Raw genomic sequence first — 55793 nt, forward strand, 5'->3', positions numbered from 1 at the left:
GCGATGGTCAAAGGCGATCGCGAGGCGTTCTACAAGCATGAACTCTTGGCGCGCGAGGCGGGTGGGCTGCCGCCGTTCGGCCGGCTGGCGGCGCTGATCGTTTCGGCCAACGAGCACGACCCGGCCTTCGCCTATGCCAAGCAGCTGCTGAGCGTCGCGCCACTGGCGGAAGGGCTGAAGCTGTTCGGCCCAGCCGACGCGCCGATCTCGATGATCCGCGGCAGGCACCGGGTGCGGCTCTTGGCGCAATCCGGCAAGGATTTTGATCTTAGCGGTTACGTGCGGTTCTGGCTGGAGCAGGCGCCCAAGACCACGGGGAACCTCAGGGTGCAGGTGGATATCGATCCGCAGTCGTTCCTCTAGCGCCGGCAGAAAGGCCCCCTCACCCGCCGCTCCGCGGCGACCTCTCCCTCAGGGGAGAGGTCCGTCAGGATCTTTTGCGATCGTGCGAACGGCCTGCAGGTCGTCTCACGGGCAGCCGCGATCCTCGTCTTGGGCGCCGGCTAGTCGATATCTGGCGGCTCGGGGCCGCTGTCCGTCGATGATGACGAAGAGGACGGCTCCTCCGGGGGCGGCTTTGGCGGCGGCGCGCCCAGCCGGAACTCGACTACCGTTGTTTTGGGTTGCTCGCCGGACTGGGCGGGGGCGGTGCCCATGATCCTGACGAACTTCGCGCCGTTCTCGGCCTCCTTGCTCTTTTTTCGGAGTTCGTCCTCGCGGCGCCTCACCTCATCGATCATTTCGCCGACGCGAACGCTGACGCGCCATCGCCCCTTGGCCGAACGCTTGAGCAGCGCACCGGCCAACCGTCGCGAGCCATCGGAGATGGTGCCGATTTCCTCATCCTGCTCGGCCGTCAGCGTGAAATGCGCACGCAGGAAGCTACGGATGTCGCGCGCCGCTTCACCGAGCACTTCGGCGTAGTCCGGTTCCTCGGGCGACGGAATCATGGCGTTCAGCGAGGCCTCGCTCAGCAGCGGCAGCCCGCTCGCTGCGGCGCGGCGCAAGGTCTCGGCCAGTGCGCTGCGGCTTAATCCCGCAAAACACGCCGCCGATCCGGCGGCGATCACCCAACGACGATTGAGTGGCATGATCCACACCTCACAACGGACGTCAGCAGGTGAAAAAATACGCCTCGCCCAACGGTGACACAAGGGACACCTTCCCTGCCGGCACCGGTCGTTGTCGACGATCGACCAGCGCCAGTGAACGGGGGAGGATCAGCGAGGCCCGCCCCTGCGACAAAACTCCCCGAAAGACTCGTGTTCCGGTGCCTTGCGGGTGCCGATCTCGCATGTTAGAGGGGGCGCGAAATCCGGGGGGCTATCAGCTTTTCCCGGCGAACAATCATAAGCGAAAGCAGCCTCCGGCGCCTCTATCGGCCGGATTCGGGTTGCGCAGCACGAGGGTGACGGGGCATTGGCAGCGCAGAATTCAGTGCTTACCCAGATCGCGCGGCCATATGCGTCGGCGCTCTACGATCTCGCCGCAGCCGACGGTTCCGTCGCAGCGGTCGAGCAGGGGCTGGTAAATCTGCTTGCCCTGGCTGAACAGAGCCCGGATTTTGCCCGGTTCCTTCGCTCCCCGGTGATCAACACCGAAGAGAAGGCGCAGGCCATCCATGCCGTGCTGGAGCGCGCCAAGGCGCACACCACGGTCGGCAATTTTGTCCGGGTGGTGGCCCGCAATGGCCGGCTGTTCGCGCTGCCCGAGATCATCAAGGCGTTCCGCGAGCGCGCCGCTGGCGCCCGTGGCGAAGTCAATGCCGACGTGACCTCGGCGACGCCGCTCACCGCGGCCCAGGTCAAGACGCTGGCCGATACGCTCAAGGCGAAGATCGGCAAGTCCGTCACGCTCAACCAACATGTCGATCCCAGCCTGATCGGTGGCCTCGTGGTCAAGGTCGGTAGCCAGATGATCGACAGCTCACTCAAAACCAAGCTCACGGCGATGAAGATCGCGATGAAAGAGGTCGGATAATGGATATCAAAGCCGCGGAAATCTCTGCGATCCTCAAAGAGCAGATTCAGAACTTCGGCCAGGAAGCGGAAGTTTCCGAAGTCGGTCAGGTTCTGTCGGTTGGCGACGGTATCGCCCGCGTCTACGGCCTCGACAACGTGCAGGCCGGTGAGCTCGTCGAGTTCCCGGGCGGCATCAAGGGCATGGCGCTGAACCTCGAAACCGACAATGTCGGCGTCGTGCTGTTCGGCAATGACCGCGGCATCAAGGAAGGCGACGTCGCCAAGCGTACCGGCGCCATCGTCGATACCCCGGTGGGCAAGGAGCTGCTCGGCCGCGTGGTCGACGCGCTCGGCAACCCGATCGACGGCAAGGGCCCGCTCAAGGCCAAGGAACGCCGCCGCGTCGACGTGAAGGCCCCGGGCATCCTGCCGCGCAAGTCCGTGCACGAGCCGATGTCGACCGGCCTCAAGGCCATCGACGCGCTGATCCCGATCGGCCGCGGCCAGCGCGAGCTGATCATTGGCGATCGCCAGACCGGCAAGACCGCCGTCATTCTCGACACCTTCCTGAACCAGAAGCCGGCGCATGCCGCCAACGCTTCGGAGACGGACAAGCTCTATTGCATCTACGTCGCCGTCGGGCAGAAGCGCTCGACCGTGGCGCAGTTCGTCAAGGTGCTCGAAGACGCCGGCGCCATGGAATACTCGATCGTCATCGCGGCGACCGCGTCCGATCCGGCGCCGATGCAGTTCCTCGCGCCGATGACCGGCGCCGCCATCGGCGAGTATTTCCGCGACAACGGCATGCATGCCGTGATCGCGTTCGACGATCTCACCAAGCAGGCCGTGGCCTACCGCCAGATGTCGCTGCTGCTGCGCCGTCCGCCGGGCCGCGAAGCTTACCCGGGCGACGTGTTCTACCTGCACTCGCGTCTGCTCGAGCGCGCCGCCAAGCTCAACGAAGAGCATGGTTCGGGCTCGCTCACCGCGCTGCCGGTGATTGAGACCCAGGCGAACGACGTGTCGGCCTACATCCCGACCAACGTGATTTCGATCACCGACGGCCAGATCTTCCTCGAGACGAACCTGTTCTTCCAGGGCATCCGTCCGGCGGTGAACGTCGGTATCTCGGTGAGCCGCGTGGGTGGTAACGCCCAGATCAAGGCGATGAAGCAGGTTGCCGGTTCGCTGAAGGGCGAGCTCTCGCAGTATCGCGAGATGGCCGCGTTCGCGCAGTTCGGTTCCGACCTCGATGCCGCCACGCAGCGCCTGCTCAACCGCGGCGCCCGCCTGACGGAGTTGCTGAAGCAGCCGCAGTTCGCGCCGCTGAAGCCGGAAGAAGAAGTCGCGGTGATCTTTGCCGGCGGCCAGGGCTACCTGGACGACCTGCCGGTGTCGAAGGTCGGCGAGTTCGAGGCGGGCCTCTTGAGCTACCTCCGCTCCAAGGGTGCGGATGTGCTGGCGGCGATCGCCAAGGAGAAGGCGCTGTCGGATGATCTGCGCGCCAAGCTCAAGGCCGCCATCGACGCGTTCAAGAAGACGTTCTCGTAAGCCCTTTCAGAATAACGCGGGGTCCGGTTCGGGCCTCGCTATGGGAGTAGAGCGGCCCGATGCCCTCGCTAAAGGACCTTAAGAACCGGATCGCCTCGGTCAAATCGACCCAGAAGATCACCAAGGCCATGCAGATGGTGGCAGCGGCGAAGCTTCGCCGCGCACAGGAAGCAGCCGAGGCGGCGCGTCCCTATGCCGAGCGCATGGGCAACGTGCTCGCGGCGCTGGGAGCAGCCTATGCCGGTCGTGCGGATGCTCCGGCACTGCTCGCCGGCAACGGCCGTGACCAGGTGCACCTCTTGGTCGTTGCGACCGGTGAGCGTGGCCTTGCCGGCGGCTTCAACTCGTCGATCGCCCGTCTCGCCCGTGAAACGGCGCAGAAGCTGATCGGCGAAGGCAAGACAGTGAAGATCCTCACCGTCGGCCGCAAGGGCAACGACATCCTGAAGCGGACGCTGGGCGACAAGATCGTCGAGACGATCTCGTTCCGCGAAGTGCGGACGCTGGGCTATGTCAACGCCGCGACCGTCGGCGAGAAGCTCTTGGCGATGTACGCGGCGGGTGAGTTCGACGTAGCGACGCTGTTCTACGCACGCTTCCGTTCGGTGATCGCGCAGATTCCGACGGCGCACCAGCTGATCCCGGCAAAGTTCGACGCGCCGGCCGCCGATGCGGCGGACACGCTGAACTACGAGTACGAGCCGGACGAGGAAGCGATCCTCGAGGACCTGCTGCCGCGCAACATCTCGGTACAGATCTTCCGGGCATTGCTCGAGAACAACGCATCGTTCTTCGGGGCGCAGATGAGCGCCATGGACAATGCGACGCGCAACGCCGGCGAAATGATCAAGAAGCTGACGCTGGTCTACAACCGGCAGCGCCAGGCCCAGATCACCAAAGAACTCATCGAAATCATTTCGGGCGCGGAAGCGCTCTAGCAGGAACGAGGTAAATCATGGCCCGCGCAGCAACTGCAGCAAAAGCCCCGGCGACCGACAAGGCTCCCGCCGCCAAGAAAGCCCCGGCCGTCCGCAAGGCCGCTTCGACCCCGGTGGTCGCGACTTCCGGCAAGCCGGTCGGCCGCGTTTCGCAGGTGATCGGCGCCGTGGTGGACGTGACCTTCGATGGTCACCTGCCGGCGATCCTGAACGCGCTCGAGACCGACAATAATGGCAGCCGCCTGGTGCTCGAAGTGGCGCAGCACCTCGGCGAGAACGCCGTGCGCACCATCGCCATGGACACTACTGAAGGCTTGGTCCGCGGCGCGCCCGTCGTCGATACCGGCGAGCCGATCTCGGTGCCGGTTGGCGACGAGACGCTGGGCCGCATCATGAACGTGATCGGCGAGCCGGTGGACGAAGCCGGCCCGGTGCAGACCAGGGCCCGCCGCGCCATCCACCAGGAAGCGCCGTCGTTCACCGAGCAGGCCTCGGAAGCACAGATCCTCGTCACCGGCATCAAGGTCGTGGACCTGATCGCCCCCTACGCGCGCGGCGGCAAGATCGGCCTGTTCGGCGGCGCCGGTGTGGGCAAGACCGTGCTGATCCAGGAACTGATCAACAACGTCGCCAAGGCGCACGGTGGTTACTCGGTGTTCGCCGGCGTGGGTGAGCGCACCCGCGAGGGCAACGACCTCTACCACGAAATGATCGAATCGGGCGTGAACAAGGACCCGCATGAGAACAACGGCTCGACCGCCGGTTCGAAATGCGCCCTGGTGTTCGGCCAGATGAACGAGCCGCCGGGCGCCCGTGCCCGCGTGGCGCTCTCGGGCCTCACCGTCGCCGAGCACTTCCGCGACCAGGGCCAGGACGTGTTGTTCTTCATCGACAACATCTTCCGCTTCACCCAGGCGGGCGCCGAAATGTCGGCACTGCTCGGCCGTATTCCTTCGGCGGTGGGTTACCAGCCGACGCTCGCCACTGACATGGGCGCACTGCAGGAACGCATCACCACCACCAACAAGGGCTCGATCACTTCGGTGCAGGCGATTTACGTGCCGGCCGACGACTTGACCGACCCGGCGCCGGCGACCTCGTTCGCCCACCTCGACTCGACGACGACGCTGAACCGCGCCATCTCCGAGAAGGGCATCTACCCGGCCGTGGATCCGCTGGACTCCACCTCGCGCATGCTGTCGGCCAACATCGTTGGCGAAGATCACTACAACACCGCCCGCGAAGTGCAGCAGATTCTGCAGCGTTACAAGGCGCTCCAGGACATCATCGCGATCCTGGGCATGGACGAGCTTTCCGAAGAGGACAAGCTGACCGTGGCGCGCGCCCGCAAGATCGAGCGCTTCATGAGCCAGCCGTTCTTCGTGGCCGAGGCCTTCACCGGTACTCCGGGCATTTTCGTGGCGCTCGAAGACACCATCAAGGGCTTCAAGGGCCTCGTCGAAGGCAAGTACGACCACCTCCCGGAGGCTGCCTTCTACATGGTCGGCACCATCGAGGATGCGGTCAAGAAGGCCCAGAAGCTGGCCGCTGCGGCTTAAGCTTATCTGACGAACTCGGGTTCGCCTCAGGGCGGACCCAGCTCAACCCAAAGGCAGGACCATGGCCGAAGGCACCAAACTCGAAATCGTCTCGCCCGAGCGGCTGCTGCTGTCGGAGACCGTGAAGTCGGTGACCGTGCCGGGCGCCGATGGCTATTTCACCGTGCTGGGCGACCACGCGCCGCTGATGACCACGCTGAAGCCGGGCTTCGTGACCGTCGTTCGCAATGACGGGATCAGCCACGTCTACTACGTGCGTGGCGGCTTTGCCGACATCTCGCCCGAGGGGCTGACCATCCTCGCCGAAGAGGCGCAGGATATCGCCGAATTCGACCGCGCGAAGATCGAAGGGTTGATCGCCGCCGGGCTCACCGCCCAGCAGGCGGCGAACACCGCCGACGAAGAAATGCGCCTGCAGGCGGAAATCGACGGCTGGCGCAACCTGCTGCTCGACGCTGCGGTCGGGACCAGCACCGCACACTGAGCGGACGGCAGATACGGAATTCGAAACGGGCGCCCTGCGGGGCGCCCGTTTTGCTTTTGGGGGCACGATCTTCCGACTGCATGTTCTCAGTTCGCCGATGGCGCAGTCGGCGCACCCTCTCCCGTTTACGGGGGAGGGGGGACCAGCCGAAAGGCTGGTGGGAGGGGGGTGCCCACGCACAAATGGTGGGCGGACGGGGCTAGGCCAGTGTTCGGGGCTCCCCCCTCCCACCACGCTGTCGCGTGGTTCCCCCTCCCCCGCAAGCGGGAGAGGGTTCCTGACTGCACGATGCGGTGGAGGTCCAACGGCAGAGATCGCCTAAATACGCAACCGGAAGCAATTCACCATCCCTTAAGGCAAACTGCGTAATTGTCGATATCGGGAATGCAGCAAGACTAACCGCGCCGGGGCCAGGACAGCCGCGGCCAGTTGTGGAGCCGCGCCCAATTGATCCCCAGCAAAACGAGGCCGTTCACCGGAAGCAATTCCGGACGCGCTCAGTCATTGCCGCAAGTCGTCCACGACGTCGTCCACTCCAGAAGCAGAGCGAGCGCAGACCAATGAAGATCCGGACCCGCCTTTTCCTTATCGTTGCCGTGATGGGCCTGGTGGTCTCAGCGATCGGCGGCCTCGCCATGTATGTGACGGCGTCGTTCACCGAGCGCACCGAGCAGCTCGAAGCGGCATCGCAGCGGGCCTTCAACGGCGAGCACCTCAACCGCCTGGTGACGGCGGTGGTGATGGATGCGCGCGGCATCTATGCCTCGCCCAATGTCGAGAAGGCGGCGCCGTTTGCCGAGGGGCTGCTGAAGTCGCTCGACAAGATCGATGCGCACCTTGCCGAGTGGCAGCCGCTGGTGCCGGCAGCCGATCGGGCGGCGTTCGACCAGGTGGTGGCGCGGACGGCGGAGTTCCGGCAGTTCCGCGCCGAGACGGCACGACTGGCGACGATCGATCCGGCCCAGGCCAATGCGCAGGGCAATAACGACGCCAACCGCGCCAACCGCAAGGCCTACCAGGCCGAGATCGATGCCGTGGTGGAGAACGACCAGGCGCAGTTCGAGGCGATCAAGGCCGAGATCGGCGGTTTCGAGGCGCTGATCCTGCCGGTGGTGGCAGGTGCAACGCTGCTCGGGCTGCTCGCCGGCGTCGGCGCGGCGCTCTATGTCGGCACGCGCTATGTGTCGAACCCATTGACCCGGGTGACCGAGACGATGGCGCGGATCGCCGAGGGCGACTTTGCGACCGAGGTGCCCTATGCGGGCGAAAAGAACGAGATCGGCCAGATGGCGGCCGCGGTGCAGGTGTTCAAGGAGAACGGCATCCGCGTCGCCGAAATGAATGAAGACGAACGCACCCGGCACGAGAAGGCGGCGGAGCGCGCCCAGATGATGCTGGCCTTCCAGAACGCCTTCGATGGGGTGGTGGCGGCGACGCTCAAGGGCGACCTGTCGCGACGCATCGACGCGCATTTCGCCGATGCCGATATCGAGCGCATCGCCAACAACTTCAACGGGCTGATGGATACGGTGGCGAGCGGGTTGAACGAAGCCGGCGACGTGCTCGAGGCGCTGGCCGAGGCCGACCTGACGCGGCGGATGAACGGCGCCTATGAGGGCGAGTTCGCGCGACTGAAGCACAACACCAACACGGTGGCCGAAAAGCTCACCGATATCGTGACGCAGCTGAAAAAGACCTCGTTCGACCTGAAGACGGCGACCGGCGAGATCCTCTCGGGCGCCAACGATCTGAGCGAGCGCACCACCAAGCAGGCGGCGACGATCGAGGAGACGTCAGCTGCGATGGAACAGCTGGCAACCACGGTGCTGGCCAATGCACAGCGCGCCGCCGGCGCCTCGGAAAATGCCGCAGAGGTGACGACGACGGCGGAAGCCGGCGGCGCGGTGATGCTCAACGCCAATGCGGCGATGGGGCGGATCACCGAGAGCTCGGCGAAGATTTCCAACATTATCGGGCTGATCGACGACATCGCCTTCCAGACGAACCTGCTGGCGCTCAACGCCTCGGTGGAAGCGGCGCGTGCCGGCGACGCCGGCAAGGGCTTTGCGGTGGTGGCGGTGGAAGTGCGGCGACTGGCGCAGTCGGCGGCCAGCGCCTCGGCGGAAGTGAAGGCGCTGATCGAGCAGTCGGCGAACCAGGTGCAGGGTGGCTCCAAGCTGGTGGCGGAAGCGGCGGCCAAGCTCGAGCAGATGCTGGTGGCGGTGCGCGGCAACCGCGAGCTCTTGGAAGGTATCGCGCGGGACAGCCGCGAGCAGGCTGCGGCGATCGAGGAGGTCAACACCGCGGTCCGGCAGATGGACGAGATGACCCAGCATAATGCGGCGCTGGTCGAAGAAACCAACGCGGCGATCGAACAGACCGAGGCGCAGGCCAGCGAGCTCGACCGGATCGTTGCGGTGTTCACCGTCGACGGCCAGGCCGAGGCGGCCTCGCCCGTGGTGGAACTGCAGCCGCAGCGCGGGATCAAGGCACTGGAACAGCGGGTGGAGGCAGCGGCGAAGACTTACCTCAGCCGTGGCAACACTGCGATCAAGGCCGACGACTGGGCAGAATTTTAGCTTCAGGTCGGGTTTTCAACTACGCATTAACCATCAGAGAGCACCCTTTGTTCACATCGGGACGCACGCCGGCCGCGTGTGTCCTCTGGGCCGCCAGAAGGCGGTGGCGTCGGCCGACGGAACTTCAGAATGAAGCACAAGGGTACTGCCGGCGCGTCGACGACGCCGGAAACCCGCGCCCAGGCGGCGTCGGGAAGTGGCGTGCGGCTCAGGACCCTGGTGTTCGGGTTGGTCGCGGCGCTGGTGCTGATCGGCGGTGTGGTCGCGGGGGCGAGCCTTTACGTCTCCACCGGCTTCAAGGCATCGGGCCATAGCAGTGAGACGCTGATGAGCTCGATGCGGGCTCACATGACCGCCGACATGCTGCACGACAGCATGCGCGGGCTGGTATACCGCAGCCTCTACGCGGTGATTTCCGGCGATATCACCATGGTCCAGGACACTTATGTCGACGTAAAGACCTATGGCGACTCGTTCCGGGCGGCGATCGCGTCACAGGCCGGCCTTGACGTGCCGACCGACGTTCGCAAGGCGCTCGACAACCTCGCGGGCCCCCTCGACGCCTACATCAACGCGGCGACGGCGCTGGTGGAAAAGGCCACTGAGTTCGACGTTGCCGGCGCAACGACCGATCTTGCCGCGTTCGACCAGAGCTTCGAGGTGCTCGAAGGCGAGATGTCCCAGGTGTCCGATGCGATCGAGGCAGCCAATGTGGCGCAGCTCGGGGCGGCCCAGCAGAATGGCCAGCTTTCCGACATCGCGACCTGGGGCGGGCTGGCCCTGATCGTCGGGCTGGCGGTCGCCACGATGCTGCTGGCGCAGCGGTTCGTGGCCAAGCCCCTGGCGCGGATGACCGAAGGGTTCCGCCGGCTGTCGGAGGGCGACCTCGAGGTTGCTGTCGATGACAATAACAGGATTGCCGAGGTCAACGGCCTCGGCCGGGTGCTCGGCATCTTCCGCGAGGCGCTGCGTAGCCGCGATGTGCTGGCCGGCGAGGCGGCGGCGACTGCCCGGGTGACGGTGGCGCGCGCCGATGCGGCGGCGGCGCTCAACCAGGAGATCGGCGACGTGGTGGGGGCTGCACTGGAGGGCGATTTCAGCCGTAGGGTCGGCACCGACTTCACCGACCAGGATCTGAGGACATTGGCTGAGGGTGTCAACCAGCTGGTCGAGACGGTCGATGCCTCAATCGGCGAGACCGCAGAGGTGCTCGGGGCGCTGGCGCAGGCCGACCTGACGCGGCGCATGGAGGGCAATTATGCGGGATCGCTGAAGAAGCTGATGGACGACACCAACGCGGTCGGCGACCGGCTGACCGAGGTGGTGACCAACCTCCGCTCGACCTCGCGTTCGCTCAAGGTGGCGACGGGCGAGATCCTGTCGGGCGCCAATGATCTGAGCGAGCGCACCACCAAGCAGGCAGCGACGATCGAAGAGACCTCGGCGGCGATGGAGCAACTGGCGGTAACGGTGCTCGAAAATGCCAAGCGGGCGGAATCGGCGAGCAGCAATGCGGCCGATGTCTCGCGGACGGCCGAGCAGGGCGGCGCAGTGATGCGCGAGGCCGAGGCGGCGATGGAGCGGATCACCCAGTCGTCGGCCAAGATCTCCAACATCATCGGGCTGATCGACGACATCGCCTTCCAGACCAACCTGCTGGCGCTCAACGCCTCAGTGGAAGCGGCGCGCGCCGGCGACGCCGGCAAGGGCTTTGCGGTGGTGGCTGTGGAAGTGCGGCGGCTGGCGCAATCGGCTGCGAGCGCCTCATCGGAGGTGAAGGCGCTGATCGAGCAATCGGGCACGGAAGTCGCCGGCGGCTCGAAGCTGGTGGCGGAAGCGGCAGCAAAGCTCGGGGTGATGCTCGAGGGGGCACGCACCAACTATGAACTGCTGCAGGGGATCGCCGGCGAGAGCCGGGCGCAGGCCTCATCGATCGAGGAGGTGAACGTTGCGGTGCGGACACTCGACGAGATGACGCAGCACAATGCGGCGCTGGTTGAGCAGACCAATGCCGCGATCGAGCAGACCGAGTCGCAGGCGGGCGAGCTGGACCGGATCGTCGATATCTTCACCGTCGCCGAGGCTGGCGCGGCGCCGGCCGTGCCGCGGAAAGCGGCGCGGCAGGTCTATCTGAGCCAGGGCAACGCTGCGATCAGCAGCGACTGGAACGAGTTCTAACGCGTTTCACGGATGAGCTGGACCACCGCCTCGCCCACCCACCGGCGGTCATCCCAGCGAAAGCTGGGACCCATTTCTCCACCTGCGCGGGCTGTGAGTTGGGTCCCAGCTTTCGCTGGGATGACACCGAGTAGGTGGTGAGAATGGTGCATCCCCCACCGAGGAATGGGGTTCATGCCAACGGCCAACAGCTACTCCTGTCAGCGAAAGGGCGCCATCTGGCCCCCTTTTTCGTTGCAGCAGCGACAATGGTCGCGAAATAGGCATAACTGCCTATATGAGCAATAACTGCTCACAGAAGCGCGAAGGCGCACACCTCATGGTGTACCGCGCGTTAATACGCATGCCCGGCTTGGAGGTTCTTCAAGCGGATATGCGCTGAAATCACGCCGGATCCGCAGAAGCGGTTTTTGGGGGCAGAAGTCATGGGTCAGTCTATTTTCGCCGGGTTTACCGGCAACTCGCATTCGGATGATCGCAGCAAGGTCGCGGCGATCCTGCGCAGCCAGGCGGTGATCGAGTTCAAGCTCGACGGCACCATCATCACGGCGAACGCCAATTTCCTCGGTGCGACGGGGTATGCGCTGGAGGAGATCCAGGGCAAGCACCACCGGATGTTCGTCGATCCGGTGCAGGCGCAGGGGCCGGACTATGCCGAATTCTGGCGCTCGCTGGGGGCGGGGCAGTTCCAGTCCGGCGAGTATCGCCGCTTCGGCAAGGGTGGCCGGGAGATCTGGCTGCAGGCGAGCTACAACCCGATCCTCGACAAGGCGGGCAAGCCGATCAAGGTGATCAAGTTCGCCTCCGACATTACCGAGCAGAAGAACCGCGCAGCCGACATGGCGGGGCAGGTGGCGGCGATCAGCCGGTCGCAGGCGGTGATCGAGTTCAAGCTCGATGGCACCATCATCAGCGCCAACGAGAACTTCCTTGCGACGCTGGGTTACCGGCTCGAGGAAATCCAGGGGCGGCACCACCGGATGTTCGTCGAGCCCAGCTACGGCGCCAGCGCCGAGTATGAGCAGTTCTGGGCCCGGCTGCGTGGCGGCGAGTTCATCGCGTCGGAGTTCAAGCGCTTCGGCAAGGGCGGCAAGGAGGTGTGGATCATGGCCTCCTACAACCCGGTATTCGATGCCGCCGGCAAGCCGATGAAGGTAGTGAAGTTTGCGTCCGACATCACCGAGCGCAAGAAATCCGAGGCGATCATCGAGCTGCTCAAAACCTCGCTGGCGCGGATGGCCGATGGCGACCTGGGTGGGCGGGTGGATACCCAGTTTACCGGCCAGTACGAGGGGCTGCGGCAGGCATTCAACGCTTCGCTGGAGCGGATCACCGAGATCGTCACCTCGCTGCAGACCACATCGCGGGCGCTGAAAACGGCGACCGGCGAAATCCTGTCGGGCGCCAACGATCTCTCGGAACGTACCACCAAGCAGGCGGCAACGATCGAGGAGACCTCGGCTTCGATGGAGCAACTGGCCTCGACCGTCACCGAGAATGCCAAGCGGGCGGCCGACGCCTCGATCAAGGCGCAGGACGTCAGCAAGACGGCGACCGAAGGCGGCGCGGTGATGGAGAAGGCGACCGCGGCGATGGAGCGGATCACCACCTCGTCGGGCAAGATCTCCAATATTATCGGGATGATCGACGACATCGCCTTCCAGACCAACCTGCTGGCGCTCAACGCTTCGGTCGAGGCGGCCCGCGCCGGCGATGCCGGCAAGGGTTTTGCGGTGGTGGCGGTGGAAGTGCGGCGGCTGGCGCAATCGGCGGCGAGCGCCTCATCGGAGGTGAAGGCGCTGATCGAGCAGTCGGGCACCGAGGTCGCGGGCGGCTCGAAGCTGGTGGCCGAGGCGGCGCAGAAGCTGGTCGCCATGCTGGAGACGGCGCGCGAAAGCTCGAACCTGATCGAGGGTATCGCCACGGCGAGCCGCGAACAGGCGGGCGCCATCGAGGAGGTGAGCTCGGCGGTGCGGGTGCTCGATGAGATGACACAGCAGAATGCCGCGCTGGTGGAACAGACCAATGCGGCGATCGAGCAGACCGAGGGGCAGGCGACCGAACTCGACAAGATCGTCGACGTGTTCTCGATCGAGGACAGCGGGGCGATGTCGATACCAGCCGAGCCGCGCCCCGGCAGCGTCAAGGCTCTGCAGCAGAAGGTGAAGGCGGCGGCCCGCAGTTATCTCAGCGAGGGCAATGCGGCAGTGGCGAAGGACTGGGCGGAGTTCTGACGCGCCCCAGCGGCGCTGATCGTGGACCCCGGCCACTGGCCGGGGTCTCGTTTCTGAGCCGAGGGTGTTGCCTAATATATTGGCATCGGGGCCATCGTGGTTGACCGTTCTTTAACGGCGGACTGCGCTGAATACACGAGAAAGCACTATTCGGCAGGAGCCGTCCCCGCATGCGTATTCGTTCCCTCTCCCTCAAGGTTGCGCTGCTCGGTGGCGCGGCCCTCACGACCGTGTTCGCCATCGGCATGACGCTCCTGGTGCAGCAGGTCGGCGGCACCATGGAGGCGCAGACACGCCAGCTGCAGTCGGAAACCACCCAGGGAATCGCGGCGCAGGTTTCTACCGACCTACTGCGCGGCGAGCGGGCGGCCGAAGGGATCGTCACGGCACTGCAGGGGCTGCACAGCGCAGGGATCAAGGATCGCGCAGTATACGACGCGACCATCCGGCAGTTCCTCGAGCGCAATCCAGGGCTGCTCGGCGCCTGGTCGGGCTGGGAGCCCAATGCACTCGACGGCAACGATGCCGCCGCGGTGAACAAGCCCGGGCACGACGCGACCGGCCGCTACATCCCGTACTGGAACCGCGGTTCGGGTTCGGTGGTGCTGGAAGCGCTGACCGGCTACGACCAGCCCGGCGCCGGCGACTATTACCTGCAGCCCAAGGCGCTGGGGCGCGCCGTCGCCATCGAGCCCTACAACTACACGGTGGCCGGCAAGGACATGCTGATCATGTCGTTCGGGGCGCCGATCATGGATGGCGCAACCTATCTCGGTACTGGTGGCGTCGACCTGTCGCTGAGCGACATCAACACCCGGATGGCCGAGCTGAAGCCGTTCGGTACCGGCAATGTCGCGGTGATTTCGGCCAAGGGCATCGTCGTCGCGCACCCCGACCAGCAGATGATCGGCAAGACGCTCGACGCAGCCGATCCGATGGGCAGTATCGTCACCGCGGCGCTGGCCGACAATATGGCCAAGGAAGCCGACAATGCCGACGTCAGGCAGACGGCGGCGCCGTTCAGCGTCGGCGGCACCGAGGACCGCTGGGTGGTGGTGACGAGCGTGCCGCTGGCGACGCTGCAGGCGGCGGTGAACGAAGGCCGCACCACGATTATCCTGCTTTCAGCAATCTGCGTGCTGGCCGCCTGTGCGATCCTGTTCGGGCTGATCCGCCAGCTGGTGGGCGTGCCGCTCGGGGCGATGGGCCGCACCGTCAAGGTGATGGCGGAAGGCGATTACTCGGTCACTGTCCAGGGGACCGATCGTGTCGACGAGGTGGGCACGCTGGCGCGGGCGGTGGAAGTGTTCCGCGAGAACGGCAAGAAAGTCGCCGAAATGACCGAAGCCGAAGCGGTGCGCATCATCCGCGACCAGGAAGCGCGGGTGAAGATGATGGCCGAGCTGCAGCAGGCGTTCGGCGGCGTGGTGGACGCGGCGATCGACGGTGACTTTTCGAAGCGCGTCGCGGCGGAGTTCCCCGATGCAGAACTGAACACGCTCGCCGGCAGCGTCAACTCGCTGGTCGAGACGGTGGACCGCGGGCTGAGCGAGACCGGCGAAGTGCTGTCGGCGCTGGCACAGACCGACCTGACGCAGCGTGTGCACGGCCAGTATGGCGGCGCCTTCGCGCGGCTGAAGGACGATACCAACGCGGTGGCCGAGCGGCTGACCGAGATCGTCGGGCAGTTGAAGGGCACCTCGCGCTCGCTGAAGACGGCGACCGGCGAGATCCTCTCCGGCGCCAATGACCTCAGCGAACGCACCACCAAGCAGGCGGCGACGATCGAGGAGACCTCGGCGGCAATGGAGCAGCTGGCCTCGACCGTTACGGCCAACGCGCAGAATGCGCAGCAGGCCAGCCAGGCCTCCGGGCGGGTGACGCTGGCGGCCGAGCAGGGCGGCGGCGTGATGCAAGAAGCCAATGCGGCAATGGAGCGGATCACCAGCTCATCGGGCAAGATCTCGAACATCATCGGGATGATCGACGATATCGCCTTCCAGACCAACCTTCTGGCGCTCAACGCCTCGGTGGAAGCGGCGCGCGCCGGCGATGCCGGCAAAGGGTTTGCCGTGGTGGCCGTCGAAGTGCGGCGCCTGGCGCAATCGGCAGCCGGAGCCTCCAGCGAAGTGAAGGCGTTGATCGAGCAGTCGGGCGGCGAAGTGAAGGCCGGCTCGCGGCTGGTGGCGGAAGCGGCCGAAAAGCTCGAGGCGATCCTTGTCGCGGCGCGCTCGTCGAACCAGCTGATGGAAAAGATTGCCCGCGACAGCCACGAACAGGCTTCGGCGATCGAAGAGGTCAACACCGCCGTGCGGCAGATGGACGAGATGACCCAGCACAACGCGGCGCTGGTCGAGGAAACCAACGCGGCGATCGAGCAGACCGAGGCACAGGCGACGGAGCTCGACCGCATCGTCGAGGTGTTCCAGGTGGCGGAGCAGGCGCATGGCGGGATGCGGCGGGCGGCTTAGGGGCGGCGCGGCCCCACCCCGCCCAGCTCCGCTAGGCCGCTGCCGCGGCCAGCTGCGCTACCCTCCCCATCAAGGGGAGGGAGACGCTAGAGCCGAGAACTCACAGTCAGATCTCCCTCCCCCTTGTGGGGAGGGATCAAGGGTGGGGGTGGCCCCACGCACCGAGTCTTAAGCCAACGCCGCCGCCACCAGGGCCCGCGCGTGTAGATCCGTCGTGTCATAGGTCGGCAGCGGGCTGACGCTGTCGTCGATCAGCATGCAGATTTCGGTGCAGCCGAGGATCACTGCTTCGGCGCCGCGGGCCTGCAAGCGGGTGATGGCGTCGACATAGGTGCGGCGGGACTCCTCGCGGACGATGCCGAGGCAGAGTTCCTCGTAGATGATGCCGTTGAGGTTGGTGATGCCGATATCGGGTACCAGCACCTCGAGGCCGCGCTGCTCCAGCCCGTCGATGTAGAAGCGCTTCTCCATGGTGAAGCGGGTGCCGAGCAGGCCGACCTTGCCGATGCCGTCGGCAAGGAGGGCGTCGGCAGTGGGCGCCGCGATATGGACGAAGGGTACGCTGAGCGCCGCGACGATCTGCGGGGCGCAGATATGCATGGTGTTGGTGGCAAGCCCGATGACCCCGGCGCCCTGGGCTTCGAGCGAGCGGGCAATGCCGGCGAGGATTTCACCGGCGCCGTCCCAGTTGCCGGCGCGCTGCATCGCCTCGATCGGGGCGAAGTCGACCGAATGGACGATGACCGGCGCCGAGTGCAGGCCACCCAGCCGGGCCGCCGTCTCGCGGTTCAGGATCGCGTAGTAGTGAGCGGTGGATTCCCAGCTCATGCCGCCGATGAGGCCGATGGTTTTCATGGGCAACAGATGGCGTGGTTTGTGGAGCCTTGCAAGCCGGTCCCGAATAGCGCCTCTACTGGCTCCGCACACCCCTCCCCAACCCTCCCCGTCAAGGGGAGGGTGCCGGCCGGTGGTTGCGGCACTTACGTGGTCCCGAACTCGATGGGCACCTCCCCCTTGACGGGGGAGGTTGGGAGGGGGTGTGCAGCGCGCGGAGGCGGCGACGTATTCCCGGAGCTTTCAGGCCACCTTGCCTACCCCCGCACGCCCGCGGGCACATGCTTGAAGGCCTCGACGATCTTCAAATACGCGTCGCGCTTGAACGGGACGATGAGGTCCGGCAGGGCTTCGAGCTTTTCCCAGCGCCACTTGTCGAACTCGGCGGGGTGGCCGTTATCGGGGCTGGTAACGTCGATGTCGCTGTCCTTGCCGGTGAAGCGGAAGGCGAACCAGCGCTGCCGCTGGCCGCGATACTTGCCCTTGAGCGCGATGCCGAGCGCTTCGTCGGGCAGGTCGTAGTAGATCCATTCCGGCGCCTCGGCGATCAGCTCGGCGGTCTTGATCGAGGTTTCCTCGAACAGCTCGCGCCAGGCCGCTTCGATCGGGGTCTCGCCCTTGTCGATGCCACCCTGCGGCATCTGCCAGGGAGCGTTGACCTCGGTGCGATCGGCGGAGCCATCGGCCATGCGGCGACCGATGAACACCAGTCCCTCGGCGTTGAACACGGCGGTACCGACGCAATCGCGGTAGGGCATGTCTTCGCGCTTTGGCCTGTCAGAGGGCTTGGGCATTAGCTCGGTTCTCCCGCCATCAGGGCGCTGGCCGGCACGATCTCGATCCCGCGCTCGCCAAGGTCCCTGGCCCACTCGGTAACCGCTTCGACAGAAACCGGCAAGGCGGAGATGATGCCGATGGCGTAGCCCTTGTCGCGGGCCTGCTGTTCGAGGTCGGAGAGGGCAGCGAGGATCGGGGCGCGCGCCGGATTGGCATCGATCATGGTGTTGACCCGGCCGAAGGGGACGCGGTTGGCGCGGGCCAGCTGCGGGGCGAGCGAGCGGTTGGATGAGCCATCATCGAGATAACCGAGCCCACGCGCTCCGAGCTCCTCCATCATCGGGCCGAAATCGGCGCCCGAGGCAGTGAAGCGAGCACCCATATTGTTGATCAGCCCGACATAGCCGGGGAAGCTGCTCATCACCTTGAACAGCTTCGAAAGATTGTCGCGCGGCGCCTGGCCGGTGAGCAGGGTATCCGGCCCCGGGTCGTTCTCGGGGTAGTCGAACGGCTCGAGCGGCACCTCGAGGAACAGCTCATGGCCCTCGGCGCGGGCGGCTCCGACGGTGCGCTCGAGGGTCTTGCCATAGGGGGCGAAGGCGAGGGTCACTTCTTCGGGCAGCTTGCTGATGGCGTCGAGCGTGCCTTCGGTGTTGAGGCCGAGGCCGGAGACGACGATGGCGATCAAAGGCTTGCCGCCCGAGGTGGCGGGCGTGTCGGACGGACGCGAATAGACATCGAAGGGGCGGATGCCGGTGCCCGAAATGCGCGGGATGGCGCCGAACTCGGTTTCCTCGAGCATTTCGGGGTCAAGCGCCGCGGGATCGATCAGCGAGGTATCGGCCGGCGCCGGCACCGCCTCGCCGGGCGCCACCGGGTACATCTCGGGGTCGGCGGTGATGGTGACTTCGCCCGGCGGCATGGCGACGGCGCCGGCGACGCTGTTGGCGGGGTTGCTGCCGGCGATATCGACGGTGGCGCTGGGGCGTCCGCCCTCAGGGTCATCGACCAGCATGATGCGGGCAGTGACGCCGACGGCGATCAGCGCGACAAGGCCAAGGGCGATGCGGGTAACCGGGATGTGGCGGCGCGGCAGAGCGCTGCCGGCGGACGCGTCGGCCTTGGCTTGCCTCGCCTTGCGGCGAACGAGGGGCGCGCTGAGGTCGGTCATCGGGTCTGGCCTTCATCCCATGGTGCGGACGGTTGCGTAGCCGAACCTAGCCACGCCCCGGCGGGAAGCGAACGGGGCGGCGAATCGCCACCCCGCATCAGGCTCATTGTGTGACCGGCAAAGGGTAAGGAAGCGTTAACCCTGCCGCTTGAGGTCTCGTTAACCAGCCGCCTTGGGCGGGAAGGCTTCGTTGGTCTCGAGGCCGTCGATCAGCTTGATGGCGTATTGCAGCTGATTGTCCTTTTCCTTCTCGGCGGGGACGTAGACCGAAGAGCCGACCGTGGCCTTCTCCTCGGTGCCGCCACCGATTTCGCCTGGCAGCGCGGCCTCGCCGATGATCTCGTCGCGACCCTTGAACTCCTCGGGGACATCCTGGGTGATGAGGATGTCGGGCTGGATGCCGGAGGCCTGGATCGAGCGATTGTTCGGGGTGTAGTAGCGCGCCGTGGTCAACCGCATGGCGCCATCGGCGCCGAGCGGAATGATCGACTGCACCGAGCCCTTGCCGAACGAGCGGGTGCCCACGACCGTGGCGCGCTTGTGGTCCTGCAGCGCGCCGGCGACGATCTCGGCAGCAGAGGCGGAGCCGCCATTGATCAGCACCACCATCGGCACGTCGGCCAGCTTCTGGTCGAGCGCATCGGGCTTGGCGTCGTAGCGGGCGCTTTCCTGCTCGATGCGGCCGCGGGTCAGCACCACGGCGCCCTGCTTGAGGAAGGCGTCGGAGACGAACACCGCCTGGTCGACGAGGCCGCCCGGGTTGTTGCGCAGATCAAGGATGATGCCCTTGGGCGCCTTGCCGTCGGCGGCCTTGTAGATGTCGTCGATGGCCTTCTGCACGCCGACAAAGGCCTGCTCGGAGAAGCGGGCGAGACGGATGACGCCGACATCGCCTTCCATGGTCATGCGGGCGGCGCGAGTGGCGATGACGTCGCGGGTCAGTTCGAACTTCAGCGGCTCGGTGACGCCTTCGCGCACCACGGTGACGGTGATCTTGGTTCCGACCTGGCCGCGCATCTTCTCGACCGCCTGGTCGAGGGTCAGGCCCTGCACCTGGGTGCCGTCGAGCTCGACGATGAAATCGTTGGCGAGGATGCCGGCCTTGGCGGCCGGGGTATCGTCGATCGGCGAGACGACCTTGATCACCCCGTCTTCCATCTGCACTTCGATGCCGAGGCCGCCGAACTGGCCGGAGGTATCCTCCTGCACGTCGGAATATTCGACCGGCTCCATATAGCCCGAATGGGGATCGAGCGAGGTCAGCATGCCCTGCAGCGCCGCGTGAATGAGTTTGCGCTCATCGGGAGCTTCGACATACTCGGCGCGGATGCGGTCGAACACTTCGCCGAACAGGTCGAGATCGGAATAGACCTCGTCGGTGGTGCGCGGGGTACTGGCGGGAGCCGCGGCGTCGACGGCCGGCGTCTGGTCCTGCGCAATCAGCGGTGCACAGGCGAGGCCGAGCGTGAACACGGCAGCCATCGAAGCGACTATGCGGAGGGGCGTCAAGCGCATCAAATTCTATCCACTCTGGGTTGGAACAGAAGCCACCGACCACCATCCCGTGGGGTCGACGGGCTCGTTGTTCTTTCGCATTTCAATATAGAGGGTCGGACGGGAGACACCAGCACTGGTCGCGACGGTACGGCCAATTGTCTGTGATCCCATGGTGCCGACGGGTTCTCCCATCATCACGAACTGGCCGATCTGCACATCGACCTTGGCGAGGCCCGCCAGCAGGATGGTGTAATCCTGACCGGCATTGAGGATGACGATTTGGCCATAATTGAGGTAGTCGCCCTGGAACATCACCCAGCCATCGGCCGGTGAGACCACCTGGGCGTCGGCGCGGGTGACGACCGAGAGGCCGCGCGAGATGCCGCCGAAGCCGTCACCGGCGCCATAATCGATCACCGTGACGCCGCTTGAGGGCATGGTGAGGAAGCCCTTGGCCTGGGCGAACGGCACTGCCGGCTCGCTGCGATCGGTGTTGGCGAGGGCGAGGCGGACGGTGTCCTTGTCGAGCGTCGGGGTGCTGCCGCCGGCGTTCGCAGTGGCGGTCGCCTGGGCAGCAGTGGCGACGGCAGCGGCGCGCTTCTGCAGGTCGTCGATCAGTTGCTTCAGCGAGGTGGCCTTGTCGGCCAGCGCCTGCGCCTCTGCCTCTTCGGCGGCGAGCGCCGTGGTGGCGCGGTTCTCGTTCTCCTTGCGCGCGGCGATCAGCGTGCCGATGCGCAGCTGCTCTTCCTCGAGGATCTGCAGGTTCGCCTCGAGCTTGCCCTGCTGCTCGAGTGCATCGGCCTTGATCTTGCCGAGCTCGCTGAGGTCGGCCATCACGGTGTCGGCCTTCTTCTGCAGCTCTGGCATGATGGCGGAGAGCAGGATGGCGGAGCGGGCGGAGCCGAGTGCATCGGACGGATTGACGATCAGCGCCGGGGGCGGGTTGCGCGAAATCCGCTCGAGCGCGGCGAGGACGTTGGAGATATTCTCGTCGGCGCCGTCGAGGCGACCGCGGACTTCGAGTTCCTCAACGATCAGTTCGCCGAGCTTGTCCTCGAGCGCGACGATATCGGTTTCGGCGCGCTTCACCCGCTCGGCCGCGGCGATCAGCGCGGCGTTCTGCTTGGTGCGATCGCCCTGCATGTCGGCGATCTCTTTTTTCAGAGCGTCGGCGCGCTCCTTGGTGACGGAGATCGAGGCCTCGATGTCGTCGAGGGCCTGCTGCTGAGCGGCCATCTCGGGATCGGCGGGCGCGCCTGATGTCGCCATGGTGGGCGCCGCGGCATCGACGGCGGGGCGGAGGTTGAGGTCGGGGGCAGCGGTCCCGCCGGGGGGCGGCGCGTCGGCAGGCGTTGTATCGGCAGGAGCGGTGGCCGGCGCAGTCGCTTCGGCAGGGGCGGCAGCGGGGGCCGTGGCATCCGGCGCGGCGACGGGAGCTTCCGGCGTCGCCTGTTGGGCGAGCGCGGCGGTGGCAAGCGCCAGCGCCAAAGCGGCGCCCGCAGCGATTGCACGTCTCGACCAGCCCGTTGCCGGCATCAAACTTCCTGGTTCACCCGAATCATGATCACGCGACCATAGCGCAGAGCCCGATAGTCCGGGGGTTTGTCTTTTGGATGGCGGGGGCGGAAAGTTCAGCCCGCGGCGAGCAGGCCCAGCTCCGCATCGGTCGCGCCGGGGCCGTACTTGTCTTTGGGAGGCCAGGGGCGTCCGCCCCAATGCGGCTCGAAAACGAAGCTGGAACGCGTCCGCCCTGCCGGCAGCGCACCGTTGCCGGCGCCGCGGGCATAGTCGTAGTAGGCCTTGACCACTTCCTCACTGCTTACTTGCTGAGCTGCCGGATGCGCCAGGCAGGCGGCGCGCCAGCGGCTGACGCGCTCGAAGCCTTCGGCAGGCAGCTCGAAACCCTCGAAATAGGCGAGGAAGGAGAACCGCACGAACATCGGGGTGAAGACTGCCTCGGCGAGCCCGAAGCGCTCGAACAGGAAGGTTCCGCCGGGATTGTGGCTCGCAAGGAGCGCTTCGAGGCGACGATACTGGGTGAGGACGGCGTCGTGCAGCGCCCCGCGCCGATCTTTGTCCTGGTTCATCACCAGGCGGTAGCCGCTCGAGGTAAAATCGCCTTCCAGGGCGATCAGCATGTTTTCTACCGCCCGCTCATAGGGCGTGGCGCGGGCGATCGGCGTCTCGGCGAACGTCTCGTCGAGATAGCGGAGGATGACGAGACTTTCCTTCAGCACGCCGTCAGCGGTTTCGAGGATCGGCAACGCCGTGCTGCCGCCGCTCAATTGCAGCAGTTCGGGTGGACGCGGACGGGTGATGTCGACGACCGAGAAGGTAACGGCGTCACGCTGGCCTTTGAGGGCCAGCAGGATTTCCAGCCGCTGCGAGAACGGGCAGACCGGGATGTGATGGACGATCGGTTTCTGCATGCTTGCCCCGAGCTTCGACGTCTCCAGATGGCACGCCCCTCGAGCGACGGCAACCGGGGTCACTCGCGGTGGTATGGATGTCCCGAGAGGATGGTGGTGGTGCGATAGAGCTGCTCGGCCAGCATGATGCGAACCAGCTGGTGCGGCCAGGTGAGCGGGGAGAAGCTGAGCGTCAGGTCGGCTTCGCGCACGAAAGCGGGGTCGAGCCCGTCGGCGCCGCCGATGATGAAGCTGACGGCCGGGCGGCCGTCGTCGCGCCAGCGGGCAAGCTGATTGGCGAAGGCAGCCGACTGCATGGTCTTGCCGTGCTCGTCGAGTGCGATGCGAATGCCTTCGGGGAGGGCGGAGCGGAGGGTCGTCGCTTCGTCGGCCTTGCGGCCCTCAGTGGTGGCGGCGCGGGACTCGGCGAATTCGAGCACGTCGAACCCGGTCAGCGCGAGCGGCTTGCCCGCGGCTTTGGCGCGATCGAGATAGCGCGCGACCAGCTCACGCTCGGGGCCCTGCTTCATCCGGCCGATGGCGGCGATGGCGATGCGCAAGGCTGAGGTGCCGACGGACTAGCGGCCGTCGGCAGCGAAATCGGCCGCCCACATCTTCTCGATGTTGTAGAACTCGCGCACTTCGGGCCGGAAGATGTGAACGATGACGTCACCGGCATCGACCAGCACCCAGTCGGCGTGCGGCAGTCCTTCGATCCGCGGTTTGCCGAAGCCATGCTCGCGCAGCACCTTGACCAGTTGGTCGGCGACGGCGCTGACGTGACGGTTCGACCGGCCGGAGGTCACCACCATATGGTCGGTGAGCGACGACTTGCCGGTGATGTCGATGGCAACGGTCTGCTCTGCCTTGGCGTCGTCAAGGCTCTGCAGCACCAGATCGATCATGTGGGGTTCCGGGGCCTCGGCCACCGGTGCGGTTTCGGTCTTCTTTTTGGGCGATGCCATCAAATGGCCTCAGCCCATGCAACACGAGCACGGTTCATGCGTGTTTCAGCTGTCCTTGGTTGTTGGGTCGAAAGGCTAGCGCAAGCGTAGCTATCAATCCTGTCCCATCCTGAGTGGCGAATAACCACTACTCCTTCAATATGACGCTTCGTTTGGCGTTCTGCAAGGCGGCCGGGTTCAATCATTTGACTGAAGCTTTGCTGCGCGCCCGGATGGCGCTCGAAGACTGCGGCGAAGTGATGCCGTGCAGATACACCCAGGCGGGCGGTTCGCTGGTGGCAAGCGCCTCGGCAGCCGCTTCGGGCAGGCGGTGCTTTTTGAGCGCGATCGCCGCCTTGCTCACCGTAGCGCGGAAGGTCGAGCCGGGTCGGGCGTAGACAGCGATCGGCAAGAGCGCGGCGATATCCTGCCAGCGCTCCCAGCGATCGAACTGGCTGAGGTTGTCGGCGCCCATGATCCAGACGAAGCGGGTATCGGGGCAGGCGGCGACCAGCCACTCGAGCGTATCGACGGTAAAATGGAAGCGGTGCGCAGCCTCGACGCCGGTGGCGTAGATGCGCGGGTTGGCGGTGAGCGCGCGTGCCGCACGAACCCGGGCCTCGAGCGGCGCGAGCTCGGAATGGTCCTTCAGCGGGTTGCCGGGGGAGACCAGCAGCCAAACCGCATCGAGACCGAGCCGCTTCAGGCACTGCTCGGCGACGAGCCGGTGGCCCTCGTGGATCGGGTTGAAGCTGCCGCCGAACAGCCCGATGCGCAGGCCCGAGCCGAAGGGCGGGAGGGCGGTGATGTCGCTCATGGCCCGGGGAGGGGGGCTCCCCCCCTCCCAACCTCCCCCGCAAGGGGGGAGGTGCCGTTCCGTGCCTGGGGCACGATCCAGCCAAGACCACACATGGGCACCCTCCCCCTTGCGGGGAGGGTTGGGGAGGGGGGTGCAAAGTGCGCGAGGTTCAAGGCCGGGTCTGCCCCGTGCCTTCAACCAGGTACTTGAAGCTCGTCAGCTGTTCGACGCCGACCGGCCCGCGGGCGTGGAACTTGCCGGTGGCGATGCCGATCTCGCCGCCGAAGCCGAACTCGCCGCCATCGGCAAACTGGGTCGAGGCATTGTGGAGCAGGATCGCGCTGTCGATCTCGTTGAACCAGCGGGCGACCGAGGCAGGGTCTTCGGTGATGATCGCCTCGGTGTGGTGCGAGGAATATTTGCCGATATGGGCGATAGCCTCGCCGACATCGGCGACCACCTTCACCGAAATGATGGCGTCCTCGTATTCGGTGTGCCAGTCCTGTTCGGTGGCGGCGATCGCCTCGGGGACCAGCGCCATGACGGTCGCGTCGCCGCGGATCTCGCAGCCCTTGGCGATGAGCGCCGCGATCACCGGCTTGAGGTGCGTCGCTACCACATCGCGATGCAGCAGCAGCGTTTCGGTGGCGCCGCAAACGCCGGTGCGCCGCATCTTGGCATTGAGGGTGACGTCGATCGCCATCGGCAGTTCGGCGGATTTGTCGATATAGGTGTGGCAGATGCCCTCGAGATGGGCGAAGACCGGGACGCGCGCCTCCGACTGGACGCGGGCGACCAGCGTCTTGCCGCCGCGCGGCACGATCACGTCGATGGCGCCGCCGAGCCCGGCCAGCATTTCGCCAACCGCGGCGCGATCGGTGGTGGGGACGATCTGGATCGCGTCGGCTGGCAGGCCTGCGGCCTTGAGCCCGGCGACCAGGCAGGCATGGATGGCGCGCGACGAGTTCACGCTGTCCGAGCCACCGCGGAGGATCACCGCATTGCCGGCCTTCAGCGTCAGCGCGCCGGCATCGGCGGTGACGTTGGGGCGGCTCTCGAAGATAACGCCGATGACGCCGAGCGGGGTGGCGACGCGGCGGATGGTCATGCCGTTGGGGCGGGTCCATTCGGCCAGCACGCGGCCGACCGGATCGGGCAGCTCGGCAATGGTGCGGAGGCCCTCGATCATCTGGTCGATGCGCTTGTCGTTGAGCTGCAGCCGGTCGAGGAAGGCCTTGGAGATGCCCTTGCCCTCGGCAGCGCGCATATCGAGCGCATTGGCCGAGAGGATGTCGTCGCGGCGATCGTCGATGGCGTCGGCGGCGGCGTGCAGCGCCTTCACCTTGCTCTCGGGACTGGCGAAGGCCAGCACGGCGGCGGCAGCGCGGGCGCGCCGGCCGAGCTCAAGCATGACGGTGGAGAGGTCGTTGGCGACAGCTTCTACGGCGCTCATCAGACTTTGGCCTCCAGGCCCATCAGCACCACCATGTTGTCACGGTGGATGAGTTCCGACCGCGTGCCGATGCCGAGCAGCTCGGCGACGACACGGGAGTTCTTGCCCTTCACCAGGTCGGCTTCCTCGCGACCCATTCCGGCAAGGCCGCGGGCGATCTCGCGTCCATCGGGGCCGAGGATGGCGACGGCGTCGCCGCGGCCGAACTCACCGGTGACCCGGGTGACGCCGATCGGCAACAGGCTCTTGCCATCGAGTAGCGCGCGGGCGGCGCCGGCATCGACATGGATGGCGCCGAGCAGCTCGAGATGGCCCATGATCCAGCGCTTGCGCGCCTGGGCCCGACTTTCGGCGGGGGCGAACAGGGTGTGGCGCGCGCCTTCGGTCAGGGCGCGGAGCGGGTGATCCGCGGTGCCTTTGGCGATGATCATGGCGGTGCCGGCCTGGGTGGCGATCTTGCCGGCCTCGACCTTGGTGGTCATGCCGCCGCGGCTCAAATGGCTGGCGGCGCCGCCGGCCATGGCGTCGATCTCGGGCGTGATCGCGGCGACGAAGCCGAGATGCTCGGCGTCCGGGTCCTTGCTCGGCGGCGCGGTATAGAGCCCATCGACATCGGAGAGCAGGATCAGGCAGTCGGCCTCGATCATGGTGGCGACGCGGGCCGAGAGGCGATCATTGTCGCCATAGCGGATCTCGGCGGTGGCGACGGAATCGTTCTCGTTGATGATCGGAATGGCGCCCAGCCCGAGCAATGTCGAGATGGTGGTGCGGGCGTTGAGGAAGTAACGCCGTTCCTCGGTGATGTTGGGGGTGAGGAGGATCTGGCCGGTGACGATCTGGTGCTCGGCGAGCGCCGCGGCCCAGGCCTGGCTGAGGGCGATCTGCCCGGCGCTGGCGGCGGCCTGGCTCTGCTCGAGCGGCAGGTTGCGGGCATCGAGGTTGAGCAGCCGCCGGCCGAGCGCGATGGCGCCCGAGGAGACGATCACCAGCGACACGCCCTGCGCTTTCAGCGCGGCGAGGTCGGCGGCAAGCGACGCCAGCCAGGCGGCACGGAGCTTGCCGGTCGCACCGTCGACCAGGAGCGCCGAGCCGATCTTGATGGTGATGCGCCGATAGGGCGCCAGCGCGTTCTGCATCACGGCACCCAGGTGGGCTCGGCTTTGCGGCGTTCGAGTTCGTCGCGCTCGGCCTTGTCGGCATCCATCTGCGCGATGATGCGGTAGAGCACCTTGTCGACGCCCTCGCCGGTGACGCCGGAGCAGGTGAAGACCTCGGCCTTGCTGGCGCGCTTCAGCACCTTGACCTTTTCCTTCAACGCGTCGGGGTCGATCGCGTCGATCTTGTTGAGGACCACGATCTCCGGCTTTTCAGCCAGTTCCTCGGCATAAGCGGCGAGCTCGCCGCGGATGGTCTTGTAGGCGGTCTTTACATCCTCCTGCGTGCCGTCGATCAGGTGGACGAGGATGGCGCAGCGTTCGACATGGCCGAGGAAGCGGTCGCCCAGCCCCTGGCCCTCATGCGCGCCCTCGATCAGGCCCGGAATATCGGCCAGCACCAGGTCGCGCTCGCCGATGCTGACGACGCCCAGGTTGGGATGGAGCGTGGTGAAGGGATAGTCGGCGATCTTCGGCTTGGCCGCCGAAACCGCGGCGAGGAAGGTCGACTTGCCGGCATTGGGCAGGCCGACAAGCCCGGCATCGGCGATCAGCTTCAGCCGCAGCCAGATCCATTTCTCGGTACCGACGAGGCCGGGATTGGCGCGGCGCGGCGCCTGGTTGGCACTGGTCTTGAAGTGGGCGTTGCCGAAGCCGCCATTGCCGCCTTCGAGCAGGACCAGCTCCTGGCCGACCTCGGTGAAATCGGCGATCAGCGTCTCGCCGTCCTCTTCGAACACCTGGGTGCCGACCGGCACCTTGAGGATCGCGTCGCCGCCCTTGGCGCCATGCCGGTCCTTGCCCATGCCATGGGTGCCGGTCTCGGCCTTGAAATGCTGCTGGAAGCGATAGTCGATCAGCGTGTTGAGGCCATCGACGCAGCGGATGATGACATCACCGCCACGTCCGCCATTGCCGCCGTTCGGGCCGCCGAACTCGACGAATTTCTCGCGCAGGAACGATACCGCGCCGGCACCGCCATTGCCGGAGCGCACGAAGACCTTTGCTTGGTCGAGGAATTTCATCTGGTACTTTCTCGGGCGGCCTGCCGGTGGGCCATCCAGGCGGTGCGTGTCAGTTCGGTGTCGATATGGCGCACCTCCTCTCCGCGCGCAAGGCAAAGGCGCGATGAGGTGCCGATCTCGACGAATCCGACCTTCTTCTGGATGGCCAGCGAGGCCTTGTTGAAGTGGAACACCCCTGAGGCCAGCGTGGGCGCCGTGGTGGTTTCGAAATACCAGTCGAGGCTCGCGCGCACTGCCTCGCTCATCAGCCCGCGGTTCCAGAATGGCTGCGCCAGCCAGTAGCCGATCACCGTGCCCTCGATGTCGCGGTGGAAGCCGACATTGCCGATTACCCCCTCGCCATCGAGGTCGATCATGAAGCCGGTTTCACCGGCCGGGGTGTCGGGCCGCCAGGTCCTGAGCCACGCCTTGGCATCGGCCAGCCGATAGGGGTAGGGCACGCGGCTCAAATTGCCGGCGACCGCGAAGTTGTCGAGAAAGCGGGCGATGCGCGAGGCATCGTCCAGCACCGGCTGTCGGAGGGTGAGGCGCGGCGTCCGGAGCGTTACGTCCATATCAGGTCAGCTCCACTTGGGCTGTTCGAGTTCGAAGAACACGATCGGCTGGTCCTTCAGCGTGCCGGCGGGGTCGGTGCCTTCGCCGGTGCGGATGAAGCCGGCTTTCGTCAGAACATTGAGCGAGCCGTCGTTGCTGGCAAGCGCCCGCGCCCTGAGGCGTGGGAACAGGCGCGTGCCGAAGGCGGCCTCGACCAGACCCTTCACCGCCTCGCTCATGATGCCGCGGCCCCAGTAGGGCTCGCCCAGCCAATAGCCGAGCTCGGGCAGCTGGCCCTCGTGGAAGGTGAAGCCGACCACGCCGATGAACTGGTCATTGAGCGTAATGGCATAAGGCCGTTCGTCGGGCCGCTGGGCGATGATCTCGATGAAGCCGATGCCGTCGGCCCTTGTATAGGGGTGCGGCAGGCGCGACAGCCTGTCGGCGATCGCCTTGTTGTCGGCGAGCTTGACGAGATCGGGCACATCGCCGCGGATCGGGGCGCGCAGCACCAGGCGCGGGGTTTCGATGCGATGCGGGAGCGCATCGCGCTGGCGGCGGGCTGCCAGTTTCGCGGTGGCCTCGGCCAATGCCCTGGCCTGGGCGACGGGGCCCATCAGCTGGGTCCGCCGCCGGGGCACATAGTCGTCGTCATCCTCGAGCGTTGTCATCACGCGATCCTCCGCGTCAGATCCACCGACGCCATCCGGTTCTCGGTCCAAACGATCACCTCCCCGTCGCGCAGCGCCCGATAGCGCAGGCCTCGACTGCAAAGGTGCCGGACGGCCCGTTCGGCCGCAGCGGTTTCGGGATGCGGCGAGCGGTAATGCGGCACGATGGCGTGGTCGATCAGCCCGAGGCCGTCCCAGATGGTTTCACGGTCGTAGCCCTTGGGCGCCTCGTCGGGGTCATCGATCAGGTGAATGCCTTCGAGGCTCGGCGCCGCCACCACGGCGCCGGCCGAGAAACCGCCATAGACGATCTCGTCATTGTCGAGCATGTCGACAATCACGTCATCGAATCCCGACTGCTTCATGGCGCGGCGCAGCACAAATGCATTGCCGCCGGTGACCCAGACCAGATCGAACTGGCTGAGCCGGGCGCGCAGTCCTTCGGGATCGCCGAAATACTGGCGCAGGTCGAGCGGCGTGGCGACGATGCCGAGCGAGCCCAGCTCCGAGACCGGGTCATAGGCCTCGTTGCGATAGAGCTCGCGCGCCGCAGGGGAGATGTTGTCGAGCGCGTTCTCGATGATGGCGGCGTGCCGGCCATTGCCGAGGAGCGCGAGGAGCGAACCGGCGCGGTCGCCGATCCGATAGGAGCTCAGATACAGTCTCATTTTCAGCCGCCCTCACGACGAAAAAGACAAAAAGGGAACCGGATTCCGGCTCCCCTTGGATCTTGTCGCGCGGTCGACTGCCTAGTCGCCTTGCCGGGGAGCTGGTCTCCGGCAGGGGTTGCTAGGCCTCACCGGGTTATTCTGCTGCTTCTGCTGCCGGGAGTACCGACACGTAGACTTTGGCGTTGGCGCGGGTTTTGAACGCCACGGTGCCGGGAATAAGGGCGTAAATGGTATGGTCGATGCCCATACCGACGCCGGTGCCCGGGTGCCACTTGGTGCCGCGTTGACGGATGATGATGTTGCCGCCGATCACAGCTTCGCCGCCGAACTTCTTGACGCCAAGACGTCGGCCAGCCGTATCGCGACCATTGCGGGAGGAACCGCCTGCCTTCTTATGTGCCATCGGTTAGACTCCTTATTCCTTGTCAGCCTTGGGAGCGGCCTTCTTGGCCGCCGGCTTCTTGTCTGCAGCGGGCTTTTCGGCCTTGGGCGCAGCTTCCTTTTTGGGAGCAGCAGCCTTCTTGGCCGGAGCCTTGGTCTCGGTCGCCTCAGCAGCCGGAGCTGCCTTGGTCGTCGCTTTCTTGGCCGGGGCCTTCTTTGCGGCGGCCGGCTTGGCGGCGGCCTTCGGGGCCTCGGTCACGTTGGCCGAAGCCGCCGCGGCGGCAGCGCGCTTTTCGGCGCGGGCCTTGGCAATCTCGTCGACCTTGGTGGTCGGCTTTGCGCCGCCGGTCAGGATCTCGGTGATGCGCACGGTCGACAGACGCTGACGATGGCCGTTGCGGCGATCGTAGTGCTGGCGGCGCTCCTTCTTCAGGATGATGATGGTGCGCTCTTTTTCGGTGGCGATGAACTGGCCTGCAACCAGGGCGCCTTCCACGAGCGGCGCGCCAACGGTGACCGCGTCGCCGTCGCCAACCATCAGGACCTGGTCAAAGGTGACCACGTCGCCCGGCTGAGCGTCGATCTTCTCGATCTTCACCACGTCATTGGCGGCAACCTTGTACTGCTTGCCGCCGGTCTTGATCACTGCAAACGTCATTGTCGTCCCGGGGAACTCCCGGACCTCTTCGTTATCGCGCCCTGTGGCGCCGCAGGCGATGCCTGATCCTGCGGGCTTCGAGATAGGCTGCCGATAGCGATATCGGCGGCGGCCTCGGACAGCGGTTGAACAAATCAAAAATGCGCGCAGCAAACGCCGCACGCAATTCGAGCGGCCTTATCGTCAAGAATCCAACCGGAGTCAAGGCCGCGCAGGCCGGTTCCTTTAGGGCTCAGTACCAGGCGGCAAGCCGAACTTCTGCGGCATCGCCGACCAGTTCGGCGAGCTTGGCCGGATCACCACCCTGGTAGTGATAGGGATAGACGATGCCGGGCCGGAAGGCGGCGACCGCCGCAGCGACCTGCTCGAGGCTCATGGTATAGGGCAGGTTCATCGGCAGGAACGCGACGTCGATACCGGTCAAGGCCCGCATTTCCGGCGTGTCCTCGGTATCGCCGGCGACATAGACGCGCTTATCGCCGAAGCCGATGACATAACCGTTGCCGACGCCCTCGGGGTGGTAGCGCTTACGGTTCTCGGTGGTGTTGTAGGCGGCGACGACCTCGATCGGCAGTCCGGCGATCTCGCCGGTGGCGCCGTTCGGCAAGGCAGTGGCGCGCGGCTTCAGCGGGCCGGGCAGGCGGGCCAGCACCTCTTCGGAGGTGAGGATCGGGGCAGTGTCGCCGGCGATGGCGTTGAGCGTTGCAATATCGAAATGGTCGCCATGGCCATGGGTGATGAGGATGCCGGTCGGCGGCGGCAGGCCCTCATAGAGCGCCGGACCGTTGGTCGGATCGATGTAGAGCGTCTCGGCGCCGAAGCTCAGCACGAGGCTCGCATGGCGGATCGGGTAGATGGCCACGTCGCCCGCCGAGGTCACGAGGCTATCGGGGGTTGCGGCGAGCGCCGGGCGGATGGCGGCGGCGAGCGGCAGGGCGGCAAGCCCCAGCATGGTGGCACGGCGGTTCAGCATGGTCACTCCGGGGGCGTTGATTTCTAGTGCGGGCGGATGGCGATCAGGCGTTGGCGCAGTTCATCGGCGGTGGCGGCTTCGGTCGCGAGGACGCGCGGCTTGTGCTCGGCTTGCCAGCGCTGCAGCGTCCAGTCGGGTGCGTCGGCGGCGATGGCGATCGCCGGCAGGTAGGCATCGGCCTCGTGCAGCTCCTCCTCGAGCATGGCGGCGATCGGGGCGCGACGGTACTCATCGCCCTCGAAGGCGTCGAGCAGGTCGCGCTCGAATGGCGTCAGCCCCAACAGCAGCAGCCCCTCCGCCGCTCCACCCGGCGTGCGCAGCAGCGCCGGATAGACGCGGCCGGGATAGTGCACGGCGCGAAAGCCCGGGGCGCGGGCCGCATGCACCGCTTCGGGCGGCAGCATGCGGCCGAGCACCGCCGAGCGCAGTTCGGGGTCACACAGCGTGCCATAGACGAAGAGCGGAAGAGTCATGCAGCGAGCGAGCCAAAGAGTGTTGCAGCCTCGATCATGCTATGCCATAAGCCCGCCCGTCTCGACCAGCCGCGGTAACGCGTGTTCGACCTCGCGGAGAGGTGGCAGAGTGGTCGATTGCACCGCACTCGAAATGCGGCATGGGGGCAACTCCATCGGGGGTTCAAATCCCTCCCTCTCCGCCATTCCTCTCGTTCCGTGCGGCGATCGCACAGCGCGGGACGAGCGATCGGGCGAGCTGCTCTCCACCGCGATGCCCCCGAAACTGGCCCAGCTTGGTACGTGCCTAACCGGGCCACCACGAGAGCTTCTGCAGGCAGGCCTAGAGATCGTCGCGAATACAGGCCTTCAGATGGCCCGGTCCGACCGTCTCGAGTGGCGGCACCGCCGCTGCGCATGCGTCGATGGCATATGGACAGCGCGTTCGGAACACGCAGCCGGAAGGTGGGTTGGCAGGGCTGGGGATGTCGCCGGTGAGCAATTGTCGCTGCCGCCTGTCGCCCGGCACCGGCGACGGGATCGCCGAGAGCAGAGCCCGCGTGTAGGGGTGGCGCGGATGGGCGTAAAGCTCGGCGCTCGGGGCGACCTCCATGATCCGGCCGAGATAGAGCACGATGACCGTGTCGCAGATGTACTCGACCACGGCCAGGTCATGCGAGATGAACAGCATGGTGAGGCCAAGCCGCTGCTGCAGATCGCGCAGCAGGTTGACGATCTGCGCCTGGATCGAGACGTCGAGCGCCGAGACCGGCTCGTCGGCCACGATCAGTTGCGGCTCGAGCGCCAGGGCCCGGGCGATGCCGATGCGCTGGCGCTGGCCGCCGGAGAATTCATGGGCATAGCGGTTGAAGGCGTCGGCAGGGAGCTCGACGGCAGCCAGCGCCCTATGGGCGCGCGCGCTTCGTTCCTCGCGGCTAAGCCCGCCCTGGATTTCCAGCCCCTCGGTGAGGATCTGCCCGATGGTCATGCGGGGCGACAGGCTCGCGAACGGGTCCTGGAAAATATACTGCATGAAGCGGCGCTGCTTGCGCAGCTCGGCGGCCGAGAGTTTTGTCAGATCGGTACCGTTGAAGCGGACCTCGCCGGAGGTCGGCTCGACCAGCCGCAGGATCGAGCGGCCGATCGTCGTCTTGCCGCTGCCCGACTCGCCGACCAGACCCACCACGCTGCCGCGCGGCACGTCGAACGACACGTCCTCGAGCGCCCGCACGACCGGGCCGCGGGAGAAGGCAGAGGGCTTGAAGTGTTTGGTCAGGCCGCGAACCGAGAGCAGGGGGGCATCCATGGTGCTCAGAGCTCCTGCCAGCGAATGCAGCGGCTTGCCTGGTCGTTGCCGGTATCGAGAAGGGACGGCACTGCGGCGCGGCACGCCTCGATCGCGTAGCTGCAACGCGGGGCAAACGAGCAGCCCTGCGGCAGTCGGGCGAGGCTCGGCACGGTGCCGGGAATGGTGGGAAGCGGGGTGCCGGCCTGCTTGAGCTGGGTGGCCTCGCCGAGCCTGGGGACCGAGCGCATCAGCCCGATGGTGTAGGGATGCCGGGGGTGGGCGAACACATCGGCGACGCGGCCGGTTTCCACGACGCGCCCCGCGTACATCACCGCGACGCGGTCGGCGATCTCGGCGACAACGCCCAGATTATGGGTGACGAAGAGGATGCCCATGCCGCGCTGCGCCTGCAGCTGCTGCAGCAGGTCGAGCATCTGCGCCTGGATGGTGACATCGAGTGCCGTCGTCGGCTCGTCGGCGATCAGCAGCGCCGGATCGCAGGCGAGCGCCATGGCAATGGTGGCGCGCTGCCGCATGCCGCCCGAAAGTTCGTGCGGATATTGCTTGGCCCGGCGCGCCGGATCGGGGATGCCGACATCGGCGAGGAGTTGCACCGCCGCCGCCGCCGCGTCCTTATGCGATTTGCCCAGGTGGATGCGGATGGGTTCGGCGATCTGCTCGCCTACCGTGTAGACCGGATTGAGGCTGGTCATCGGCTCCTGAAAGATCATGCCGACATCGTTGCCGCGCACCTGGCGCAGCGCGTCAGCGTCGAGCTGCGCGAGGTCGCGGACCACTCCGGATTTGCCGCGGAAGCCGACGCTGCCCTTCGCCACCCGCCCGATGCGGGGCAGGAGGCGGAGAACGGAGAGGCTGGTGACCGACTTGCCCGAGCCGGATTCCCCGACCAGCGCCACCGTCTCGCCCGCGGCGATGGCCAGGTCGAGATCCTGCACCACCGCGACGTCCTTACCGGAAATGCGGTAGACCGTGGTGAGGCCGGAAATGTCGAGGATCGGCTCGGGCATCGCGGTCAGAGCAGGCCGGTCGACTTGAGGATCGCATCGATCCTCATCGTCTCTTCGGAATTGAGCATGCGCTGCGGCCGCGCCATGACGTTGGTCGAGATGATGCCGAGCTGCCGCATGGCGGTCTTGAAGGCGCCGACCCCGGCCGACCCGGCGCTGGTCCGCGGCTGCGCGATCCAGACGATCTCGAACAGCCGGCAAAGCCGCTCCTGCTCCCGGCGCACGGCCTCGTGGTCGCCCGCCTGGAACAGGTTCCAGAGCTTGACGTAGCCGTGCGGATCGACATTGGCGAGGCCGGGGACGACGCCATGCGCGCCCATGCCCAGGACATTGTCGACGACGATCTCGGAGCCGGTCATGGCGAAGAAATCCGGCCGGTCCGCCATGTCGAGCATGACATAGCGAAGGTTGCCGTCATCGGCGCTCGAGTCCTTGACCCCGGCAATGGTGCCCTCGCGACCCAGCGTCACCGTGGTGTTGCGCTCGAGCTTCAGATGCACGCAGACCGGGATGTCGTAGGCGACCAGCGGCACGTCGACGGCGTCGCGGATGTAGCGGAAATGGTCGATGGTCTCGGCCTGGTTGGTGCGGGCGTAGAACGGCGCCGTCACCACCAGCGCGTCGGCGCCCGCCGCCTTGGCGATCCGCGCATGCTCGATCACCCGGTCGGTGGTCGGGTCGATGACGCCGACGAAGATCGGCAGGCGGCCGTTGTTCACCTTGACCGCATGTTCGATGATTTTCGTGCGCTCGGCAGCAGCGTGGAACACCACTTCGCTGGTCGATCCCAGAACGAAGAGACCGTGCACACCCCCATCGATGAGGTTCTCGATCACCCGGGTGAAGGAGGGATAGTCGACCTCGAAAGTCTCGGTCAGCGGAGTGACGACGGGAGGGACGACGCCAGTGAACTTGGGCATTTGTGGGCTTTCTCGAAGAGTATCAGTTGAGGTCGGAGCGGGGGTCGAACGCGTCGCGCAGTCCATCGCCGATGAAGTTGATGGCCAGTACCGCAAGCACCAGGGCGGCGCCGGGGAACATCCACTGCCAGACGTACTGCTCAAGCACGACTGTCGAGCGGGCGGCGTTGAGCATGTTGCCCCAGCTGGCTTCGGGCGGCGGGATGCCGAGGCCGAGGAAGGAGAGGCCAGCCTCGAGCAGGATGGCACTGGCAATCTGCAGCGTGGCGTAGACGACGAGGATGTCGATGCAATTGGGCAGGCCATGCCGGAATAAGAGGTGCCAGAGGTTGGCGCCCATGCCGCGTGCGGCGACAACGAAATCACGTTCGCGCAGCTCCAGCAGCCGCGCCCGCACCATGCGCGAGAGCACCGGCCAGGACAGCAGCGAGATGACGAAGATGGTGGGCACGATGCCGGTACCGGCGATCGAAGCGAGCACCAGGAGCAGGATCACCGGCGGCAGCGTCATGGCCAGATCGACCAGCCGCATGGTCGAGCCATCGGTGATGCGGCCGCCAAACGCGGCGAGCGCGCCCACGAGGAAGCCGATGACCAGCGAAATAGCAACCGAGACGCCGGCGACCAGCAAGGAAATCCGCCCGCCCTGCAGCAGTCTCGCCAGCACATCGCGGCCGACGCCGTCGGTGCCGAACCAATGCGCCGCGCTCGGCCCCTTGTTGAGGGCCCGCAGGTCGATGTCGTTGGGGGCGTGAGGCCACCAGAGATCATAAGTCAGCACAGCGATGAGCACGGGCAACAGGATCAGCAGCCCGGCGACTGCCGCGCCGTTGCCGACGAAACGCGACAGCGATCGGGCCAGCGGGCCATTGCTGCGGGGGAGAGCGATGGCAACCATCTCACGCCACCTGGATGCGCGGATCGACCGCGGCGTAGGTGATGTCGGTCAGCAGGTTGACCAGGATGACACAGGCGCCGATCACCAGTGTTGCGCCCATGATCACCGGATAGTCGCGAGTCTCGACGGCATTGACCATAAGCAGGCCCATGCCGGGCCAGTTGAAGACGCTTTCGATGAAGATCGCGCCGCCAATGGCCATGCCGATGGTCGAGCCGATCAGCGTGATTACCGGCAGCAGCGCATTGCGCAGCGCGTGTTTCACGATGACGAAGAACTCGCGGACGCCCTTGGCTCGGGCCGTGCGCACGTAGTCCTGGTTCAGCACTTCGAGCATCGAGGCGCGCATGTAGCGCATGATCAGCGCCGCCTGGCCGATCGACAGCAGCACGGCGGGCAGGATCAGGTGAGCGAGGAGATCGCCGAGGGAGAACGGTACGCCGGGGGTGAGCATGCCGCCAGACGGCGCGACGCGGAACTGCACCGAGAAGACATAGAGCCCGAGCAACGCAGTGAGAAATGCCGGGCTGGAGATGCCGACGAAGGCGGCGACCGAGAGCCCGATATCGGTCGTCGAATTGCGGCGCACCGCACCGATGATGCCGGTAGCGATGCCGAAAACAATCGAGAGGACCAGACCGGTGGCCATCAGCAGCAGGGTCGGGCCGATGCGCTCGAACACCAGTTCGAGCACGCGGACGCCGCTGCGCTGGATCGAGTAGCCGAGATCGCCGGTGGCTGCTGCTCCCAGCCAAGCCAGGTACTGGACCGGCAGCGGCTGGTCGAGGCCGAGGCGGGCCCGGATCGCCGCCATTTCGGCCTGCGACACCGAGACGTTGGGATCGATATAGGCATCGATCGGATCGCCGGGCGCCAGGCGCAGCAGCACGAACACCAGGACGCTCAGCGCGATGAGCATCATGAGGCCGAGCGCAAGGCGGCGCAGGATGAAGGTGAGCATGGGCAATTTCACGCGGATTGCGGGGGGGAGGGCAGGCGGAGCCGCCCTCCTGTCACGTCGGGAGCGCGCGGCTATTGAGCGTTGCCCAGATCCCACTTCTCGGGATCGGCATCGAACGGACCGCCGCCCGGGGCCGGGGTCCAGACGAAGTGCTCGAGGCTGGTCGAGGCAACGCCATAGCGGTTGGCGACCCACATGGTGGCCCAGGGCAGGTTGGCGTTCATCGCCTGGCAGACCGTCTGGTAGCGGGCGTCGCGCTTGGTGGCATCGGTCTCGCCAAGCGCGGCGTCGAAGGCTGCACTGACCTCGGGCATGCGGATACGCAGCGCATTGGTGCCGGCCGGCGGGATCATCGATTCGTTGAGGCCCACATTGATGTTGGACGGCTCCGGCCCATCCTGCAGGCCGGCGTAGATCAGCGGGAAGTCGGCAAAGTTCGGTTCGGCGGCGAGTACCGCGGCGTTATAGGTCGGCGAGTCCACGGCACGCGGCACGATGTTGATCCCGACCTGCGCCAGCATGGCCTGGATCGCCGCGAGGACGTTCGTCGACAGCGGATTGTTGTAATAGGTCAGGATGGTGATCGGCTTGTCGCCATTGATCTCGGCCCAGCCCGCTTCGGCCAGCAGCGCCTTGGCCTTCTCCGGGTCGTAGGCATAGGGCTCGATTCCAGCCGGCACGAACTGTTCGGCGACATAGCCGCAGTTCGCTTCGGTTGCCGCGCCGTTGTAGAGGCTCTCGATGATCGCCTTACGGTCGATCGCGTACATCACCGCCTGGCGAACCTTGAGATCCTTCCAGAACGGCACCTCCTGGTTGAAGCCGACATAGTTGACGACGAAACTCGGGCCCTCGATCACCCTGAACTGGTCATTGCCGCTGAAGGTCGCGACGTCATCTGCCTCGACGTAAGTGAACTGGATCTCCCCGGCGCGCAGCGCCGCGACGGCGGCTGCCGAGTTCTCGAAGTAGCGGTTGATCAGCTTGTCCACGGCCGGCCTGCCGCCGCGGTAATCCTCGTCGGCGACGACCTCGACATACTGGTCGGTCACGTATTTTTCGAACTTGAAGGCCCCGGTGCCGACCGGCGTCGTCGACCACCAGGTGCTCTTGGCGAGATCGGCCGGCGGGACTTTGCCCAGCGCATGCTCGGGCAGCATCATGATCTTGGTGAGCGTATCGAGCAGCCCGGCATTGGGGGCGCTCAGCGTCAGCACCACGGTGCGGTCATCAGGCGTCGCGATGCTTTCGATGGCGCCGAGACGCGCCGCGAACACACTGCCGGTGTCACCGTTCTTGGCTGCCTCCAACGTGAATTTCACATCAGTCGAGGTGAAGGCCTCGCCGTCGTGCCAGGTCTCGCTGGTCAGCTTGAAGCTGTAGGTCTTCTGATCGGCGCTGATCTCGAAGCTCTCCGCCAGGTCGCCGACGATCGCCGTCAGGTCGGCGTTGTAGATGACCAGCGGCTCATAATAGACGCTGAGCCAGGTGAGGCCGGCGGTCGCGGCGAGTGGATTGAAGTTGCCCGGAAAACCACCCGGGCCGACGTCGAAGCCGCCGCTGATGGTCTTGCCGGTCTCTGCCAGGGCTGGCAGCGCCAGCATAGGGGCGAGCAGTGTCGTCGTCAGCACGAGTGCTGACCTCAAAGTCCTCAGTCTCATGGTCGTCCTCCCAGTTGTCCCTATTCTAACGAGCGGTCTCGCCGTTCTTGGCGATGACCCCCAGAATGCCGTGATAGTGGTGATCGAGCCGCGCCCGCGCCGCCTCGACGTCCCGGGCTGCCACCGCCTCGACGATGTCGTGGTGGTCCTTCCAGGTGGCGAGCGGGTTGGGATTGTCGAGGTTGACGAAGTCCGAGGCCTTGTAGAAGGCTAGCCAGAACACATCGATCAGCTTGCTCAGCATCTGGTTGCCCTGGCAGCGGAACAACAGCAGATGGAAAGCCTTGTCTTCGTCGGCGAAGCTTTCGTGGTGCTCGGCCCGAACGCGCATCCGATCGGTCACCGCCCGCAGCTCGGCGAGGTCGTCCTCGCCGATCATCTCGACCGTCTTCTCGATCAGCGCCACTTCGAGCACGCGTCGGATCTCGACGAGTTCGCCGACTTCGCGCAGCGAGCCTCGCAAGCCATAGGCGAGGTGCTCGAGCAGCGGGTCGAACGAGAAGGCCCTGACAAACACCCCGATACCGCGCCGCGTCTCGAGGATGCCGACCGATTCCAGCGCCTTGATCGCCTCGCGCACCGAGTTGCGGCTGACCGCCAGCTGCTGGGCGAGGAAGCTCTCGGGGGGAAGCGGATCGCCACCGCGCAGCCGGTTCTCGTCGATATAGGCCTTGAGGCTCTCCTGCACCGAGGCGTGCAGCGTTTGTGGCTTGGTCAGCGGCTGTAGCGACTTCGTTTCGATCATGGTGGCTGGTCAATCCCGTCTTCGTTGATTGCTTGATATCAACTTGTAGGATATCCATCAAGACATATTGGATGTCCTATGAGTGGCGACGATGAACAAGCTGGAACGGCGTGACGCGCCTTGGGGCAAAATTCGCGGCAACTGGGCGACCTTGCTGCTGCCGATCGACAGCGACGACAGCATCGATTTCGTGCGGCTGGGCACAGAGATCGACGTCTTGATCGCCGCCCAGGTCGACGGGATCTACTCCAACGGCACGGCGGGCGAGTTCCACAACCAGACGGAAGCGGAGTTCGATGCCATCCAGCAGCTGCTGGCGCGAAGCTGCAGGGCCGCCGGCATGCCCTTCGTCATCGGCGCATGCCAGCCCGACCCGCGCCTGGCGCTTGACCGGGTGCGGCGGGCTGCGGCGCTGGCGCCGGATGGCATCCAGGTGATCCTGCCCGACTGGTGGCCGCTGTCGAACGCCGAGGCCGTCGACTTTCTCGTGATGGCTGCCGAGGCGGCCGGCGCCATCCCGCTCATCCTCTACAACCCGCCACACGCCAAGCGCGTGCTGGGGCCAGCGGAACTGGCCGCCATCCTCGAGCAGGTCCCGCAAGTGGTCGGCGTCAAGCTTGGTGACGGCGACGCAGACTGGTACGCCGAGGCTCGGCAGCACCTCGCCGACTGGGCCCTTTACGTGCCCGGCCACCACCTCGCGACCGGCGTGCGCGAGGGTGTCGCCGCCGGCGCCTTCTCCAACGTCGCCTGCCTAAGCCCCTCGGGCGCTCAGCGCTGGACGGAGCTGATGCTCACCGACCCGGAGGCGGCCCGCGATATCGAACGCCGCCTCTGCAGCTTCATGGACGACCACATCGTCCCGTTCCGCCGCGACCATGGCTACTCCAACGCCGCGCTCGACAAGCTGCTGGCTGCCGTCGGGAACTGGGCCCCAGTCGGCACGCGGCTCCGCCGCCCCTATCGCTGGATCGACGACGGCTGGACCGAGCAACTGCGCCAGGCGGCCCGTTCGCTGGTGCCCGAAATCATGGGAGCCCCGTAGTGTTTGCCATAGGCGACCGACGCCCAGCGCTCGGCACTATGCCCCCTCAATTCAGCGCACATCCGGGATCACGCCGCGCGCCAGTTCGGCACGCATTTTGGCAGCGTAGGTTCGCCCGACACGGATTTCGCTGCCGCCGACCAGTTCTACGATCAAGGTCGAAAACTGCGCGGTCCGCAAGCGAACGATGGCATCCCTGCGGATGATCGCACCGCGATGCACGCGTACGAAGATTCTCGGCGGCAGCCGCCGTTCCAGCGATGTCAGGCTCTCCTGATGCAGGTGGCTGTCCCCGTCGCTGAAGATGCGGACATAGTCGCGCTCGGCAACGATGTGCGTGACGTTGTGCAAGGCAAGGCGCCGATAGTCGCCGCGCGAGCGCACCCAGAAATCCGGCCCGGCACCTTCGGTCTGCTGCAGTGCGTGCCGCAGGGCCCTGATCACTTCCTGAAGCTCGCCAACCCGTTCCTCGTTTGAGCTGGCCCGCAGCCGGGCGCAGGCCCGCGCGACTGCCAGCTGCAAACGCGCCGGTTCGAGCGGCTTGGTTACATAATCGATGGCATGCGCGTCGAAGGCACGCTGGGCCTGATGGTCGAAGGCGGTCACGAATATCGTTGCCGGCGCCGCCGGACCAAGCCGCTCCAGCAGGTCGAAGCCGGTGCCGCCCGGCAGCTGAATATCGAGCGTGATGACATCGGGGCGCAATCGCTCGATCAGCATGCCGGCCTCGGCGAGATTGGCCGCTTCGCCCGCGACATAGACGTCCGCCATTGCCGCCAGGGCACGCCGGATCCGGCCGCGTGCGAGCGGCTCGTCGTCGATAATCAGCACCGAAAATCCACTCATTCGTAACGTAGCGGCAGCTCGACGACCGCCTCCCATTTCCCTTGACCATCATAGCCCGCGGTGCATCGCCCCCGAGCGCCGAACCGGGCAGCAAGCCGTTCGTTGACATTGGCCAGCCCGATCCCGGTCGAGGGAGGTTCCGTCGTTGCGCGATCGGGAGCGACATCGTTGGTGACCACCAACCTGAGGTCTTCATTCATCGCCGCGGCTTCGATGCGAATCAACATCGGCGCGCTCGCCTGCCCCACGCCGTGCTTGATGGCGTTCTCGACCAGAGGCTGGAGGATCAGGCTGGGTACGAGCGCGCCGTTCAATTCGATGGGCACATCCACTGCGAAATTCAGCCGATCGGAAAAGCGTTCGCGTTCGATCGCCAGATAGTCCTGCTGCAGCGCCAGTTCGCGATCCAGGCGAACATCGCTGAGCGGATCGAGGGTCAGCGTCGTCCGCAGAAATTCCGACAGGACGACGACCATCCGCTTGGCCTCGTTTGGCATGCCTTCTTCGATCAACGCCGCAATGGAGTTGAAGGTGTTGAACAGGAAATGCGGATTGATCTGATAGCGCAGCGCCCGCATCTGGGCTTTGAGCGCCTCTTCCCGGATTGCCGCAAGCCGCTGCTCCTGCTGGCGCACTTCGTGACTGTAGAGCATCGCCACATAGAGGCACGCCCAGCCAAACAGGAACGAGCTGTTTTCGATCAGGCTGTAGACAAAATCGCGTGGCGCGAAAGCCGGCTTCTGCGGCCACAAGTACCAGGATGCAATGAGGAAATCGATGCTGGCGGAAAACGGTGAGCAGAGCAGCGTGAGCACGAAGCACAGGATGGCCTTGTGCAGGAAGGACAAATTGCGCCAGCGCAGCAGCAGCGCCGAAATGGCGAAGGTGATGACGATGCTGGCGGTGATCCAGACCAGCTTTCCCGGCGCCGATACCCATGCGTCGACACCGACAAAGTGCCAGAGCAGGCTGGCGATCAGGAAGACCGAGGCCCAGTAGACCACCCCGAGCTGTCGGGTCATCCGGCGCAGCTCGATCCGCGCATCTGCGTCTTCGGTCAACGCGCTTTGGCCATCGGCACTCATCGCATGAGTTATTTGCATATTGCCGCGTCAAGTCGAGTGCCGCTCGTAGCGATTAGAAGCCGTTCGCAGATTTCTCGCGCCACTGAGGGCCGGATCGCAGCCGGTCGCCGAAATCTTCTTTCGGGACGGGAGATCCGATGATCGCCTGTTATCTCAACACCACAGGATGAACATGATGAAGCGTTTCGGCGATATGCGCTGGGTTGGGCAAATGCTGTTGATCGCCCTTGTCTGGTGCCTGTCGCCGGCGTTGGCGCAGGCGCAGCATTATCCCTGCAACGGCCCCGGGCCGGGGGAGCGGCTGGTGGGGATGGCCCCCAATGGCCCCGGCGTCGCCCCGACACCTCTATGTGCTCGCGATGACAGCGGCGCAGCCCCGGAGCAACCCTCGGCGCCCAGCGATGGCAGCTTTGCGGCGATCGCCTGGCATGTCGACGCCGCCGATGTGTGGGTCGACGGCAATTACAGCGGCGCGAACAATATCGGCGAGCAAGGTGCGCTCGACGCGTGCAACAGGGTGATGGGTGGCGGCTGTACGTCGGGCGGCACCTGGTCGAACTCATCGATCGCGATCATCCGCGACAAAGAGGGATACTTCTACAGGGGCTGGCTCGGTGAGGGCGGCGCCGATCGCGATCAGGTGATGGCTGAATGTTCGGCCAAGCAGCTGCTGCCATGCGAGGTTTTCGCAACGATCCGCGCCAGTACCAACCAGCGTTTCCCTGGCGCCAATGCGCGCAAGTATTTCGCCGCGTCCGCATGGGTCGTCGGTGGTGCCGACGACGGCTACAACGCCAAACTCTACGTCGCGAGCGGCTACCGTAGTGCCGATGCCGCGAGCGCCGCGGCGATCGAGGCGTGCAGCGCCGACACGTCGCTGCCGTGCGAAACCAACGCGCTGACCGGCAACGGCTTCATCCAGGCGTATCGCCTGGGCGGCAACAACGACAGCGCGACCACCGAGACGTCGGCCCGGCGCGCCAAGCAAGCGGCGCAGACGAACTGCAAGAAGCAGCAGAGCGCGAGCTGCGATCTGCAGGCGCTGTTCGACAGCCGCAAGGCGGGGCTGTTCGTGCACGATTTCGATACAGGCAAGACGACGCGCTAGGCGCGGGTCAATGAGCCGGTCTCTCGCATTCTTGCTCGCGGTGACGTTGGCCGGCACGGCCGGTTCACAAGAGGCGTCCCGAGACTCCTCGTCTGCAGTTACGCCTGAGCGGATCTCCTATGTCGGCACCGGCAATGGTTGGAGCGGCGGTCGGACCGAATGGTCGATCGATCGTTCGGGGCGGGGGTCTTACCGCACGACTGTCCGGATCGAGGCGGAAGGCCAGTTCAACGCCGGACCAGAAGGTTTTGCGCGCATCCGCGCGATACTGCAGCCGCTCGAGGCGCTGCGCGAATTGCCCTGTGACGGAGCGGTAACGGACCAGGGGACGGGAGCGCTGAGCTGGCAACGCGGCGATCGGACAAGCTCGCTGCGTTTCGATTTCGGCTGCAATTTTCGTCAGCCCGACGCTGCCCGGACGTGGCTGGGCCGGGCGAGCGACATGGTGCGGGAATGGGCCCTGGCGAAGGGGCCACGCGGCTGACGCCGCCAAGGAGAAGCATGCAATGAAGCGTTTTCGTCCGTTCCAATACGTCGTCCTGTTCGGGCTGGCCGTAACAAGCGCGGTCGCCGCCCAGGCGGTCGAAACGGGACAGCTCGACGGCATCGTCGACGAGCAGATGAACTACCTGCAGTTCCGCACCGCCATACTCGGCGCGACGTGGACACCACTCGTCGACCCGCAATGCGATGCCAATGTCTACGGCCGTCCTGGCGGCCCGAAAGACGACACCAATATCTGCCGGCAGCTGCCCGAGCTCGAATCCTGTTCAGGCGACGGCTATTGCAGCATGTACTTCGTCCACGAGCCGTCCGGCAGGAAGGTGCAGGTCGTCACCTATGGCGATTACGCGCGCTGGGAGCTGCCCGGCGGCCAATCGGATCTGGCCGTGATCGAGTGGAGCTATCAATGAGCCGCCGCGCTACGGCGCATGCGTCGGACACGGACGCCGGCGAGCAGCGTCGGGCGGGGAACAGGGTGGGCGGCACTGCAAGGCCACAGCCCGGGGTCGGGCTGCGACGACGACGCCTGTGGCGGTCAGCCCGGGATGGGGCCGATCGGCCAATCACCGAGGGTTTGCTCGATCTCTCCGGCTTCGGACGGGCACATGAGAAAGAGGGTGAAGGCCTTCTCGCCTTCGGCATACCAGTCGGCGCCACGCACATCCGGCTCGACACCCTCCGAATAGCAGAGCGCAGCCTTGCTGCCATCGAGGGCGATCAGGATGCCCCAGTTGACGTCGCCACCGCTGGCCGGGTCGTAACTGCGGACATAAAGCCGCTGCCCCACCTTGATGACAGGCGTGGTGACCGCATCGGTGACATACACCTGGTCGCGCACCGGGCCCGCTGGTGCGGCAGCTTCGATCGCGGCGCGCACCAGGGGATGCTCGAGAAAGCTCACGCCCTCGACTTTGTCGAAGACATACTTGCCGACATAGACGCCGAGATCGGGCGCGACCTCGTTCGGGGCGGCGGCGGCCGGCACGGTCGTCATCAGGCCTAGCGAGAGGAGAACGGAAAGAATGCTGATGGTACGCATGGTACTCCGGGAGAAGCTGGAGAGTTGGGCTGAACTGCAAGATGCTGCAGGCAAACGCAGGGGTTGCCCGTGAACGCGTCGTCCGCCAAGATTGCCGAAAAGGTCATTATGCGCAAATACTTCGTGCTGGTCTGCGGTTTGTTTTTGCTTGCATCGCAGGTCGGTGCAATGGCGCAAAGCCCGGTGCCGAAGCCGACGGACGGCTATGACTGGGCGATCCGGATCGACGAAGAGGATCGGACGCGTCCGGCCATTCTGGCCTATGAGGTAGCGGATACCGACGATCAGCCGCTGAACTTCTCCTGCGAGGAGGGCGGTGGGCGCATCTTCGCGGGGATCGCCGGCGTCCCCGGCGACCTGACCGAGATCACGCTGGTTTCGGGCAATCAGACGCTGCAACTCGCCGGCAAGACCGATCAAGATGAAATGCCGTCCTTCACATCGAACGGCATCGCCGGCGATTCCTTGTTCATCAAGGCCTTTGCCGCCAATGGTTGGCTTCGCATGACCGCCGGCGGGCATGAAACCGATATGGCGGGCAGCCTTCGAGGCGCGAAAGCGATCTCGGCTTTCGTGGCCCATTGCAACCGGCCGCATTAGAGCGATTGGGGAGCGGCGAGACGGCGGATTTCGTCGCCAACTGACGAAGTGCGGGCTTACCTGCGCGGTCGCCTCACCGCCTGACGCCCAGCCGCGCCATCTTTTCGTTGAGGGGGCGGCGCGGCGCCTGCGTCGGGTGCAAGCCTGCGCCGCTGCTTCTCGGCTTCGTGCTCGGCCCGCCGCTGGAAGAGAACCTGCGCCGCGCCATGATCATCTCGAAGGGCGACCCGCTGGTGTTCGTCGAGCGACCGATCTCGGCGGTGCTGCTGGCCCATGGCGCTGGCCGCGGTGATCGTCGCGCTGCTGCCGGCGACCCGGCGGAAGCGCAAGGAAGTGTTCGTCGAGGAGGATTAGGCGCAGCGCTAAGCCTCCCGCCGGGGCCTTACATTTTCCGCACCGGCAGCTGACACTTCCCGGATCAGCCATGCGCACAGCATTCGTCAGCGTCCTGATAGCCGTCGTCGCCCTCGCTGCTGGATCGGCGTCGGCACAGAGCAGCTACACGCCGCTCGACCTCGATGCCTGCGAGGTGCTGAAGGTCTACGAGGAAGCGGGTGGCGCGGACCTCCGCTGCCCGGGGCATGGCGGGTTCGACGTCTTCGTCTCGGAAGGCGATGCGCGGATGGATGTCGATTTCGGCGTGCGCAACGAGGCGTTCGAGACCTTCTCGGCCTTCAACAGCGTCGGCAAGACGGTGGAATGGCTGGAGGACGAGGACGGTGTCCAGGCAGCGGTGCTTCGCTTCCTGATCGACGTCGATGGCCGCAGCGCCGAAGCGCTGGTGGTCAGCAAGGTCGGGCTGCGGGAGGCGCCGGGCTGCGTTGTCGCCATAGTGGATGCCGCCGCCGAACAGGCCAACGGAACGGCGCGGGGCCTCGGGGCGATGGCGAAGTTCTTCGATTGCGACAGCGACGGGGTGATGATCGTGCCGGGCGCCCGCGGTCTCGTTGCCGATTTCAGCGGCGCCAACCAATGAAAACCGGCGCGAAGGTGGTCTGGCGAAGGACGGGTGATTTCGGTCGGCAGAGCCCGCCGAGAGAGGCGGTAACACGCGTCCACAGCTCCGAACCTGGATGACGGGATGAGTAAGCCGGTGCGGCGCTCAACCCGGAGATTGAGCGCCGCAGTTATGAGCTATTCGGCCGGCAGGTACTGGTTGCTGAAGTAAGTCGAGAAGTCAGGCTTGTCTGCCAGCACCACCCCGTTGCCGTCGCGCAGGATGCCGGCGGTGAAGAGGTACTGGCCGATGGCTTCCATTTTGGCGGGCGCGATGGCGCCAATCACGCCATCGGCGCTCTGCAGATAGTGCCCGTCGATCAAGGCCTGCAGCGAGGCGCGGATCAGCGCCCGATCGGTCAGGACGTCGCTATTGGCGGCAATGAGGATGTCGGCGGCTTCGTCCGGATGCTCGACCGCGTAAGCGTAGCCGCGCTCGGTGGCGCTGATGAAAGCCGTGGCGGTCTCCGGATTTGCATCGAGATACGCCTCGCTGGAGCCGATCAGGGTGGTGTGCTGGTCGGGGACGCCGAAATCGGCATAGCGGAAGGCGCGCTGGGCCTTGCCGTCGAGTTCGGCCTTGACCCCCTCCCAGGTGTAGACTTCGAGGGTGAAATCCACCGCGCCATTGGCCAGCGCCTCATAAGCAGAGGTCCCCAGCGTCACGGTTTCGAACGTGCCCTCGCCGCCATCCGCACGGATCATCGAGGTGATCAGGGCATTCTCCCAGGCGCTGCCGAAGCCGCCATAGGTCAGGCCATCGAGATCCCGTGGGCGCTGGATGTCGGCGCGGTCGGCGTTGAACACCAGCCGGCCGGTCTCGGTCTGGGTAACGGCGTAGACGCCCTTCAGGTCGGCGCCGGCGGCGCGCTGGGTCATGAAGCCGATGGAACCGACAATGCCGAAATCGGCGACATGGTTGGCCACCAGCGCGCCGGCGGAGGTGTCGGTGTAAGGCAGGATTTCGACGTCGAGCCCGGCCTCGGCATAGTAGCCGAGCTCACGCGCCACATAGAGCCCGATGTGGTTGGTATTGGGGGTCCAATCGAGGGCCATGGTGACGTGCTGCTGCGCGGCGACCGGGCTGGCGGCGAGGCCAATGAGGCAGGCGGCGGCGAGCGCCAGGTGGCGGAGGTTCATCGTTCAAGTCCTTTGGGTTGGGGCGGAGAGGAGCAGATCGAGGATGCCGGCCTCGATGGCGGCGACCGCCGCGCCGGTACGGCGGGGGCGCGGCAGGGGCACGGCAACTTCAGCGATGACGCGGCCAGGGCGGGCCGACAGCACATAGATGCGGTCGGACAGCAGCACCGCTTCGCGCACGTCATGGGTAACGAGGAGGGTGGTCCAGCCGTGGCGGCTCCACATGGTTTCGAGCCAGCGTTGCATATCGGCGCGGGTGAGAGCATCGAGCGCGCCGAACGGCTCGTCGAGCAGCAGCATGTCCTTGTCCTGCACCACGGTACGGAGCAGCGCCGCGCGCTGGCGCATGCCGCCGGAGAGCTGGGCAGGATAGTGGTGCTCGAAGCCGGAAAGGCCGAACTCGGCGAACAGTGGCGCCACGCGCCGGCGCGCCGCGGTGCGCCCGATGCCCTGCACCTCGAGGCCCAATGTCGTGTTGTCGATGATCCGCCGCCAATCCATCAAGGCGTCGCGCTGCGGCATGAAGGCGAAAGGGCGGTGGTCGGGCTGAAGCGGGGCGCCATCGAACAGCATGGCGCCGGTGTCGGGGCGCAAGGCCCCGGTCAACAGCTTGAAGATGGTGGATTTACCCGAACCGGATGGGCCGAGAATGGAAACGAACTCGCCTTTGCCAACGGCGATGGACAGCTCGCCCAACACCTGGAGATCGCCGAAGGCTTTAGCGATGCCGCGCAGTTCGAGGCGCGCGGCGCTCATAGGCTTTCGCTCCCGGAGAGGCGCAGCCAGGGCATCGACAGGCGCTGGATCAGAACGGTCGCTCCGAACAGGAGCAGCGTCAAGGTGGCGCTGACCGTGACGGCGGCCAGCACGAGGTCGGGGCGGAAGTTGTTCTTGGCGTTGAGGATATAGATGCCAAGCCCTTTGGCCGCGCCGGCATACTCGGAGAAGATCGCGCCGACCACGGCATAGGTGATGGAGATCCTGAGGCCGGCGAAGAAGAAGGGCAGGGCCGAGGGCAGGCGGGCGATGAGGAAGATGCGCCAGCGTGGCGCACCCATCGAGGCCACCAGTTGCTCGATCTCGTCGGCGGTGGCGGCATAGCCCTGCACCAGCGCGATCAGCATTGGAAAGAAGGTGACCAGCGCCACCAGCATTATCTTGGGCGCGAGGCCGAAGCCGAACCACAGCACCACCAGCGGCGCGATGGCGATCATCGGCAGGGTCTGGCTGATGACAAAGACCGGCAGCAGGGCGCGCCGCAGCGGCCGGAAGAAGTCGATCAGCACCGAAAAGGCGAAGGCGGCCGAGACCGAGCAGGCAAAGCCGAGGAGGGTGGCGGTGAGGGTGGGGAGCGTGTTGTCCCACAGTGCCCGATGCTGCAGTGCGGCCTGCATCAGCACCCGGGAGGGCGAGGGCAGTGTGGTCGGTGGGATCCCCGAAAACTGGGCATAGGCCTCCCAGAGGAGGATCAGGCCGCCGACCGAGAGCAGGGCAGGCCACAGGCGGCTGAAGGCTGTTGCGGCGCGTGCCGCGACCGGGCGGATGAAAGGCATCGACATGGACCTTGAAGGAAAAGCAGACGTGCCTTAGCGGGCGGTCGGGCTGTTCGCGGAAACGGTCAGGTCGATGGTGACGTGTCCTTCGGGCGGCCCGAACCGGCAGAAGGCCTCGGCCAGCGTCGCAAACACCGGACCGGCATCGCCGCGCAGCACCGAGCAGAAGTGCTTGGAGCGATCGAACACACCTGAGCTCTTCAGGAAGTCGATGCAGCCATAGATCTCGTCCATGTGCTGGCCGGTGCCCATCACGTAAAGCGAGAACTGGGCGGCTATGGATTGGCCGGTTGCGGCTGCCGAGGCGACAGCCGCATGGGCGGTCGCCTGGCGGACGGCCAGCGGTTCGAGCGGATCGGCGAGCGCGTTGGTGTTGCAGATCGCCTCATCGGGCTCACCAGGACAGCCGCGTGAAATGGCGGCTGAGAAGGTGACATGCTTGCCGGCCTGCGCCGCTGCGACGAAGAGGTCGCGCATGGCCGGAAACAACACCTCCGGCGGCCCGACCAGGAGGGTCGAGAGATCGTCGGTCTCGATGCGCAGCCGGTCCCGATAGGGATCGAGCGCGCCAAGCGCCGACAGGATGACGCCGACGAAATCGTCGGCCATGGGATAAAGGGAAATCTGTGCGCCGGAAAACATCGCCCGCCTCGCTCCGCTGGTATTACCCAGATCAGCTTTAGGGTCCGCGCACTTAGCGTGCAGCATCTCAGCCCCGGCAATACGGAGCACCCCTGTGGATGGCGTTGCTTAGACCACGGTTGGGTCGGCTCTGGAAGAGGTGGCTTTCGGATTTGGGTTGATTGGCGCTGGCGTGCCCATCATTGGCCGGACGCAGTATGCACCGGGTTGACGCGGGCCGGCTTCGTACTCGCTAGGTTCGGCTAGCGCATGCTGCGACCGCGGAAGATCGCCTTGTCGATAACGGCATGGACGCCGAAGTTGCCGTCCGCAACCTGGGTCACGCCGAAATCGACGGCGAGCGACATGATGGTCAGCGCCTCGTCTTCGTTCAGTCCGTAGACGTCCATCAGGAACCGGCGCGTCTGCCGGAAGGCGTTGCGCAGCGCCAGGTCCACGGTCGACTTCTGATAGACCTCAGCCTGGGCATTGCGACCGAGATCGCGCAGGTAGTTGAGGTGGCTGAAACTCTGGATCACCCAACTGTCGGGGGTCTCGATCAACGGCGCCTTGAGCCCGGTGACACAGGCCGCTGCGTCGGCGGCTCCAGCCTTGTGGAGGCGGATGCGGATGTCACCGGTCAGCGAGCATTCAAGCCCAGTGCCGTTGATCTCGCCGTCGGACAGGGCGAAGTGCCCGTCGCCCATCGAGAGCAGGCCGCCCTCCACCGATACCGGCAGGTAGATCCGGGACCCCTTGCCGGCGCGCCAATTGTCGATATTGCCGCCGAAATAGCTCGGCGGGATAGAATCGACGAGTTCGGACTCCCGCGGCGCCAGCGCCACGAAGCCGAAATGCAGGCGCGCCGGAATGGCGATACCTTCGAGCACGGCGCGATGCTCGACCAGAGTGTGATCGACCGGTACGCCGGGGTAATCCATGGTCTTGTGCACGACGCCGAACGGATCGGCCTGCGGCTGCCACACGTAGCTGTAGAGCGGACGAGCCTCTTGGGGGCGCTCGAGATCGATCTCGAAGATGGTGACGGTCTCGCGCTTCGCCCGGTCGAGCAGATCACCATACTGGTACCCCCACCAGGCCGAGGCGTTCGAGGCGAAGGCCTTGCCGGTGTGCAGCGGATTGCCGCTGGGCCGGGGCCGGATGTCGATGATTTCAACCTCGATCACGTCGCCGGGCTCCGCCCCGCGCACGTAGATGGGGCCGGTGCAGATATGCACCCCGAACCCTTCGCCCGCGCCGCGCCCGAACACCGAGGCGTTCATCGGTCCGGCTCCGCGCCGGTCGATGTTCTTGCCTTCACTCGTCCAGCCGAAGACGCTTTCGGCGCCAGCATCCCCCGCCACCATCCGATCCCAGTCGTCGCCGGAATGCTGGGTGAGCGTCTCGATCGTGACGGTGGCTCCCGGCTCAACCCGCAGCACCGGTGGCAGCGTGCGACTTACATAGCCCCAGTGTACCGTGTCGGCGGTCGCCGGCAGGTGATGCCGATCACCGGGCCACGGCTCAGGCGCGGGCCTCGTTGCCTCCTGCGGCCCGGCCGGCGGAGTTTTCGCGGGCGGTACAGGCTGGTGCGTCGTCGGCCTGCCACGCTGGGAGTAGCCGTCATCGACCGGCACGGCGGCGCGGCGCATCTCCGTGGGGGTCATGCGGAAAGCCGTGCTGAAGGCGCGGCTGAAATGCGCCTGATCCCGAAAACCCCAGCGCTGGCCGATGGCGGCAACGCTTTCGCGTGCGTGGTTCGGATCGAGCAGGTCCACCTTGCAGCGCTGCAGCCGCAACTGCCGTACATGGTCGGAGAAATTCTCGCCCCGCCCTTCGAACAGCCGCTGCAGGTAGCGTGCCGACATCCCCTCCTGGCGGGCGATATCGGTGAGCCCGAGATCGGCGTTGGTGAGCTGGCTGTCGATCGCGGCCGAGACTCTTCGGAAATGCGCCGCCTGCACCTGGGTCAGCCCGCCGTCCGGGGCGTTTGCCTCACCGAGCAAGGCGCTTGCCACCAGTTCGGTGAGCGCGATCTCGCCGGCGGCCAGATCGGCCTGGCCGAGATTCTCAATATCAGCGGCCAGCGTCCGCAACAGCGGCCGAGCCGCGGCGGCCGCCACCGTGCGGCCCAGCACGACCGGCAGCCGCACCGGCACGCGGCCCAGCCGCGCCGCGAGGGGCCCGCGTTGCAGCCGCAGCAAGACGGCACGGAAATCGGTACGCCAGTGCATCTGCCAGGCTGTGCTCATCTCGAGCGCGACGAGGTCTCCGTCAGCCAGCTCGAGCGCGGTTCGCCCGGCGGTGAGCCGCGCCCTGCCTCTGCCGACGAGCAGCAGGAGCACTGGCGCCCCAGGCCCGTGCGCAACACTCTCGAGCGCCTGCGCTTCACCGGCGAGATCGGCGAGCAGAGCTCCGGAGCTGGAGGGCGAAACCGCAATAGTGCCGCTGGCTCCGCTGGCCTGCAGCCCCAGTTGTGCGAGCCGCTCCAGCCATGCGGCGCGGCGGCGGTCGAGGGGCACGGTTTCGACGCTGAACCGGACGGCGCTCATGGTGTCCCTTCACGCGCCGCAGACTGCGGCGCTGCTTCGGCACCCACCTCGATCAGAGCTTCCCAACCCTGAGCTTAGCATAGCCCGGCCGACCCGCCAGTCTTTGCCGTGAGACGAACAATCTCTTGCCTTTTGGCTGTCAGGCAGGCGCCCGACAAGGCTCGGCTCGGAGGACTGCTTCCGACGTACCTTGTTGATAATGCTGAAAAAAAGAGAGAGACGAAGTGCCAGGAGCTGATCGAGCCGGGGTCCGGACAGCCTCTTCGCCCGATTGCCTGAGCCGGGCCTGACCGGGATAGTTGCGCGTAGATGCAACCCCGGCGAAGGACACCCCATGTGCAAAGGCGATGACGTTAACTGCCCTCAGTTCGAGGCCCATTATCGAAGCTTCAAGGAGGATCTCAACGTCGAGCGCCGCAGCTTCCTCAAGAGTGGCTTCCTGGCGGCGGGTGGCCTTGCCGCCCTCGGTGCCGGCGGCGGCATATCGCTGGTCACCCCGGCGCTGGCCCAGGCCTCTGCTGCCCGCCAGCCGCAGCAGCGCGCTTACCACTATCTCCCCGCTACCGCCGACACAGTGCATTGGGGCTTTTTCAGCAAGACGCTGAAGCCGCAGGTCGAGATCGACTCGGGCGACATCGTGACCATCGAGACCTTGACGCACCACGCGGGCGACGATCTCGAGCGCATGGTCGAGGGCGATGAAGGCGCCGAAAGCGTCTACCTCTGGACCAAGGACAAGAAGGGCGTCGACCGGCGCGGCGCCGGCCCGACCGACCCGGCCGTCTACAAGAAAGGCTCGGGCGAAGGCATGGGCGTCCACATCCTCACCGGCCCGGTGTTCGTGCGCGACGCCGAACCGGGCGACATCCTCGAGGTCCGCATCCTGGACTGCACCCCGCGGCCTTCTGCCAACCCGAAATTCGCGGGCAAGTCCTATGGCTCGAACGCCGCAGCGAACTGGGGCTTCCACTACAACGACATGCTCGAGGGCAAGAAGCGTGAGGTGATCACCATCTATGAAGTGGACGTCACCGGCAGCAAGAGCTGGGCAGAAGCGGTCTATAATTTCCCCTGGGTGCCGCAGACCGATCCGTTCGGTGTTACCCACACCACCATCGACTATCCCGGCGTGCCGGTCGACCACGCGCTGACGACGCGCAACTACGACGTGCTGAAGGGCATTCGGCTGCCTATTCGCCCGCATTTCGGCACGCTTGGCCTGGCTCCCGCCGAAGCCGATTTCGTCGACACCGTGCCGCCCAGCTATACCGGCGGCAACATCGACAACTGGCGCATCGGCAAGGGCGCGACGATGTACTACCCGGTCGCCGTCGAAGGCGCGATGATGTCGGTCGGCGACCCCCATGCCAGTCAGGGCGACAGCGAACTCTGCGGCACGGCGATCGAATGCTCCCTCACCGGCACCTTTCAGTTTATCCTGCACAAGAAGGCCGACCTGGCCGGCACCCCGCTGGAAGAGCTCAACTATCCCATGCTGGAGACCCAGACCGACTGGCTCGTACACGGCTTCTCGTTTGCCAACTACCTCGAGGAGTTGGGCCCCTCGGCGCAGAGCGACATCTACTCGAAGTCGTCGGTAGACCTCGCGCTGCGCGACGCGTTCCGCAAGATGCGGCACTTCCTGATGACGACCAAGGGGCTGACCGAGGACGAAGCGGTGTCGCTTATGTCGATCGGCGTCGATTTCGGCGTCACCCAGGTCGTTGACGGCAACTGGGGCGTCCATGCGATCGTCAAGAAGGACATCTTCGCCGGTCGCGGCTGACCCCGGGATATGTGCACCGGGGGCTGGTACCGCTACAGCGGCAGGTAGCCGGTAAAGCCGGCGATCTTCCAGGCCTCATGCTCGCGGCGGAGGTGGAATACCGAGCGCCAGGCGAGGATCATGGCGTCCCCGGATTGGCGCCGGATCTGGCCATCGATGCGCTTATGCGCGAGCGCCGCGTCGCCGTTGATGTCGATGCGGTCGATCGATTGGCTGCGGAACCAGGCGGCCCGCAGGGGCTCGGCGAACTCTGCCGGGTTCCAGCGGGCGGCGATGGCGGCATCGCGATAGGCGGTAACCGACGCATAGGCCGGGCGCCAGTCGGCCGGATCGAGCGACAGCGCGGCATCGATGCCGAGAAAGCCGGTCTCGACATAGTCGGCGGCAACCAGCGACCAGTCGCTGCTGAGGAAGAAATCGCTGTCGCGCCTGACCAGCATTTCCCAGATGGCGAAGCGATCGGCATCAGCAGGGGTGAAGGGATTGATCTCGCTCATTGCACGTCTGGCGGTAGCGGGAAATGCGGCTCGGGGAGGGTGCCGCCCATCGACTCCGAGATCCTGCGGGCGGCACGATAGAGCATGATCGCGGCGTCGTCGAAGGGGACGATGATCTGCTGGCTGGTGAGGAACGGCATCGTCAGTGCCGCAATGGAGATGCCGGCCGTGTTGATGATCGGGAAGCTGAGGTCGGTCACCCCCTGCACCATCTCGCCTTCGATCCGCTCGTAGCCGCGTTTCGCAATGGTCTCGATCCGGCCACGGTAGCGCCGCGCCTGCTCGGGCGGCAGCAGCGCCTCCGACTGGCCGATAATCCAGGCCTGTACCGGGCTGGACTGAAAGGCGATGATGGTGCGCCCCGAGGTGCCGCGGATGGCCGGGCTGGCGGCGCCGACGCGCAGGCGGATGGCGATGGGGGCGGGGCTATCGACCTGGGCGATGATGCGCTGGTTGAGCCCATCGAGCACCGCCATATGGATGGCCTGCGAGGTCTCGAGCGCCAGAGCGTTCATGATCGGCTGGGCGGCGTCGACGACCCGGCGGAACGGCGGGAACAGCGT

The 55793-nt window shown here is 66.0% G+C and carries 54 protein-coding genes, 1 tRNA gene, 1 pseudogene and 1 riboswitch (2 of these 57 cut by a window edge); of the genes and pseudogenes, 19 read left to right on the plus strand and 37 right to left on the minus strand.

What is annotated here, in order from left to right; all coding sequences use genetic code 11:
- A protein-coding gene (locus ASC68_RS05010; RefSeq protein WP_055875596.1) for a primosomal protein N' crosses the window boundary here: on the plus strand, positions 1 to 363 show its end. It extends 1806 nt beyond the left edge of the window; 363 of the gene's 2169 nt are visible here — the last part of the coding sequence; the start codon falls outside the window, past its left edge; the stop codon is at positions 361 to 363.
- 140 nt (positions 364 to 503) lie between these two features.
- Here the strand turns inward: ASC68_RS05010 and ASC68_RS05015 are convergent, their stop codons facing one another.
- Complete coding sequence (locus ASC68_RS05015; protein WP_156387244.1) at positions 504 to 1091, minus strand: hypothetical protein; 588 nt, start codon at positions 1089 to 1091, stop codon at positions 504 to 506.
- 328 nt (positions 1092 to 1419) lie between these two features.
- On the opposite strand from ASC68_RS05015, the gene ASC68_RS05020 reads away from it, so the two are divergent.
- From ASC68_RS05020 to ASC68_RS05060, 9 genes are all read left to right on the plus strand, one after another.
- Positions 1420 to 1980 (plus strand): F0F1 ATP synthase subunit delta, encoded by a 561-nt coding sequence (locus ASC68_RS05020; RefSeq protein ID WP_055875602.1) that lies wholly within the window; start codon positions 1420 to 1422, stop codon positions 1978 to 1980.
- On the plus strand, positions 1980 to 3512 hold the full coding sequence (atpA, locus tag ASC68_RS05025; protein ID WP_055875605.1) for a F0F1 ATP synthase subunit alpha: 1533 nt from the start codon (positions 1980 to 1982) through the stop codon (positions 3510 to 3512). Before ASC68_RS05020 ends, atpA begins: the two co-directional genes overlap by 1 nt.
- Positions 3513 to 3571: 59 nt before the next feature.
- Positions 3572 to 4450: a F0F1 ATP synthase subunit gamma gene (locus tag ASC68_RS05030; RefSeq protein ID WP_055875607.1), complete on the plus strand. Its 879-nt coding sequence runs from the start codon at positions 3572 to 3574 to the stop codon at positions 4448 to 4450.
- 17 nt (positions 4451 to 4467) lie between these two features.
- Positions 4468 to 6009 carry a F0F1 ATP synthase subunit beta gene (gene atpD / locus ASC68_RS05035; RefSeq protein WP_055875610.1) on the plus strand — a complete coding sequence of 514 codons (1542 nt, stop codon included), beginning with the start codon at positions 4468 to 4470 and terminating at the stop codon, positions 6007 to 6009.
- Between the two features lie 61 nt (positions 6010 to 6070).
- Positions 6071 to 6493, plus strand: a complete 423-nt coding sequence (locus ASC68_RS05040; RefSeq protein ID WP_055875614.1) for a F0F1 ATP synthase subunit epsilon — start codon at positions 6071 to 6073, stop codon at positions 6491 to 6493.
- Between the two features lie 560 nt (positions 6494 to 7053).
- Positions 7054 to 9072, plus strand: coding sequence for a methyl-accepting chemotaxis protein (locus tag ASC68_RS05045; RefSeq protein ID WP_055875616.1), 2019 nt, complete (start codon positions 7054 to 7056; stop codon positions 9070 to 9072).
- Positions 9073 to 9201: 129 nt separating this feature from the next.
- Complete coding sequence (locus ASC68_RS05050) at positions 9202 to 11250, plus strand: methyl-accepting chemotaxis protein (protein ID WP_055875619.1); 2049 nt, start codon at positions 9202 to 9204, stop codon at positions 11248 to 11250.
- A gap of 425 nt (positions 11251 to 11675) precedes the next feature.
- Entirely contained in the window at positions 11676 to 13484 is a 1809-nt protein-coding gene (locus tag ASC68_RS05055) for a methyl-accepting chemotaxis protein (RefSeq protein ID WP_055875622.1), read from the plus strand.
- 170 nt (positions 13485 to 13654) lie between these two features.
- The gene (locus tag ASC68_RS05060) at positions 13655 to 15955 is read left to right on the plus strand and encodes a methyl-accepting chemotaxis protein (RefSeq protein WP_055875625.1); all 2301 of its coding nucleotides are present in this window, start codon (positions 13655 to 13657) and stop codon (positions 15953 to 15955) included.
- 168 nt (positions 15956 to 16123) lie between these two features.
- Here ASC68_RS05060 and ASC68_RS05065 read toward each other — a convergent pair whose 3' ends face one another.
- The 19 genes from ASC68_RS05065 to ASC68_RS05155 form a co-directional block, all read right to left on the minus strand.
- A complete protein-coding gene (locus ASC68_RS05065) occupies positions 16124 to 16810 on the minus strand; it encodes an aspartate/glutamate racemase family protein (RefSeq protein ID WP_055875628.1) in 687 nt (228 codons plus the stop codon).
- A 236-nt stretch (positions 16811 to 17046) separates the two neighbouring features.
- Entirely contained in the window at positions 17047 to 17583 is a 537-nt protein-coding gene (locus ASC68_RS05070; RefSeq protein ID WP_055875631.1) for an RNA pyrophosphohydrolase, read from the minus strand.
- A complete protein-coding gene (locus ASC68_RS05075) occupies positions 17583 to 18737 on the minus strand; it encodes a divergent polysaccharide deacetylase family protein (RefSeq protein WP_055875634.1) in 1155 nt (384 codons plus the stop codon). Before ASC68_RS05075 ends, ASC68_RS05070 begins: the two co-directional genes overlap by 1 nt.
- A gap of 159 nt (positions 18738 to 18896) precedes the next feature.
- Complete coding sequence (locus ASC68_RS05080; protein ID WP_244488566.1) at positions 18897 to 20252, minus strand: S41 family peptidase; 1356 nt, start codon at positions 20250 to 20252, stop codon at positions 18897 to 18899.
- A gap of 6 nt (positions 20253 to 20258) precedes the next feature.
- Positions 20259 to 21770, minus strand: a complete 1512-nt coding sequence (locus ASC68_RS05085) for a peptidoglycan DD-metalloendopeptidase family protein (RefSeq protein ID WP_156387245.1) — start codon at positions 21768 to 21770, stop codon at positions 20259 to 20261.
- 95 nt (positions 21771 to 21865) lie between these two features.
- Positions 21866 to 22663, minus strand: a complete 798-nt coding sequence (locus ASC68_RS05090) for a glutathione S-transferase family protein (protein ID WP_055875644.1) — start codon at positions 22661 to 22663, stop codon at positions 21866 to 21868.
- A 59-nt stretch (positions 22664 to 22722) separates the two neighbouring features.
- Positions 22723 to 23202, minus strand: a complete 480-nt coding sequence (gene rlmH, locus ASC68_RS05095; RefSeq protein WP_055875647.1) for a 23S rRNA (pseudouridine(1915)-N(3))-methyltransferase RlmH — start codon at positions 23200 to 23202, stop codon at positions 22723 to 22725.
- Positions 23203 to 23220: 18 nt separating this feature from the next.
- Complete coding sequence (rsfS, locus tag ASC68_RS05100; protein ID WP_082527896.1) at positions 23221 to 23607, minus strand: ribosome silencing factor; 387 nt, start codon at positions 23605 to 23607, stop codon at positions 23221 to 23223.
- 181 nt (positions 23608 to 23788) lie between these two features.
- Positions 23789 to 24403 (minus strand): nicotinate-nucleotide adenylyltransferase, encoded by a 615-nt coding sequence (locus ASC68_RS05105; RefSeq protein ID WP_055875649.1) that lies wholly within the window; start codon positions 24401 to 24403, stop codon positions 23789 to 23791.
- Between the two features lie 151 nt (positions 24404 to 24554).
- Complete coding sequence (locus tag ASC68_RS05110; RefSeq protein ID WP_055875652.1) at positions 24555 to 25838, minus strand: glutamate-5-semialdehyde dehydrogenase; 1284 nt, start codon at positions 25836 to 25838, stop codon at positions 24555 to 24557.
- The gene (proB, locus tag ASC68_RS05115; RefSeq protein WP_055875655.1) at positions 25838 to 26974 is read right to left on the minus strand and encodes a glutamate 5-kinase; all 1137 of its coding nucleotides are present in this window, start codon (positions 26972 to 26974) and stop codon (positions 25838 to 25840) included. Before proB ends, ASC68_RS05110 begins: the two co-directional genes overlap by 1 nt.
- Positions 26974 to 28017, minus strand: coding sequence for a GTPase ObgE (gene obgE, locus ASC68_RS05120; protein ID WP_055875658.1), 1044 nt, complete (start codon positions 28015 to 28017; stop codon positions 26974 to 26976). The genes proB and obgE overlap by 1 nt, the downstream gene beginning before the upstream one ends.
- Positions 28014 to 28571 carry a GNAT family N-acetyltransferase gene (locus ASC68_RS05125; protein WP_055875661.1) on the minus strand — a complete coding sequence of 186 codons (558 nt, stop codon included), beginning with the start codon at positions 28569 to 28571 and terminating at the stop codon, positions 28014 to 28016. The genes obgE and ASC68_RS05125 overlap by 4 nt, the downstream gene beginning before the upstream one ends.
- Before the next feature lie 6 nt (positions 28572 to 28577).
- Positions 28578 to 29222, minus strand: a complete 645-nt coding sequence (locus ASC68_RS05130) for a GNAT family N-acetyltransferase (RefSeq protein ID WP_055875663.1) — start codon at positions 29220 to 29222, stop codon at positions 28578 to 28580.
- Entirely contained in the window at positions 29222 to 29890 is a 669-nt protein-coding gene (locus tag ASC68_RS05135) for a Type 1 glutamine amidotransferase-like domain-containing protein (protein ID WP_055875666.1), read from the minus strand. Before ASC68_RS05135 ends, ASC68_RS05130 begins: the two co-directional genes overlap by 1 nt.
- Positions 29891 to 30026: 136 nt before the next feature.
- Positions 30027 to 30296: a 50S ribosomal protein L27 gene (gene rpmA, locus ASC68_RS05140; RefSeq protein ID WP_055875668.1), complete on the minus strand. Its 270-nt coding sequence runs from the start codon at positions 30294 to 30296 to the stop codon at positions 30027 to 30029.
- Positions 30297 to 30308: 12 nt separating this feature from the next.
- A complete protein-coding gene (rplU, locus tag ASC68_RS05145) occupies positions 30309 to 30932 on the minus strand; it encodes a 50S ribosomal protein L21 (protein ID WP_055875671.1) in 624 nt (207 codons plus the stop codon).
- A 232-nt stretch (positions 30933 to 31164) separates the two neighbouring features.
- On the minus strand, positions 31165 to 31905 hold the full coding sequence (locus ASC68_RS05150; RefSeq protein WP_055875675.1) for an MBL fold metallo-hydrolase: 741 nt from the start codon (positions 31903 to 31905) through the stop codon (positions 31165 to 31167).
- Positions 31906 to 31928: 23 nt separating this feature from the next.
- On the minus strand, positions 31929 to 32378 hold the full coding sequence (locus tag ASC68_RS05155; protein ID WP_055875678.1) for a gamma-glutamylcyclotransferase family protein: 450 nt from the start codon (positions 32376 to 32378) through the stop codon (positions 31929 to 31931).
- Between the two features lie 95 nt (positions 32379 to 32473).
- On the opposite strand from ASC68_RS05155, the gene ASC68_RS05160 reads away from it, so the two are divergent.
- A tRNA-Ser gene (locus ASC68_RS05160) sits at positions 32474 to 32563 on the plus strand.
- A 137-nt stretch (positions 32564 to 32700) separates the two neighbouring features.
- Here the strand turns inward: ASC68_RS05160 and ASC68_RS05165 are convergent.
- The 7 genes from ASC68_RS05165 to ASC68_RS05195 form a co-directional block, all read right to left on the minus strand.
- Positions 32701 to 33663 carry an ABC transporter ATP-binding protein gene (locus ASC68_RS05165; RefSeq protein ID WP_055875681.1) on the minus strand — a complete coding sequence of 321 codons (963 nt, stop codon included), beginning with the start codon at positions 33661 to 33663 and terminating at the stop codon, positions 32701 to 32703.
- 5 nt (positions 33664 to 33668) lie between these two features.
- Complete coding sequence (locus ASC68_RS05170; protein WP_055875683.1) at positions 33669 to 34673, minus strand: ABC transporter ATP-binding protein; 1005 nt, start codon at positions 34671 to 34673, stop codon at positions 33669 to 33671.
- A gap of 5 nt (positions 34674 to 34678) precedes the next feature.
- Positions 34679 to 35593, minus strand: coding sequence for a dihydrodipicolinate synthase family protein (locus tag ASC68_RS05175; RefSeq protein ID WP_055875686.1), 915 nt, complete (start codon positions 35591 to 35593; stop codon positions 34679 to 34681).
- 22 nt (positions 35594 to 35615) lie between these two features.
- Entirely contained in the window at positions 35616 to 36491 is an 876-nt protein-coding gene (locus tag ASC68_RS05180) for an ABC transporter permease (RefSeq protein ID WP_055875689.1), read from the minus strand.
- A 1-nt stretch (position 36492) separates the two neighbouring features.
- Positions 36493 to 37452, minus strand: a complete 960-nt coding sequence (locus ASC68_RS05185; RefSeq protein WP_055875692.1) for an ABC transporter permease — start codon at positions 37450 to 37452, stop codon at positions 36493 to 36495.
- Positions 37453 to 37523: 71 nt separating this feature from the next.
- The gene (locus ASC68_RS05190) at positions 37524 to 39113 is read right to left on the minus strand and encodes an ABC transporter substrate-binding protein (protein WP_055875696.1); all 1590 of its coding nucleotides are present in this window, start codon (positions 39111 to 39113) and stop codon (positions 37524 to 37526) included.
- 25 nt (positions 39114 to 39138) lie between these two features.
- A complete protein-coding gene (locus ASC68_RS05195; protein ID WP_156384798.1) occupies positions 39139 to 39855 on the minus strand; it encodes a FadR/GntR family transcriptional regulator in 717 nt (238 codons plus the stop codon).
- A 94-nt stretch (positions 39856 to 39949) separates the two neighbouring features.
- Between ASC68_RS05195 and ASC68_RS05200 the strand changes: the two genes are divergently transcribed.
- Positions 39950 to 40903, plus strand: a complete 954-nt coding sequence (locus ASC68_RS05200) for a dihydrodipicolinate synthase family protein (RefSeq protein ID WP_055875702.1) — start codon at positions 39950 to 39952, stop codon at positions 40901 to 40903.
- Between the two features lie 51 nt (positions 40904 to 40954).
- Here ASC68_RS05200 and ASC68_RS05205 read toward each other — a convergent pair whose 3' ends face one another.
- Positions 40955 to 41734, minus strand: a complete 780-nt coding sequence (locus ASC68_RS05205; protein WP_248310489.1) for a LytTR family DNA-binding domain-containing protein — start codon at positions 41732 to 41734, stop codon at positions 40955 to 40957.
- A gap of 11 nt (positions 41735 to 41745) precedes the next feature.
- Positions 41746 to 42834 carry a histidine kinase gene (locus tag ASC68_RS05210; RefSeq protein ID WP_055875708.1) on the minus strand — a complete coding sequence of 363 codons (1089 nt, stop codon included), beginning with the start codon at positions 42832 to 42834 and terminating at the stop codon, positions 41746 to 41748.
- 175 nt (positions 42835 to 43009) lie between these two features.
- On the opposite strand from ASC68_RS05210, the gene ASC68_RS05215 reads away from it, so the two are divergent.
- The 3 genes from ASC68_RS05215 to ASC68_RS05225 are packed head-to-tail and all read left to right on the plus strand — an operon-like array spanning position 43010 to position 44856.
- Entirely contained in the window at positions 43010 to 43942 is a 933-nt protein-coding gene (locus ASC68_RS05215; RefSeq protein WP_197421049.1) for a DUF4189 domain-containing protein, read from the plus strand.
- 10 nt (positions 43943 to 43952) lie between these two features.
- Entirely contained in the window at positions 43953 to 44426 is a 474-nt protein-coding gene (locus ASC68_RS05220; protein WP_055875715.1) for a hypothetical protein, read from the plus strand.
- 22 nt (positions 44427 to 44448) lie between these two features.
- On the plus strand, positions 44449 to 44856 hold the full coding sequence (locus tag ASC68_RS05225; RefSeq protein WP_055875719.1) for a hypothetical protein: 408 nt from the start codon (positions 44449 to 44451) through the stop codon (positions 44854 to 44856).
- A gap of 125 nt (positions 44857 to 44981) precedes the next feature.
- On the opposite strand, the gene ASC68_RS05230 is transcribed toward ASC68_RS05225, so the two are convergent.
- Complete coding sequence (locus tag ASC68_RS05230; RefSeq protein WP_055875722.1) at positions 44982 to 45485, minus strand: hypothetical protein; 504 nt, start codon at positions 45483 to 45485, stop codon at positions 44982 to 44984.
- 69 nt (positions 45486 to 45554) lie between these two features.
- Between ASC68_RS05230 and ASC68_RS05235 the strand changes: the two genes are divergently transcribed.
- From ASC68_RS05235 to ASC68_RS05240, 3 genes and pseudogenes are all read left to right on the plus strand, one after another.
- Positions 45555 to 46085, plus strand: a complete 531-nt coding sequence (locus tag ASC68_RS05235) for a hypothetical protein (RefSeq protein ID WP_055875724.1) — start codon at positions 45555 to 45557, stop codon at positions 46083 to 46085.
- Positions 46086 to 46210: 125 nt separating this feature from the next.
- Positions 46211 to 46439: pseudogene (locus ASC68_RS28220) on the plus strand (tripartite tricarboxylate transporter permease); the annotation flags it as partial.
- Positions 46440 to 46509: 70 nt separating this feature from the next.
- Positions 46510 to 47061: a hypothetical protein gene (locus ASC68_RS05240; protein ID WP_055875727.1), complete on the plus strand. Its 552-nt coding sequence runs from the start codon at positions 46510 to 46512 to the stop codon at positions 47059 to 47061.
- 158 nt (positions 47062 to 47219) lie between these two features.
- Here the strand turns inward: ASC68_RS05240 and ASC68_RS05245 are convergent, their stop codons facing one another.
- The 5 genes from ASC68_RS05245 to ASC68_RS05265 all read right to left on the minus strand — a co-directional run bounded on the left by ASC68_RS05245 (position 47220) and on the right by ASC68_RS05265 (position 52947).
- Positions 47220 to 48221 (minus strand): ABC transporter substrate-binding protein, encoded by a 1002-nt coding sequence (locus ASC68_RS05245; protein WP_055875730.1) that lies wholly within the window; start codon positions 48219 to 48221, stop codon positions 47220 to 47222.
- Positions 48222 to 48224: 3 nt separating this feature from the next.
- Complete coding sequence (locus ASC68_RS05250) at positions 48225 to 48977, minus strand: ABC transporter ATP-binding protein (protein WP_082527897.1); 753 nt, start codon at positions 48975 to 48977, stop codon at positions 48225 to 48227.
- Positions 48974 to 49780 (minus strand): ABC transporter permease, encoded by an 807-nt coding sequence (locus tag ASC68_RS05255; protein ID WP_055875733.1) that lies wholly within the window; start codon positions 49778 to 49780, stop codon positions 48974 to 48976. Before ASC68_RS05255 ends, ASC68_RS05250 begins: the two co-directional genes overlap by 4 nt.
- Positions 49781 to 49807: 27 nt before the next feature.
- Complete coding sequence (locus ASC68_RS05260; protein WP_055875736.1) at positions 49808 to 50416, minus strand: YkoF family thiamine/hydroxymethylpyrimidine-binding protein; 609 nt, start codon at positions 50414 to 50416, stop codon at positions 49808 to 49810.
- A riboswitch (TPP riboswitch) is annotated at positions 50407 to 50520 on the minus strand. (Overlaps the previous gene by 10 nt.)
- Positions 50521 to 50658: 138 nt before the next feature.
- The gene (locus tag ASC68_RS05265; RefSeq protein WP_055875739.1) at positions 50659 to 52947 is read right to left on the minus strand and encodes an acetamidase/formamidase family protein; all 2289 of its coding nucleotides are present in this window, start codon (positions 52945 to 52947) and stop codon (positions 50659 to 50661) included.
- Positions 52948 to 53281: 334 nt separating this feature from the next.
- On the opposite strand from ASC68_RS05265, the gene ASC68_RS05270 reads away from it, so the two are divergent.
- Positions 53282 to 54733, plus strand: coding sequence for an acetamidase/formamidase family protein (locus tag ASC68_RS05270; RefSeq protein WP_055875742.1), 1452 nt, complete (start codon positions 53282 to 53284; stop codon positions 54731 to 54733).
- Positions 54734 to 54765: 32 nt separating this feature from the next.
- Here ASC68_RS05270 and ASC68_RS05275 read toward each other — a convergent pair whose 3' ends face one another.
- Together ASC68_RS05275 and ASC68_RS05280 are read right to left on the minus strand one after the other, a co-directional pair.
- A complete protein-coding gene (locus ASC68_RS05275) occupies positions 54766 to 55230 on the minus strand; it encodes a hypothetical protein (RefSeq protein WP_055875745.1) in 465 nt (154 codons plus the stop codon).
- A protein-coding gene (locus ASC68_RS05280) for an IclR family transcriptional regulator (RefSeq protein WP_055875748.1) crosses the window boundary here: on the minus strand, positions 55227 to 55793 show its 3' portion. 288 nt of this gene lie beyond the right edge of the window; the window shows 567 of its 855 coding nt (coding positions 289-855); its start codon lies off the right edge, out of view; the stop codon is at positions 55227 to 55229. Before ASC68_RS05280 ends, ASC68_RS05275 begins: the two co-directional genes overlap by 4 nt.

The organism is Devosia sp. Root105 (genome assembly GCF_001424865.1).
Classification (GTDB): Bacteria; Pseudomonadota; Alphaproteobacteria; order Rhizobiales; family Devosiaceae; genus Devosia_A.

Bases quoted from the DNA above. Each gene is read 5' to 3' on its own strand.
- ASC68_RS05015 (WP_156387244.1), bottom strand. From the start codon at position 1,091: ATGCCACTCAATCGTCGTTGGGTGATCGCCGCCGGATCGGCGGCGTGT.
- atpA (WP_055875605.1), top strand. From the start codon at position 1,980: ATGGATATCAAAGCCGCGGAAATCTCTGCGATCCTCAAAGAGCAGATT.
- ASC68_RS05030 (WP_055875607.1), top strand. From the start codon at position 3,572: ATGCCCTCGCTAAAGGACCTTAAGAACCGGATCGCCTCGGTCAAATCG.
- atpD (WP_055875610.1), top strand. From the start codon at position 4,468: ATGGCCCGCGCAGCAACTGCAGCAAAAGCCCCGGCGACCGACAAGGCT.
- ASC68_RS05040 (WP_055875614.1), top strand. From the start codon at position 6,071: ATGGCCGAAGGCACCAAACTCGAAATCGTCTCGCCCGAGCGGCTGCTG.
- ASC68_RS05045 (WP_055875616.1), top strand. From the start codon at position 7,054: ATGAAGATCCGGACCCGCCTTTTCCTTATCGTTGCCGTGATGGGCCTG.
- ASC68_RS05050 (WP_055875619.1), top strand. From the start codon at position 9,202: ATGAAGCACAAGGGTACTGCCGGCGCGTCGACGACGCCGGAAACCCGC.
- ASC68_RS05055 (WP_055875622.1), top strand. From the start codon at position 11,676: ATGGGTCAGTCTATTTTCGCCGGGTTTACCGGCAACTCGCATTCGGAT.
- ASC68_RS05060 (WP_055875625.1), top strand. From the start codon at position 13,655: ATGCGTATTCGTTCCCTCTCCCTCAAGGTTGCGCTGCTCGGTGGCGCG.
- ASC68_RS05065 (WP_055875628.1), bottom strand. From the start codon at position 16,810: ATGAAAACCATCGGCCTCATCGGCGGCATGAGCTGGGAATCCACCGCT.
- ASC68_RS05070 (WP_055875631.1), bottom strand. From the start codon at position 17,583: ATGCCCAAGCCCTCTGACAGGCCAAAGCGCGAAGACATGCCCTACCGC.
- ASC68_RS05075 (WP_055875634.1), bottom strand. From the start codon at position 18,737: ATGACCGACCTCAGCGCGCCCCTCGTTCGCCGCAAGGCGAGGCAAGCC.
- ASC68_RS05080 (WP_244488566.1), bottom strand. From the start codon at position 20,252: ATGCGCTTGACGCCCCTCCGCATAGTCGCTTCGATGGCTGCCGTGTTC.
- ASC68_RS05085 (WP_156387245.1), bottom strand. From the start codon at position 21,770: ATGCCGGCAACGGGCTGGTCGAGACGTGCAATCGCTGCGGGCGCCGCT.
- ASC68_RS05090 (WP_055875644.1), bottom strand. From the start codon at position 22,663: ATGCAGAAACCGATCGTCCATCACATCCCGGTCTGCCCGTTCTCGCAG.
- rsfS (WP_082527896.1), bottom strand. From the start codon at position 23,607: ATGGCATCGCCCAAAAAGAAGACCGAAACCGCACCGGTGGCCGAGGCC.
- ASC68_RS05105 (WP_055875649.1), bottom strand. From the start codon at position 24,403: ATGAGCGACATCACCGCCCTCCCGCCCTTCGGCTCGGGCCTGCGCATC.
- ASC68_RS05110 (WP_055875652.1), bottom strand. From the start codon at position 25,838: ATGAGCGCCGTAGAAGCTGTCGCCAACGACCTCTCCACCGTCATGCTT.
- proB (WP_055875655.1), bottom strand. From the start codon at position 26,974: ATGCAGAACGCGCTGGCGCCCTATCGGCGCATCACCATCAAGATCGGC.
- obgE (WP_055875658.1), bottom strand. From the start codon at position 28,017: ATGAAATTCCTCGACCAAGCAAAGGTCTTCGTGCGCTCCGGCAATGGC.
- ASC68_RS05125 (WP_055875661.1), bottom strand. From the start codon at position 28,571: ATGGACGTAACGCTCCGGACGCCGCGCCTCACCCTCCGACAGCCGGTG.
- ASC68_RS05130 (WP_055875663.1), bottom strand. From the start codon at position 29,222: ATGACAACGCTCGAGGATGACGACGACTATGTGCCCCGGCGGCGGACC.
- ASC68_RS05135 (WP_055875666.1), bottom strand. From the start codon at position 29,890: ATGAGACTGTATCTGAGCTCCTATCGGATCGGCGACCGCGCCGGTTCG.
- rpmA (WP_055875668.1), bottom strand. From the start codon at position 30,296: ATGGCACATAAGAAGGCAGGCGGTTCCTCCCGCAATGGTCGCGATACG.
- rplU (WP_055875671.1), bottom strand. From the start codon at position 30,932: ATGACGTTTGCAGTGATCAAGACCGGCGGCAAGCAGTACAAGGTTGCC.
- ASC68_RS05150 (WP_055875675.1), bottom strand. From the start codon at position 31,905: ATGCTGAACCGCCGTGCCACCATGCTGGGGCTTGCCGCCCTGCCGCTC.
- ASC68_RS05155 (WP_055875678.1), bottom strand. From the start codon at position 32,378: ATGACTCTTCCGCTCTTCGTCTATGGCACGCTGTGTGACCCCGAACTG.
- ASC68_RS05165 (WP_055875681.1), bottom strand. From the start codon at position 33,663: ATGGATGCCCCCCTGCTCTCGGTTCGCGGCCTGACCAAACACTTCAAG.
- ASC68_RS05170 (WP_055875683.1), bottom strand. From the start codon at position 34,673: ATGCCCGAGCCGATCCTCGACATTTCCGGCCTCACCACGGTCTACCGC.
- ASC68_RS05175 (WP_055875686.1), bottom strand. From the start codon at position 35,593: ATGCCCAAGTTCACTGGCGTCGTCCCTCCCGTCGTCACTCCGCTGACC.
- ASC68_RS05180 (WP_055875689.1), bottom strand. From the start codon at position 36,491: ATGGTTGCCATCGCTCTCCCCCGCAGCAATGGCCCGCTGGCCCGATCG.
- ASC68_RS05185 (WP_055875692.1), bottom strand. From the start codon at position 37,452: ATGCTCACCTTCATCCTGCGCCGCCTTGCGCTCGGCCTCATGATGCTC.
- ASC68_RS05190 (WP_055875696.1), bottom strand. From the start codon at position 39,113: ATGAGACTGAGGACTTTGAGGTCAGCACTCGTGCTGACGACGACACTG.
- ASC68_RS05200 (WP_055875702.1), top strand. From the start codon at position 39,950: ATGAACAAGCTGGAACGGCGTGACGCGCCTTGGGGCAAAATTCGCGGC.
- ASC68_RS05210 (WP_055875708.1), bottom strand. From the start codon at position 42,834: ATGAGTGCCGATGGCCAAAGCGCGTTGACCGAAGACGCAGATGCGCGG.
- ASC68_RS05215 (WP_197421049.1), top strand. From the start codon at position 43,010: ATGAAGCGTTTCGGCGATATGCGCTGGGTTGGGCAAATGCTGTTGATC.
- ASC68_RS05220 (WP_055875715.1), top strand. From the start codon at position 43,953: ATGAGCCGGTCTCTCGCATTCTTGCTCGCGGTGACGTTGGCCGGCACG.
- ASC68_RS05225 (WP_055875719.1), top strand. From the start codon at position 44,449: ATGAAGCGTTTTCGTCCGTTCCAATACGTCGTCCTGTTCGGGCTGGCC.
- ASC68_RS05230 (WP_055875722.1), bottom strand. From the start codon at position 45,485: ATGCGTACCATCAGCATTCTTTCCGTTCTCCTCTCGCTAGGCCTGATG.
- ASC68_RS05240 (WP_055875727.1), top strand. From the start codon at position 46,510: ATGCGCACAGCATTCGTCAGCGTCCTGATAGCCGTCGTCGCCCTCGCT.
- ASC68_RS05245 (WP_055875730.1), bottom strand. From the start codon at position 48,221: ATGAACCTCCGCCACCTGGCGCTCGCCGCCGCCTGCCTCATTGGCCTC.
- ASC68_RS05250 (WP_082527897.1), bottom strand. From the start codon at position 48,977: ATGAGCGCCGCGCGCCTCGAACTGCGCGGCATCGCTAAAGCCTTCGGC.
- ASC68_RS05255 (WP_055875733.1), bottom strand. From the start codon at position 49,780: ATGTCGATGCCTTTCATCCGCCCGGTCGCGGCACGCGCCGCAACAGCC.
- ASC68_RS05260 (WP_055875736.1), bottom strand. From the start codon at position 50,416: ATGTTTTCCGGCGCACAGATTTCCCTTTATCCCATGGCCGACGATTTC.
- ASC68_RS05265 (WP_055875739.1), bottom strand. From the start codon at position 52,947: ATGAGCGCCGTCCGGTTCAGCGTCGAAACCGTGCCCCTCGACCGCCGC.
- ASC68_RS05270 (WP_055875742.1), top strand. From the start codon at position 53,282: ATGTGCAAAGGCGATGACGTTAACTGCCCTCAGTTCGAGGCCCATTAT.
- ASC68_RS05275 (WP_055875745.1), bottom strand. From the start codon at position 55,230: ATGAGCGAGATCAATCCCTTCACCCCTGCTGATGCCGATCGCTTCGCC.